This is a genomic window from Sphingobium sp. Leaf26 (assembly GCF_001421665.1).
GTDB lineage: Bacteria > Pseudomonadota > Alphaproteobacteria > Sphingomonadales > Sphingomonadaceae > Sphingobium.
This window is the reverse complement of record NZ_LMKV01000033.1, coordinates 112,946-167,920: the sequence shown is the minus strand read 5'-3', so window position 1 is coordinate 167,920 and position 54,975 is coordinate 112,946. Positions and strand designations below refer to the sequence as shown.

The window sequence follows — 54,975 nt, the reverse complement described above, 5'->3', positions numbered from 1 at the left end:
TCGCGGCGGTGATCGGGGCAGGGCGCGGAGGGGAATAAAAGCCGCGACGGTGCGGCGACCATCTGCTAGAGGGTGGCATCGCCGCGAAATCTGCCCGCAAGCATTCGCTCCGACCGAGAGACATGTTCGCGCTCCCGCTTGCCAAGCAAGGAGCTTGTCTCATGACCATTTCGATCGCCACCCTTTCGCGTAGCTTGTCCGCATGAGCCGCGCCATAAACCTCAATGCGTCGCAGCATGATGTCACGGCGCTTTGCACCCGCCACGCTATCGCCATTTCCACCATCGAGACGCTGACGTCGGGTGGCACACGTGTCGTCTTGCTCAATCCCGACGGCGCGGAGCGCATCCGTACCCTGATGAAGACCAAGATCATCACGACGCCTGTGATCCGCTCGCCTATGCACATGGCGCGCCAGCCTTCGCCGCACAGCCGCTAATTCAGGCAAGCGGCCGGTCACGCCCAGCGTTACCGAAATCTTCAGCATTATCGGGCAGAAATGCGGGCGAATTCACCGATTGAAGGATTGCCCGCCTTATGCCCGTTGATGCCAAGCAGAAGGTTTCCGTCATTGGCCTTGGCTATATCGGCCTGCCGACCGCCGCCCTGATCGCTCGTGGCGGCGCGCAGGTGGTGGGTGTGGACGTCAGCGCCCATGTGGTCGAGACGGTCAATTCTGGCCGCGTCCATATCGAGGAGGTCGATCTCGACGGTCTGGTCCAGGGCGTGGTCGCGCGGGGCAACCTGCGCGCCAGTCTGGAGGTCGAGGAAAGCGATGTCTTCATCATCGCCGTGCCGACCCCGGTGGCGGAGGATCGCGCGCCCGACATCAGCTATATCCTCAAAGCCGCCAGCACCATCGCCCCGGTGCTCAAGGCCGGCGATACCGTGATTCTGGAATCCACGTCGCCCGTTGGCACGACCGAAGCGATGCGCGACGTGATCGGCTCGATCCGTCCCGACCTCAAGATGCCGGGGACGGGCGTGGCGGGCGACATCGCCATTGCCTATTGCCCGGAGCGCGTTCTGCCCGGTCGCATCCTGGTGGAACTGATCGACAATGATCGCTGCATCGGTGGCATCACGCCTCGCTGCGCGCGCAAGGCGCTTGGTTTCTACCGCCAGTTCGTGCGCGGGGCCTGCATCACCACCACCGCCCGCGCGGCCGAAATGGTGAAGCTGGTCGAAAACAGCTTCCGCGACGTCAACATCGCCTTCGCCAATGAACTCTCGGTGATCGCCGAGAATATGGACATCGACGTGTGGGAGGTGATCCGCCTCGCCAACCGGCATCCGCGCGTCAACATCCTGTCGCCCGGTCCCGGCGTCGGTGGCCATTGCATTGCCGTCGATCCCTGGTTCATCGTCCATGGCGACCCGGAAAATGCCCGCATCATCCGCACCGCGCGCGAAGTGAATGATGGCAAGACGGATTATGTCGTCGCCAAGGCATCCGACCTGATCGACGAATTTGCCGATGAGGACATCGCCTGCCTCGGCCTCGCCTTCAAGGCGAATATCGACGATTTCCGCGAAAGCCCGGCCGTCAAGGTCGCTGCGCGCCTCGCCCGTCGCTATGGCCGCCGCATCAAGCTGGTCGAACCCTATGCGCGCGACCTGCCGATGGAATTTGCCGGCACCGGCGCCGAACTCATGGATCTCGATACGGCTCTGGAACAATGTGGCGTGTTCGTCATTCTTGTCGATCATGACATGTTCAAATCTGTCCCCGTCGACGAACGCGCCGGCAAGGCCGTCTATGACACAAGGGGCATCTGGCCCGATCAACCGCGTCGCGCCGCGCAGCCGACGCCCGGTCGCCTGGCGGTCTGACGCAGCTTCCGCCGCAGAGGCGTGGCTCTCGGCCCGTCCCGTCTGCGGTTGCCATCCCCTCGCTGCCTCGTTAACCCCCGGCTTCGACTGGGTCTTGACGGGGCAAAAGCCGGGATGAAGCGCGCAAACAGCATCAATCGATCGATTATCGCGCTTGTCGCCTTCGGCCTGCTCGGAGCCTGCTCGACCGTCGAGGATGCGCCGCGGGGCGAAGCGGCCTACGCCGCCATCCCGCCGGCACCCGCCATCGGCATGGATTATCGCATCGCGCCTGACGATGTGCTGCGCATTCAGGTCTATCACGAGCCCGACCTGTCGCTGGAGGACGCGCAGGTCACCGCGACGGGCATGGTTCGCATGCCGCTGGTAGGCGACGTTTCGGTTGCCGGCCTGACCTCGGGCGAAGCGGCGGACGTCATCGCCGGTCGCCTTGGCCAGCGTTATCTCGTTTCGCCGCAGGTTACCCTGTTCGTCAAGAAGGCGGTGAGCCGCCGCGTCACGCTGGATGGCGAAGTGCGCGAACCGGGCCTTTACCCGGTCGAGGGGCGGCTGACCCTGTTGCAGGCAGTGGCGCTGGCCAAGGGGCCGACCCGGCTTGCAGGTCTCAATCAGGTGCTGATCGTGCGTCAACTGGATGGTCAGAGACAGGCGGCGCTGTTCGACCTTGCCGCTATTCGCAAGGGGAGGGCGCCGGATCCAGAAATTCTGCCGGGTGACCGGGTGATCGTCGGCCTGTCGCGCGCCAAGGCGATATTGGGCGGTGCGCTGCTGGCCGTGCCGGCGCTCGCCACGGGCTTCATCGCGCTGGACGGAGGACGATGATGGCGCCCCTTACCCATCCGGCAGGAAATGCCGCCGGCCTGAACGCGCGCCTTTCGGCTTCGGCCCGCTATGGCTGGCTGGTGCTGCGCCGCCATCGCGTCATCCTGTTCGTCACCATGGCGCTCAGCCTGCTCGCCGGGGCGATTATCATCCTCACATCGACCCCTGACTATCGGGCGACTGCTTCGGTCGAAGTGGAAGATGTGCCCGCTGGCGCTGCCGGATCGGCCACGGCACAGCGCGCCGGCAATGCCAATGACACCGAAAGCCTGATGCAGACCGAATTGGAGGTTCTGCGCAGCCGCGCTCTGGCAGAGGAAGTCTCGCGCTCGTTGGCGCTGGTCGGCACGCCGACCTTCTTCAAGGGCATGGATCGCGAGCGCCCGACGCAGGGCGTCGGCACCCTGTCGCAGCGGCAGGTGGAACAGGACATGGTCGTGCGCCTGCTGCGCGAAAATCTGGAAGTGCAACTACCCGGCAAGTCGCGGGTGCTGCGCATCAGCTTCGTCAGTTCCGACCCGGTCCTGTCCGCCCGCATCGCCAACAGCTATGCCGACAGCCTGATCCGCGCCGACCTGAAGCGTGGCTTTGAATCCGGTGTGCAGGCGCGCCGCTTCCTGCTTGGCGAACTGGACGGGGCACGCAACGATCTGTCGCGGGCCGAGCGTGATCTGGCCGTCTATGCCGCCCGCAATGGCACCATGATGCCCGTGGACGAAAAGGCCGGGGAAGGAGACAATCCGGCCCGGCCGTCCGCGCCGCCGGCATCGCCGGAAGGATCGGTGGCCACGCGGCTTGCCCAGTTGAACGGCTATCGCGCGCAGGCGGTGGCGGACCGGATCGCGGCGCAGAAGCGCTGGGAAAGTGCGCGCCAGTCCAGGGCGGATACCTTGCCCGAAGTGCTGGGCAATGGCGCCATGCAGCAGATCATCGCCGAACGGGCGCAGGCCCGCGCGGTGCTTGCCGAGGAACGGCAGTTTCGCAAGGATGCCCATCCCGAAATGCGCGAGGCCCGTGCCCGGCTGGTGGCACTGGACGAGCAGGCCGACAGCATGGCGAACAGCATCCGTGCCTCGCTGCGCGAACAATATGACGTTGCCCGGCGCGGCGAGGATCAGATCGCCAAGGAAATCGCCCAACTGGAAGAACAGGCGCGGGTGGAGCAGGGCCGTGGCGTCCAGATGGGCATCATGGAACGGTCGGTCGATACCTATCGCATGCTGCATGACAGCCTGTTGCAGCGTTATCGCGACATGGCGTCGCAGGCGGGGTTCCAGGCCGGTCGCATCCAGCCGCTCGATCGTGCCGCGGTCCCGACCAGGCCCTTCTCGCCACGGATCGGTCGCATCCTGTCGCTGGCCTGTCTGGGCGGCATGGCGCTTGGCCTGTTGCTGGTGGCGGCGCGGCACATGTTCGACGATGCCGTGACATCCGCCGACACGCTGGCGGAGCGGGTGGGACTGCCGCTGCTGGGCGCGGTGCCGGTGACGGGCGACAACCCGCAGCCGCCGGAAATCTTCACGCCGATTGCGTCCTCGTTGTTGCTGGCATCGGCCGACGGCCTGCCGCGCTCCATCCTCGTCACCAGCGCGCAGGAGGGGGAGGGCAAGTCGCTCACCCTTCACGCGCTGGCGCTGGCGCTGGCAGGCCTGGGCAAATCGGTGCTGGTGGTCGATGGCGACATGCGGCGTCCGGCGCAGCATCGCCTTTTCCGCCTGTCGCCCGCGCGCGGCATCAGCGAAGTGCTGACGGGGCAGGCGAAGGTGGCGGAGGTCATCATGCCGACCGCCGTCGCCGGGGTGGCGCTGCTGCCCTGCGGCACATTGCCGCCCAATCCGTCCGAGCTTCTGTCCACATCCGCGCTGGACGGGCTGCTGGCGGCGGTACGCGACGGCTATGATACGGTGCTGATCGACGCGCCGCCATTGCTGGGGCTTACCGACGCCCATCTGCTGGCGGCCAAGGCGCAGGCCAGCCTGCTGGTGATCGAATGGGGGCGCAACCATCATGGCGGCCTGCGTTCGGCGGTGGAGACGTTGCGGCGTAGCGGCGGCGCGATCATCGGGGGCATCCTGACCAAGCAACAGGGGCGGGCGCTGGATTATGACTATCATCGCGGCGGCTGACCTGCGCCGGTGATAAGCCGTCAGGGCCGCTGTAGGACATAAAAAAGAGCGCCTTCCCGACGAGGAAGGCGCTCTTTTTTGTGCCGGTCAGGAAAGGCGGCTTACGCTTTCGCCAGCAACCCCTCGACGATCCCCTTGAACAGGCGCTGGCCGTCGGTCTTGCCATGGGCAGCCTCGATCACGCGCTCGGGGTGGGGCATCATGCCCAGCACATTGCCGGCGTCGTTCAGGATGCCGGCGATGTTGCGGGCCGAACCATTGACGCTTTCCGCATAGCGCAGCGCCACGCGGCCTTCGCCTTCCAGCCGGTCGAGCGTGGCGTCGTCGGCGAAATAATTGCCGTCATGATGCGCCACCGGATAAGTGATCGCTTCGCCCGCGTCGTACAGGCTGGTAAAGGCGCTCTGGGCGTTCTCGACCGTCAGGGCGACGTCGCGGCAGACGAAATGGCCACCGGCATTGCGCAGCAGCGCGCCGGGCAGCAGGCCGCTTTCGGTCAGCACCTGGAACCCGTTGCAGATGCCCAGGACGAAGGCGCCGCGATCGGCGGCTCTTGCCACGGCCTGCATCACCGGCGACCGTGCGGCCATCGCACCGGAACGCAGATAGTCGCCATAGGAAAAGCCGCCCGGTACGCCGATCAGGTCGATGTCGTCGGGCAGGTCGGTGTCGCGGTGCCAGATCATCTCCGGCTTGCTTCCGGTCGCAGCCTCGAACGCCACCGCCAGGTCGCGGTCGCAATTGCTGCCCGGAAAGACGATGACGGCGCTCTTCATTTCAGGCGACCTTTTCGATGCGGTAATTTTCGATCACCGTGTTGGCCAGCAGCTTGCGGCACATGGCGTCGATATCTTCGTCGCTGGTGCCATCGGCCAGGTCCAGTTCGATGAGCTTGCCGGCGCGCACGTCATTGACGCCGTCGAAGCCCAGACCGCTCAGCGCATGCTGGATCGCACGCCCCTGCGGATCGAGCACACCGCCCTTGAGAGTGACGAAGATGCGGGCTTTCATGAGACGCGGACTCCTTGGAATCGACTGAAGCCGCGCGATTGCGCACGGCCAAACTTTGCCGCACCCCCTAGGCGCGGCGGGGCGCGGAGGCAAGCCATTATGACTTTCTTAGCCGTCATTGCGCTATTGTGCCCGGCAGATTTGGGAGGGGGGAGCAAGTGGGATGTCCGGGCTGGCACTGGCGATGTTTGTCGGGCTGTTCGCATGGGGACAGCAAATTGTTGGCTATAGCGACCCGGACGGCAAGGTCCGCCTCGCCCTGCTCGCCTGTTTCGCCTTCGGCCTGCTGATCGGCTATCGCGCGAAGCGATGAGGGCATGATCGAGGGCAGCCGAAGCAACGGCGTGGGTCACGACAGGGTCACGGTTGCATGGCGCTGCAAAGTTCACACCGTCACTGGACAAGCAAAAGTGTCGGAAACAGGTGGATATGCGCCGCCCACGCGGCAGCGACGCGCCTGTAAGGGCACGACGCCGCGCCGTTGCAGCGACGGGCAGGCCACAGCAACGCGCCGGGAACGCGACAGTCGGGTCACGATGGTGCGGCCGATTTCGGCGGATATAGAGTAAAATGGGGCGCGGCGAGACTGTCATCCGGCAGGATAGATCAGATAAAATCCTACATTGGTAGGGGCATGGTGCGCGTATGGCGATGGCCGGTGCCGAGCGCTTCCGTCACCCCCGTCTTGATCCGGGTTGTCGCTTATTCTGGCCCGGAGGAAAGCGGGATACCGGGTCAAGCCCGGCATGACGAAAGAGGTATGACCGCAAGCGACCAGAAGTTGTCATTTCCTTGTGATGATCTGCATCCTAAAACTGGACGCTCATTCGGACAGCAGTTCGTAAATCGAACGACCAAATCAAGTGACCAATTGTCGTTAAGGCTCAGCGATTAGATGCTGCTTTGGGGACAATCCGATCCGCGACTAGGCTTGCAGCGAACGCCGTCAAGCCTGCTAACATCGCGCCTACCCAGCGCGGAGCGGTATCAGGCAAAAAAGAAAAGATGACCAGAAATATAAGAAGGGTCAGTAAGCCCATCAGCGTCACACGCTTCAAACCCCTCAGATGCTTCCAACTACCGACGGTGAGACGCCATCCGAAGCCAAGCAACATCATCCAACAAAATAGCTGGATACCCTGCCAGGTCACGTCGCCTCCCCTGATGGCTGTCAAATTCAGAATTCTACCATCGCTTAGAAATACCAAGAAGAATACGAGCGCGAGGACGGTTGCGAACACGCAATTTCCGAGTAGGCGCAATCTGGCAGAGGCGATTCGCATTCCACCAATGCTACTCATGATCTAAACTTTCGCAATCGAGCGATGGTCGCTGAATGATTTCTATTGCGCAACGTCTGCAATCGCTGGTCATCCTTTCAATAGGAGACCGTCCGCTCCCCACCCAATCCTCCATTCCCACCGGCTCGCACATCGCTTAAGCCGACCGCATGAACCCGGACCTGCTCTACTTCACCTGCGCCATCGTCGCGGTCATCGTTTCCGGCCTTGCCAAGGGTGGCTTTGCCGGCGTGGGGGCGCTGGCGATGCCGATCATGGCGCTGGGTGTCGATCCGGTGCGCGGGGCGGCGATCCTGTTGCCGATCCTGATTTTGCAAGATGTCGTCAGCGTCTGGGCGTTTCGCAAAAGTTGGGACGCGCATGTCCTGAAGGTGATGCTGCCCGGCATGGCGGTGGGCGTGGGGCTGGGTTATGTCTTTGCCGCGCAGGTGCCCGAAAGCACCGTGCTGGGCGCGCTGGGCGTCATTTCCATGCTGTTCGGTCTGCAACGGCTCTGGGTCGAGCGGGGCGGGGCGATCGTGCTGCCATCCCATTCGCCCGACTGGATGGGCTTTCTGTTCGGCATCGGCAGCGGCTTTACCAGCCAGATCGCCCATGCCGGATCGCCGCCCTTCCAGATGTGGGTGCTGCCCAAAAAGTTGCCGCGCGACATGCTGGTCGGGACGACCGCGGTCGCCTTTGCGGTGATGAACTGGATGAAGGTGCCGGCCTACGCCGCGCTGGGGCAATTCACCACGCGCAACCTGATGGCGACGGCGATGCTGGCGCCGGTGGCCATCGGGGCGACCTTCGCCGGCGTGGCGCTGGTCCGCCGGGTCGACGCCGCGCGCTTCTACACGCTCATCTATGTGCTGATGGTGCTGCTTGGCCTCAAGCTGCTGGTCGATGCGCTGATGGCGTGAGGCAGGATATCCGGGAAGGGCAGGGCGTCGACTGGCTTGGCCCGAACGGGGGTATGGAGGGAAGGTTCAGGATATAAAAAAGGCCGGCGCTATGGCCGGCCCTTCCTTATTCAGTCCTTCTCGCGCTTCTTGCGATGCGTGTCGAGGTCGAGGACGGTGGTGTCCAGCCCTTCGGGCAGCAGGCCAAGACGGCGGGCCACTTCCTGATAAGCCTCGCTCTCGCCGCCCAGGTCGCGACGGAAGCGATCCTTGTCCAGCTTCTCGTTGGTCGCCATGTCCCACAGGCGGCACCCGTCGGGGCTGATCTCGTCCGCCAGGATGACGCGGCTGTAATCGCCGTCATACAGGCGACCGAATTCCAGCTTGAAATCGACCAGGCGGATGCCGATCCCGGCGAACAGGCCGCACATGAAATCGTTGATGCGGATCGCCATGTCGGCGATGTCGTGCATTTCTTCCTGCGTAGCCCAGCCGAAGCAGGCGATATGCTCTTCGGAGATCAGCGGGTCGCCCAGCGCATCATCCTTGTAGCAATATTCGATCAGCGTCCGGGGGAGCTGCGTGCCTTCCTCGATGCCCAGCTTCTTGCTGAGCGATCCGGCGGCGACGTTGCGCACCACGACCTCGATCGGCACGATCTCGACCTGGCGGACGAGCTGTTCGCGCATGTTGAGGCGGCGGATGAAGTGGGTCGGCACGCCGATCTGGCCGAGCAGGGTGAAGATATGCTCGGAAATCCGGTTGTTCAAAACGCCCTTGCCGGAAATCGTGCCCTTTTTCTGGGCGTTGAAGGCGGTGGCGTCATCCTTGAAATATTGGATGATCGTGCCTGGCTCGGGGCCTTCGTAAAGGATCTTTGCCTTGCCTTCGTAGATCTGGCGGCGACGGGCCATGCGCGTTCCTGTCTTATCTTAGAAAACATTACGCCCCGGCAAACGCGAATCGGAAAGGATAAGCGGGTGCCGGGGCTGCTTGGCCGGCCCATAGAGCAATATGACGGGGGGTGCAATTCCATGCGACCGCTACAGCACGTCCCCGAACATGAACCAGATCATCGCGCACCAGCCGATCAGGCCGACCACGCCCAATATGACGCCGGATCGGGCGCGGATGGCGGGCCAGAGGCCACGGGCTTCATCTTCATCGTCACTGTGCATGGCGGTTGCCTAGACGGAGCGGTGGCAACACTCAACCGGTGGCTTGCCTTCGCTCAACCGGCGGTTTCCTCGACGTCCGCCGGTTCACCCTCACGTCCGACCGCCATCAGCCGGCCGGTGAAACATTGCCGCCACCAGCTTATATCCTGCTGCTCCACGCTATCCATCATCGCCCGCCAGCGCCGCTTGCGCTCATCCAGCGGCATGGCCAGCGCGCGCAGGATCGCGTCGGACATCTCCTCCGGGCTATACGGGTTGATGAGCAGCGCGTCCTTCAACTGCATCGCCGCCCCGGCAAAGCGCGACAGGATCAGCACGCCGGGGTCTTCGGGGTCTTGCGCCGCGACATATTCCTTCGCCACCAGGTTCATGCCGTCGCGCAGCGGCGTCACCAGCCCGATCTTGGCGCCGCGGTAGATGCCGGCCAGCTTGTCGCGCGGATAACCCTGATTGACGTAACGGATCGGGGTCCAGTCCACATCGCTATACTCGCCGTTCAGGCGCCCCGCGAGCGAATCCAGCGTGGCGCGGATCTGCTGATAGCTTTCGACTTCGCCCCGCGAAGGCGGAGCGATCTGGGTCAGCACGACCTTGCGATGATGTTCCGGGTGATCCTTCAGGAACCGGGTATAGCCATTGAACCGTTCTTCCAGACCCTTGCTATAGTCGAGCCGGTCGACGCCGACGATCATGGTCCGGTCCTGCAAGGACGCGCGGACCAATGTGCTCATTTCGTTCGCGGCATCACTGGTCGCGGCCTGCGCGAACTCCTGCGCGTTGATGCCGATCGGGCAGGCCACCGCCTGAATGGTGCGATCGCCCACGGTGACGAAATCGCCGTCCACCGTGCCGCCCATTTCCCGTTCCACATAATGGCGGAAGGATTCGAGCCACTCCTCGGTATGGAAGCCGACGACGTCATAAGCGAACAGGGTGCTGACCAGCTTGCTGTGATGGGGCAGCGACACCAGCAGGCGCGTCGGCGGCCAGGGGATGTGGAGGAAGAAGCCCATGCGGTTCTTCAATCCCTTGTCGCGCAGCATCTGGCCCAGCGGGATCATGTGATAATCATGGACCCAGATGATGTCTTCGGGTTCGATCAGCGGGCTGGCCGTCTCCGCAAAGCGTTTGTTGACGCGGTTGTAGCCGCCCTCGAAATCGCGGGCATATTCGGCCAGGTCGATGCGGAAATGGAACAGCGGCCACAGCGTCTTGTTGGCATAGCCATTATAATATTCGTCGACATCCTGCTCTTCCAGGTCGATCGTCGCCGTCTTGACGCCTTCATCCTCGGCAAAGCCGATATGGCCGGTGAAATTGTCGGTGACTTCGCCCGACCAGCCGACCCATATGCCCCGGCTTTCGCGCAAGGCCTGAGAGAGGGCTACAGCAAGACCGCCCTGGTTGCCGGTCTTGCTGGGTCTACTGACCCGGTTGGATATGACGATCAGACGGCTCAACGCATTGCGCTCCACGGTTTGCTCAGCAAGACGGCGCAGTTGATGATGCCGACCAATGAGTAGGTCTGGGGATAGTTCCCCCATAATTCCCCGGTCGCGGGGTCGATATCCTCGGACAGCAGCCCGGCCGCCGTGCGGCGGGACAGCATTTCTTCGAACAATTCACGCGCTTCCTCACGCCGGCCGCTGCGGTGCAGCGCCTCGACCAGCCAGAAGGTGCAGACGTTGAACGCCGTCACCGGCTCGCCGAAATCGTCCGGCGCGCTGTAGCGGAGCATGTCGTTGCCCCGGCGCAGATCGGCCTCCAGCGCGGCCAGCGTGCCGATGAATTTCGGATCGTCGGCGGTCAGGAACCGCAGATCGAGCAATTGCAGCAGGGATGCGTCGCGGGCGTCATCCTCGAAATTGGCGGATATGGCCTGGCTGTCTTCGCGCCATGATGCCTCCAATATGCGCGCCTTCATCGTTTCGGCGCGATTTTCCCAATGGGCGGCACGCAGCGGCAGGTCCATCGCCAAGGCCGCATGGGCCAGCCGATCGCAGGCCGCCCAGCACATGACCGCGCTATAGCTGTGGACATGGGCGCGGGTACGCAATTCCCAAAGGCCCGCGTCCGGCTGGTCATAGACCGCCCAGGCCCGTTCGCCGACCGCCTCCAGCGCATCGAAATCGGCATGGCCGGCCATGCGCAGCAATCGCTGGTCGATGAAGCCTTGAACCGAAGACAGCACGATCTGGCCATAGGCGTCGTGCTGTATCTGTTCATAGGCGGCGTTGCCCACCCGCACCGGCCCCATGCCGCGATAGCCGGGCAGGCTTTCCGCTTCCCATTCGGTGAGCGTCGCATTGCCGCGCACGTCGTAGAGCGGCTGGATATGCCCGCCCTTGGCGCCATCGACGATGTTGCGGAGGTAGACGAGATAGGATTCCAGAACGTCCAGCGCGCCCAGCCGATTGAGTGCTTCAACCGTATAATAGGCGTCGCGGACCCAGCAGTAGCGATAGTCCCAGTTGCGCCCGCTGTCGGCATGTTCGGGAATGGAAGTGGTCAGCGCGGCGACGATCGCGCCGGTTTCCTCATGCTGGCACAGTTTCAGCGTGATGGCGGATCGGATCACGGCTTCCTGCCATTCGGCGGGGATGGCCAGCCCACGGACCCAAAGCTGCCATTCGTTGATCGTATCGTCCAGCATCCGCTCGATCGCCGGGCGCAGCGCGTCGGAGAAACCCTCGTCCGGTCCCATGAAGAAATGGGCGTCCTGCTCCAGCCGGAACCAGCTTTCCTGGCTGATCAGCCCGATGGGCGCATTGGTCGACACGCGCATGGCCATGTAGGACAGGACGATGCGGATATGGTTTGAGCCATAGCTGATCGGCACATGTTCGCCGTTCCAGTTGGTCGTCGGGCGGAATTTCACGCGGATGCGGGGGGAGCCGGCCACCGGTCGTACGATGCGGATGAACGCGACTGGCCGGTAGATGCGGCCCTTATGCTTGTGGCGCGGGCAGAAATCCAGAATTTCGATCGCATTGCCCTGGCCGTCGCTCTGGCGCGTCACCAATATCGGGGTGTTGCGGATATAATGTTGTTCGACCGCGACGCAATTCTCCAGCTCTACGGCCCAGAAGCCGCGCGATTGCTGGTCGTCCCAAGCCTTGTCGTCCAGCAGTGCGGAAAAGACCGGGTCGCCGTCCACGCGCGGGACGCAGGCCCACACCATGCGGCCCATGCGGTCGATCAGCGCGGATGCCTGGCAATTGCCGATAGGCCAGAGGTCGAGCGTGCGCTCTGATCCGGCCAGGATGGATTCGCTTGCTGCTTGGATCGGTCTGCCCCCAATTTGTTGGTCACAAAAAGGGGTCTCCGGGAATCTATCCGGCGGCCCCCTCGGACAGATAATGCCTGACGGCGGCAACCTGTTCCAAAAAGAATGACGCTAATGTCGGGCGCGGCGTTCCGACCAATATGCCCGCGCCGCCCAGTTCGGTCGCGGCGGCAAAGCCTTCCTCGTCGGTGACGTCATCTCCGATGAAGACGGGAATGCCGCCGGCCATGGGCGCTTCGCGCATCAACCTGATGAGCGCGCTGCCCTTGTCCGCGCCGCCGGGGCGTAGTTCGTAAAGCATCTTGCCATGTTGCAGCGCCAGCCCATGGTCGCGCGCAAGCAGGTCGGCCAGTGCGCCCGCTGCTTCGCCCCAGATCGGCGCGCCACGGAAATGCAGGCCCACGCTGATCGACTTGCGTTCGACCAGCAGGCCCGGCTTGTCATCGGCAAAGGCGTGGAAGGCTGCCTCAACCGCGTCGATCGCGGGCAGGCGGGGCGGGGCTTTCACCTCCTCGCCGGGATGCGCGAATTCCAGTCCGTGGGTGCCCGACAGCAGGAAGTCGCCAAAGCCCATGGCGCGCAGCGTTGCGATCGACCGACCGCTGACGATCGCCAGCCGCCCGCCCAGCCGGTCGCGCAATCGGACCAGCATGGCCAGCAGGTCGTCGTCGACATGGACGGCATCGGGTGTGTCGGCCAGCGGCACCAGCGTCCCGTCGAAATCGAGGAAGAGCGCCGCGCCCTCCAGCAGGGTGGCGGGCGGCGCGGGCAGGGCGATGGGGGAAAGAAGGGTGTCAGTCACGCCTTTAAGAGTGGCGTCTCAGGACGAAACCGCAACCCCTCATCTCGCAATCGCAGCACATTGCCAGGATTGGCCCCAGGATCAACAGGTGCGATCGCGGGACCGGCTTTCGTTCCAGGGCGATGCCCATTGCACGCGATGCAAGGCCCGGAAGGCCTGCATGATCGCCGCGATCAACTGGTCAATGCCGCGATTGGCATGTTCGCGGCCGTCATTCCACAGCCGGTCGTCATATTCGTCACGCATTGCGCGCTCCTCTTCTATGAGTCGATGGTAAAGGTGCGGTGCGAAGTCCGCGGGTCGGGCAGTGCCAGACAGGGCAGGGGCGCGCCAACAAAAGGCTGGACCTTTCAGATAAGGACAGCTTATCAACAATGGCATGTCCGCACTGCCGCCCCTGTCCGCCATCCGTGTATTCGAGGCCGCCGCACGGCTGGAAAATTTCACCGTCGCCGCGCAGGAACTGGGCATGACCCAGGCGGCGGTCAGTTATCAGGTGAAGCTATTGGAAGAACGGCTCGGCATCAGCCTGTTCCAGCGGATCGGGCGCAAGGTGGCGCTGACCGACAAGGGGCGGGAGATCGCGCCAATCCTGACCCGCGCGTTCAACCAGATGCGCGCCGGCTTCGCTGCCCTGACGCAGGATCATGCAGCGGTGCTGACGATCAGTTGCACCAACAGCTTCGCCCATCTCTGGCTGGCGCCCCGGATCGGCGGGTTCCAGATGCGCCATCCGCACCTCGCCGTGCGCATCCTGGCCAATGACGCGATTGTCGATCTGGCTCACGCTGGCGTCGATCTCGCCATTCGCGGTGGCAAGGGCGACTGGCCGGGACTGGAGGCGAAACTGCTGACGCACAGCCGCCTTGTGCCCATGTGCAGCCCCGGCTGGCTCGCGCGCCATGGCCCAATCCCGGACGCCGCAGCCTTGCTCGCCTTGCCGCGTCTCTCGCCGGAGGATAGCTGGTGGAATGACTGGCTGGCGGCGATGGGCGTGGAGGCGAGCGATCATGACGGGCCGCCCGCCATCGCGCTCGACAGTCAGGTGATGGAGGGGCGGGCGGCCATGGCCGGGCAAGGTGTCGCCATTCTCACGCATATGTTCTGGAAGGTGGAGGTCGAGGCCGGGCTGCTGGTCGAGGCGGTGCCATCCTATGTGCGTGACAAGGCGAGCTACTGGATCGTCTACCCGCCCCACGCCCGCAACACGGCCAAGGTGAAGGCCTTTCGCGACTGGATCGGTGCGGAATTTGCGGCAGAGATCGCCGCCGATCCGGACGGGCGCTACTTGCCGCGTTGATATGTCATGCGTATGTTCATGCGCATGATGAATGCGGGAGTCGATGATGACCAGGCATGAGCGAATGGCAGGGCGCAAGGCGACCAACCTGTCGCTGGATGTCGATCTTGTGGCTGATGCCAAGGCATTGGGCATCAACCTGTCGCGCGCCTGTGAAGAGGCTTTGCGCACAGAGATCGCGGCGGAGCGGGGCCGGCGCTGGCAGGAGGACAATGCTGCCGGCATCGCGGCTTCCAACGCCTATGTCGAAAAATATGGTTTGCCGCTCGAAAAATACCGGATGTTCTGATGGCGCGCTTTTGCGTGCATCGCCTGCCTGACGGGGGCCATGTTCTGGATTGCCAATCCGACCTTCTGGATCGTCTGACGACGCGCTTTGTGGTTCCGCTGGTTCCCATCGAGCATGTCGGCACGCCGATGGCGAAGCTTAATCCGATATTCGATGTGGACGGGCAACGACTGGTCATGATGACGCAATTTTCCGGCGCGGTGTCTGCTCGGTCGTTGAGTGAAGTCGTTTTATCGCTGTTGGATCGGGATTATGACATTTCCAACGCTCTCGACATGCTCATGTCGGGCTATTGAGCAAATCCGTTTCCGTTCACCTTCCGTCCTGCTAAGCCGTCCGCAATGACCGACTATCGCGACCCGTTCGACGCCATCAAGGATCACCCGTTCGATGATGCGCTCCAGCAGCGCTACCTCGTCTATGCGCTGTCGACCATCACGGCGCGATCGCTGCCGGACCTGCGTGACGGGCTGAAGCCGGTGCATCGGCGCCTGCTATGGGCGATGCGCCTGCTCAAGATGGAGCCGGGCGGCGCCAACCCCGACATCCTGGTTGCCAATCCGGCGCGCAACACGACCAGTTACAAAAAATGCGCCCGCGTCGTGGGCGACGTCATCGGTAAATATCACCCGCATGGCGATGCGTCGGTCTATGACGCCATGGTACGTCTGGCGCAGGATTTTTCGCTGCGCACCCCGCTGGTCGATGGCCAGGGTAATTTCGGCAATATCGACGGCGATAATGCGGCGGCGATGCGCTATACCGAAGCGCGCCTGACGCAGGCGGCCGCCGACCTCATGTCCGGCCTGGACGAAGGCACGGTCGATTTCCGCCCGACGTATAATGGCGAGGATGAGGAGCCGGAGGTTTTCCCCGGCCTGTTCCCCAACCTGCTCGCCAACGGCGCGACCGGCATCGCGGTCGGCATGGCGACCAGCATCCCGCCGCACAATGTCAGCGAACTGATCGACGCCGCCGGACTGCTGATCGACAATCCCGATGCGGATCATGCCGCGCTGATGCAGATCGTCCGCGGGCCGGACTTCCCGACCGGCGGCGTGCTTGTCGATAATGCCGCGATCATATCCGAAGCCTATGTCACCGGGCGCGGGGCCTTCCGCACCCGCGCGCGCTGGCACAAGGAAGAGGGCGGGCGCGGCACCTGGATCGCGGTCGTCACCCACATCCCCTACCAAGTGCAGAAATCCAAGCTGATCGAGCAGATCGCCGCGCTCATCAATGACCGGAAACTACCGATCCTGGCCGATGTGCGCGACGAATCCGATACCGAAATCCGCATCGTCATCGAACCGCGCGCCCGCACCGTCGATCCGCAGATGCTGATGGACAGCCTGTTCCGGCTGACCGATCTGGAAAACCGCTTCCCGCTCAACCTCAACGTACTCGATTCCACGCGCACGCCGCGCGTGCTGGGTTTGAAGCCGCTGCTGATCGAATGGCTCAAGCATCAGATCGACGTGCTGGTCCGCCGCGCCCAGCACCGGCTGGAGAAGATCGCGGCGCGCCTCGAACTGCTCGAAGGCTATATCATCGCCTATCTCAACCTCGACCGGGTGATCGCCATCATCCGCACGGAGGATGAGCCGAAAGAGGTGATGATGGCCGAATTCAGCCTGAACGATCGTCAGGCCGAAGCGATCCTGAACATGCGCCTCCGCTCCCTGCGCAAGCTGGAAGAGATGGAGTTGCGGCGCGAACATGCCGAACTCGTCAAGGAAAAGGACGAGTTGGAGAAACTGGTCGACAGCCCGGTGCTGCAACGCAAGCGCCTGAAGAAGGATCTGGCGGCGCTGCGCAAGCGCTATGGTCCCGAAACCGACCTGGGCCGGCGCCGGACTTTGGTGGAGGAAGCGGCTCCCGCGCGCGAAATTCCGCTGGAGGCGATGATCGAGCGCGAGCCGATCACCGTCATCCTGTCAGAGCGCGGCTGGATTCGCGCGATGAGCGGCCATCGCGATCTGGCCGCCGCCGACACGCTCAAATTCAAGGAAGGCGATGGCCCGCAATTCGCCTTCCACGCCTACACCACCGACAAGCTGCTGATGGCGACCGCCACCGGGCGCATCTACACGCTGGCGTCGGACAAGCTGCCGGGTGGTCGTGGTTTCGGCGATCCGGTGCGCTCGCTGGTCGACATGGACAATGAAGGGGCGATCATGGCCTTCATGCCTGCGCGGATCGGCACCGAACTGCTGCTGGCCTCGTCCGATGGGCGAGGTTTCATCGCCGCCGTGACGGACCTGATGGCGGAAACCCGCAAGGGCAAGCAGGTGGTCAATGTCCGCGCCGACGCGAAATTGAGCATCATCCGCCCGATCCCGGCGGAGGCGGACAGCATCGCGGTGATCGGGGAGAACCGCAAGCTGCTGGTCTTCGCCCTCACGGAAATGCCGAAAATGGCGCGTGGGCAGGGGGTGCAGATGCAGCGCTATCGCGATGGCGGCCTGTCCGATGCGATCGCTTTCAAGCTGGCCGATGGTCTTAGCTGGACCATGGGCGGCGAGTCGGGTCGGACCCGTACGGAAAGCGACATGATGCCGTGGAAGGTCGCCCGTGGCGCTGCCGGCCGCATGCCGCCGACCGGCTTCCCGCGCGACAATCGCTTCTGATTTCAGCTTTTTATCCTTTCGTCTGATTTCCACCAAAATGGCGCTTAGCGTTTCCCGAAAATTTACTCCTTCTGGATACAGCGGGGATATGGAATCGACGTCGGTACGAAATTTGCCGGTCACGCAGGCAAGCGGCACCCCCTTGCCGGGGGATGATCGCGCACGTCCTGACTGCGCCGTCAGCGTCTCGGACTGGTTAGCGGCCTTGCCCCAGCTCGCGGCCATTTTCTCGTATGAGAACGACGAAATAGACTTCAGGCAGGGCAATGCCCGCTTTGTGACCGTCTTTCGGTCCAACCCGCAGCACAGCAATCCGTCCGACCGGGTGACGAAGGAATGGCGGGAACGGGCCATCGGTTTCATCCAGTCCGGACGCGATTCGGAGAGTTTCGAGCTGCGCCGTGACGGCAAGCTCGGCCCGGAATATTTCATGTGCACACTTGGCCGCCTGCCCGCCGCCGAAGGTCATCCCGAATATTATCTCTTCACCGCGATCGACCGCACCAGCGAACGGACGATCGAGAAGAATCTGCGCCGTGAATTGCTGTCGGACGGCCTGACCGCGCTGCCCAACCGGACTGGCTTCGGCGAGGACATTGACGACCGGCTGGCCAACGGCACCTGGCCCGACAATGCCCAGTTCGGCATTATCGCCATCGACCTCAGCCGCTTCAGCCGCGTCAATGAATCGCTTGGTCCGATGGCGGGCGACGAACTGCTCATCACGGTGGCCAAGCGGCTGAAATCCAGCCTGCGGCAGGGCGATGTGCTGGCCCGTATCGGTGGCAATGACTTTGCAGTATTCGCGCGCCTTAACAATGGCTTGTCAGATGCTCTTCATATTGTTCAGAGGATCAAGGAAGCGCTCAGTTCGCCCATCCGGCTGAGCGACCTCCAGATCCGCGTCGATTGCGCGATCGGGTGCGCCCTGTCGCTCAATCTGGACGATGATCCCGACGATGTCGTGCGCAAGGCGCAGGCCGCGGTGAAGATCGCCAAGCGCAGCGGCAAGGTCGAGATTTATCGCAATGGCGTACTCAAGGAAGCGCAGCGTCGCTTCTCGATCGAGAGCCGGCTGCGCGAGGCGCTGGCGCAGGGCGGCCTGACCCTAGCCTATCAACCGCTCATCCATCTCCAGACCGGCGAGATCACCGGGTTCGAGGCGCTGGCCCGCTGGAATGACGAGGAACTGGGCAATGTGTCCCCGGTCGAATTCATCGCCGTGGCGGAGGAAAGCGGCCTCATCACGCCGCTGGGCCGCTGGGCCGCCTATGAAGCGGCGCAGGCGCTGTCGCGCTGGGACGCGAAATTCGGCCAGGCGCTGCCGGTCGGCGTCAACGTCAACCTGTCGCCGATCCAGATGGCGCGCGACGATGTCGCTTCCATGTTCGAGGAAGCGCTGCGCTATTCCGGCATCGCCGGCAATCGCCTGACCGCAGAAGTGACCGAAAGCGCGATCATCGCCGATCCGGACAAGGCGCGCAAACTGCTTGTCGCGCTCAAGGGGCTACAGATGCCGATCGCGATGGACGATTTCGGCACCGGCTTCTCCAACCTGGCCAGCCTGCACAGCCTGCCGATCGACATCCTCAAGATCGACCGCAGCTTCGTGTCGACGATGCTGGAGGATCATGACAAGGCGGTGATCGTCCGCACGATCCTGTCGCTCGCCGAATCGCTGAACCTGAAAGTCACGGCCGAAGGGATCGAGACGCAGGCGCTGGCCCATGCCCTGCAACAAATGGGTTGCTGGCAGGGGCAGGGCTATCATTTCGCCCGGCCGATGGCCGAGAATGACGCCTTCGATTATTGGCGCGCGCGCTGGAATTTCGAGACGGTCTGATCGGCGATCGCCCCGACGCGCTCTGCATCGGGGAAATCCTCCGCCACCCATTGGGCCTGCACCGCTTGCAAGGCTTTGGCCACGTCCGGCCCGGCTGTCAGGCCGCGCGCGATCAGGGCGCCACCGCCGATCGGCAATATAGGCGGCGTCCAGTCCGCCAGCGCGGCCACTGCGGACACAGGCTGTCCCGGATCGAGCAGCAGACGGTCGATCGTGCCCTCCACACCCACCCGATAGGCCAGCGCACGCGGCGTTTCCGTGATCGCCGCCGCCGGCTCCAGCGCTACCGTCAGCCGCTTGCGGGCTTTTTTCGACAGTTTCAGCCGCGCGCCCACGCTATCGGCCACCACCGGGTCAGCGGGCAGCGAGGCGGCCAGTCGGCGCAGCGCCGACCCGCCGATGCCGCTTTCCGCCTCCCGCACCATCAGCGCTTCGACCCGCGCGACACCAGCGGCATCCACTTCCGGCAGTACCGGGCGCAATATCCCGCCTTCGACCATCAGCCGCAGCGCATGGACCGGCGCCGCGACGCCCAGCAATTTCAGCAATTCGTCGGCGATCCGCTCGCGCGAAAGCGCCATGAGGCTGTTGGCGGCGGCGACGCAGGCATCGTAGGCGATACTGTCCAACTCGTTGTCGCCATAGCGCGCCAGGAACCGGAAATAGCGCAATATGCGCAGATGATCCTCGGCAATTCGCGCCGATGCGTCCCCGATGAAGCGCAGCCGCCGCGCAGCCAGATCGGTGAGTCCACCAAAATAATCGCTGATCTCGCCAGTGACGGGATCGGCATACAGCGCGTTGATGGTGAAATCCCGCCGCGCGGCATCTTGGCGCCAGTCGTCCGTGTAGGCGATCGTGGCACGCCGCCCGTCGGTGCTGACGTCCCGGCGCAGCGTGGTGATTTCTACCGGCCCGTCGGGCAGGACGGCGGTGATGGTGCCATGGTCGATCCCGGTCGGCACCGCCTTGATCCCCGCCGCCTTCAGCCGGTCGACCACATCATGCGGGTCCAGTATAGTCGCGATATCCAGATCGTTGACGGGCAGTCCCAGCAACCCATCGCGCACCGCGCCGCCGACGAAGCGCGCCTTGCCGTCGGCCGCATCCAGCGCGTTCAGCAGGCCATCAAGGCGCGAACGATGCCGCCAGTCGGCGTCAGCCGGCAGGATTGTCATGGCCCAGCCTCCGCGACAAATTGGCCAGGATCGCCGCTGTAATCCCCCAGATACGTCGCCCCTCCCAGAAAATCTCGTAATAATGGCGTGTAACACCGGCAAATTCGGCCTCGCGACGCATCCGGTTGGCCGGGTCGAGCGCATAGGCCAGCGGCAACTCGAACCAGTCCGCCACTTCGCCTTCCTGCGCGCGCAGCGGCAGGTCGGGCGGGATGACTCCCAGCACCGGCACGATATCGAAGCCGGTGAAGGTGCTGTAGCGATCGGATATGCCTACCACCTGCACCTGGTCGGGCGACAGGGCGATCTCCTCCTGCGCCTCGCGCAGCGCACCGGCGATCTCGTCGGCATCGCCGTCGTCAACCCGGCCGCCGGGAAAGGCGATCTGTCCCGCATGCTTGCGCAACGTCGTCGCGCGTTCGGTCAGGATCAGGCCGGGTTCCGGCCGGTCGGTGATCGCCACCAGAACGGCGGCGGGCGCCAGCATGATGTCGCCCATGATGCGGGGATCGCGGATGTCATCCAGCGCGATATCGGTCCGCCTGTGCCCGTCTTCCAGTGCGGCGCGCAGCCGCTGCGCCAGTGTCATGCGGCGCCGTCCAGCGGGAAGAAAGCGCCCTCGCTCCAAAGGCCGACACGCTCGCTTTCTTCTTCCAGCGCCAGGTTTATCAACTCATAATAGACGCTGCGCCCGACCAGCGCCTCCAGGCCCCCGCGCACATGCAGATAGGGATGGGGGCCGTCCGGCGTTTCGCGCACCGTCAATTCATGCTTCGGTCCGGCGGTCACGATGTCGCCGCTGTTCAGGCGAAAGGCCAGGGTGCGCGCGCGCCCTTCGCCCTCGCTCTTCAGTTCGACCGCGACGAAGGGAGCGTCCTCGACCTCTATGTCTAGCTTCTCGACCGGGGTCACGAGCACATGGCTGCCGTCCGGCTCGCGCCGCAGGATCGTGGAAAACAGCCGCACCATCGTTTCCCGCCCGATCGGCGACCCCTGATGATACCAGGTGCCGTCGCGCGCGATCCGCATTTCGCTGTCACCACAATGATCGGGATTCCATTTCTCGACCGGGGGCAGGCGTTTTTCGGCGGCCAGCCGCGCAATGTCGGCAAGCGACAGGGTAGACAGATCGGGCAGGGGTTCCATCGGCATGGGGTGGAGATAGGAGCCTGCGGTCCGCAGGCAAAGGCCTAATCAGGCCGCGACGGATATTCTGGGGCCGAGCATGCCGGTGCCCCCGACCGGACGGCCATCGACCGGCAGGGCCAGCAGGCGGCGCGGCTCGAACGGACCGGGTGCGTCCCATCCGGCGGTGCCATCGGCGGCAAAGCCCCAGAAGCGGCCATAATATTCGGGATCGCCGATCATCATCAGCGGCTCGCAGCCCATCGCGCGCGCGGCGGCGACCACCGCGTCCATCATCGCCCGGCCATGACCGCCAAATTGATGCGTCGGCGCGACCGCGACTGGACCGACCATGATGAGCGGCGTCTGATGCCCATCCGCATCGGTCAGCGCCACCGGCCAGCTTTGCAGCGATCCGATCAGCACGCCGTCACCATCCACCGTGGCGAAGGAAAGGGCATGTAGCCAGGGCATGTCCTGACGGATGCGATAGGCGGTGCGGCCATGACGGTCGGGTCCAAACGCCGCGTCGAGCAACCGCTCGATCGCCGCGTCGGGCTGACTGTTGAGGGGCACAATGTCTGACACGTCTTGCCGATCCGCCATCAATGGCGCATGGGGCAGCGCCGGAAGCGGGGCTTTAGCGTCCGCTTCGCAAAATGAAAGACTAAATAGGCCCCGGCCTGCACCATCTTATGGGGCGGAGCGCGGCCCGGATGTGGCAAGGCTATGCAGACTGGATTTGACGATTTTCTGACGCTGGAGGTCAACGACCTGCATGTCGACGTGCTGACCGGCATCTATTCGGAGGAGACGCATCTCCCCCAGCCGCTGCGCATTTCCATCCGCGCGCGCCTGCGAATCGCCGATCATTATGAGGCGGAAACGCCGCTGGCCGCGTCCAAAAACTATATGGACCTCAAGCATGCCGCATCGACCGCGCTGCCCGAAGGCGTGCATTTCACCCTGATCGAAGCGGTGGCCGACCATATCATCGACACCATCTTCCTTCAGGACGACAAGGTCAGCCATGTCGAAGTGAAGATCGTGAAGCTGGCGCTGAGCGACCGTGACCCGGAGCGCAGCCTACTCAAAGTAGGTGAGCACCGGAAGCACGGAAAAGCGCCATTTGCAGGCCGTCAGAACTGAATGTCGATCGGCCCTAACATCCGTTCGCGCTGAGTAGGGCCGAGCTTGTCGAAGGGGCGTATCGAAGCATCGCTCCTTCGATACGCCCCTTCGACTTCGGTCAGCGGCTACTCAGGACGAACGGGGCAATTCCCCCTTCTTGATCAGCCCGATCTCTATCAGTCGTTCGGTCAGATAATCATGCGCGCTGATCGGCGGATCGCGGCGCGGATTGTCTTCGCTCACGCATTGCGGCAGCGCGTCGATCATGAAATCGGGGCGCAGGTGCAGGAAGAAGGGCATGGAATAGCGCGAATGGCCGCGCCGTTCCGGCGGCGGGTTGACTACGCGATGGCTGGTCGACGGCAGCACATGATTGGTCAGCCGTTGCAACATGTCGCCGACATTGATCGCCAGCGCGCCGGGCGGCGGCACCACGGGCAGCCAGTTGCCGCCCCGATCCTTCAGTTCCAGCCCGCCTTCTTCCGCCCCCAGCAGCAGGGTGATGAGGTTGATATCTTCATGCGCGCCCGCGCGGATACCCGGCGCCTGCGGCGACACCGGCGGATAATGGAGCAGCCGCAGGATCGAATTGCCATTCTCGACCGGACCGTCGAACCAGCGTTCGGGCAGGCCCAGATACAGCGCGATCGCCGAAAGCAATTCCGCGCCCACCCGGTCGAACTCGCGATAGAGTTTCGCGAACACCGGCTCGAACTCCGGCATTTCGGTCGGCCATATATTGGGGGGCATCGTTTCCGCCAGCGGATCGCCTTCGGGCAGGTCGCGACCGACATGCCAGAATTCCTTCAGGTCATTCTCGCTCGCGCCCTTGGCGATCTCGACACCAAAGGCGGTATAGCCGCGCTGGCCGCCGTTGAACCTGGCATCATAGGCGCGCTTGGTTTCCACCGGCTGGTCGAAGAAGCGACGCGCCAGCGCCCAGCCATCATCGACCAGCTTCTGGTCCATGCCATGGTCCTTCACCATGGCGAACCCAAAGCGTTGGAACGATTGGCCAAAGGCCTCGGCGAAATCCGCCTTGCTCATGTCTGCCATGGACAGGACAGGCACCTGATCCAGTACCGCTTGCGACACGTCTTATCTCCAGTTTCTTTCAGATGGGGCCGTGGTCCATCAATAGGCGCAGCCCGCGCATGACGCATCCTTGATCGCGCCGGGGCGCTGTTGCAAGGAGGCAGGATGAACTACTGGCTGATGAAATCGGAACCCGATGCCTTCTCCTATGACGATCTGGTCAAAAAGGGGAAGGCCGAATGGGACGGCGTGCGCAATCATGCGGCCCAGGGCCATATGAAGGCCATGCGCAAGGGCGATCTGGCCTTCTTCTATCACAGCAATATCGGGGTCGAGGCGGTCGGCATCATGACCATCGTGGAGGAAGCCGCACCCGATAGCACGGACGAGACAGGCAAATGGATCGCTGTCCATGTCGCGCCGGTCGAACGGCTCGCCAAACCTGTGACGTTGAAGGCGATGAAGGCCGATTCGGCGCTCGCCGACATGGTGATGCTGCGCCAGTCGCGCCTGTCCGTGGCTCCGCTGACGAAAGCCGAGTTTGATCATGTGTTAGCGCTATCAAAGGGTTAGTATGCAAAACGGGACGCGGTTGCACATGATGCAATCGGGTCGTCATTTTTTGCGATTGTCGCTTTGACGCGCTGCACCATATGACGGTCTTCAACAGAACAAGAATATTTAGAGGTGTTTGATCGGCATTCACAAGGAGTTTACCCATGCGAATGCTGTCCAAGTTCATTGTCGCCGGCGCCATCAGCGCCATTGCCGCCACCGCCGCTCAGGCTGAAGATGCCGCTGCCAAGCAGCGCTTCACCCACGAAGGCTACACCTATGTCTATCAGGTGAAGGACACCAAGACGGGCAAGGTGATTTCGGGTCGTCGTTTCCCTGACGCCGTCGCTTTCAATCTGGCCGTCAAGAATGGCAAGGTTTCGGGCGTTTCGGGCGGCCAGCAGGTTGCCTTCAAGGTCGAAGACGCGCGCGGCGCCGCTGCGGAAGCTTCGGCTGACTGATCGGAAGCGCGCTTCAATCGGGGCGCTTCAAACAGATAGGGACGGCATCCGACGGGATGCCGTCCCTTTTTTGTTGTCGTTCAGCGGAACGAAGCGCTGAAAACCGGCGCGCGCTCCTGCCACGCGCCGGTTATTGGCATCAGCGGCAGCTACGCTTGCTGTCGATCGACTTGCCGAGCAGCGCGCCACCGGCCGCGCCCAGGATCGTACCCGTGGCACGATCGCCACGGGTGTCGATCGCGCGGCCGACCAGCGCACCGCCGACACCGCCGACGATCAGGCCGGTCGTGCCGTTCGACTTGCGGCAATAGGTCCGGCCGTCACGGCCGCGCCATTCCTTGTAGCGATAATGTTTACGAGCCTGTGCGCCGTCGGTGGGGACGGCCATGGACATCGGGATGGCCAGCGAGACGGCGGCCAGGGCGAGCAGGGCATTACGCATGATATTCTCCTCCGAAGTGCGTGATTTGTCGCTTCAACCCTTCTACATTGATCCAGGTTGCATGAACGTCAGGCAACAATTTAAGTCACTGTTTCCAAGGCAATAAAATTTGAGGTGAATGGATGGGTGGTGACGATGAACGGGAAGGGCGCCGGCTGATAGAGGCGCTGGACCTTGCGCCTCATCCCGAAGGCGGCTGGTATCGGGAGACGTGGCGCGCCACCGCCGCGCCGGGCGTGCGGGCAGCCGGCACCGCAATCCTGTTCCTGCTGGAGGCGCATCAGCGATCGCACTGGCACCGGGTCGATGCCGACGAGCATTGGTTCTGGCATGCCGGCGCACCGCTGATCCTGTCCATCGCCGCGCCGGGGGAGGGCGCTCGCGCCCTGCTTCTGGGGCTGGACGTTCCGGCTGGCCAGATGCCGCAGGGCTGGGTGCCCGCGCATCACTGGCAGGCATCGATGCCGCAGGGCGGCTGGACGCTGGTCAGTTGCACCGTGACGCCGGGCTTTGATTTTGCCGGCTTTTCCCTTGCGCCGCCGGACTGGTCGCCGCCCGGTTGAGACTTATCCACAGTTATCCACAGCTTTCGGCGGCCCACCGTCAAAAATCTGTTCGATTTCGCTTTGAACGACTCGAATGTGGTGAGACCATCCTTGTGTCGGAACGGTGGAAACGGAGCGATCCGGTTCCAAAAATGACTGAGAGATCAGGAGTTTGAACCGTAACGACAGTTCATCGGCAGGCAATATCCGCAAGGGTGGAGCCGGGCAGATGGACGGGATGCTTGAAGCCCTTGCCGGGTACGCGCGAAAGTGAACGTCGGGCATGGAATGCAGGCATTTTAGCACCGGGCAGGCGGCCCTTGGCCAAGTACCGGAGCAAAACCTGCGCGGCGCCTTCGCTTTGAAGGATGGCGCACAGGATCGGCGGGCCGATGATCGCATCTCTTCACGAGACGCGGATCGCCTCACTATTATCGAACAAGCCGGCCTCGGCCGACCGCTCGAAAATATCTGAGGGAAAGTCCGACGGAAGTGGGGACCGGCAGCGATGCCGGCCCCCATTTTGCGTTTGGGGCAGGGGGTGTTTCCGATCGGCGCGATGGGAGGGTTGATCGCTTAGGCCGTGACCTCCCTCCCGCTCTTCAATGCACAGCCGCCGCGCGGATCACCGACGAGAAGCGCTGGAGGCACTGGCTGTCCTCGACCCGCCCGGCATTGGCCGGATCGACCAGCAACCCGATCCGCCGCCGCATGTCGAAACCGCTGAGCATGGGCATGGCGATCCCCGGTTGCGCATGGCAGCGCGGCATGACGGTGATGCCCAGCCCGGACCGCACATAGGCGATGGCCCGATCGTCGCTGGTCGTGCGCGCGGCGAAGAAGGGGCGGATGCCTCTCGCCGTGAAGAATTGGCTGACCTGCGACAGCGCCTCGCAATTGCGGCGGACCAGCATGTCGGCGTCAGCCACCTCTTCGGGTTCCAGCATCCGCCGATGCGCCAATGGATGGCTGTCCGACAGGGCCAGCGCATAGCCCTCCTCGAACCAGGTCTCACGCGCCCGCGCATCATTGCCCAATATGCCGACAATGGCGTCGATCCGCCCCCGCTCCAGTCGCGGTAGCAGGTCGCGCATCCGTCCTTCGACGATCTCTATCTTCTCGCCTTCCGCCTGACAGGCTTCCCGCGTCGCCGCCTCGATCCAGGCGGAAGGCAGGGTGGATATCACCCCGACCCTTACCAGGCGGCTCTTCTGGTCCACCGCCATCGCCTGCATCGCCTTTGCGAATTCAGCTTCAATGCGTCTGGCATGGACGGCGAAGGTCGCGCCGAAACTGGTCAACTCCACGCGGCGATTGGTGCGGTGAAACAGCATATGGCCGGTGATCGTCTCCAGTTTCGCGACGCCGACCGACAAGGTGGGCTGAGACACCCGGCATTGCTGCGCCGCGCGGGAGAAATTGCCCTGATCCACCACGGCCAGGAAATAGTGGATCAGATAGCGTTCGATCATAGATGCCATCTATTATATGCTTATCGCACGGTCAATTTTTCAAAAGCTGGCCGGGCTGCTATGCTCGCGCCAGTCAGAAAATATGAGGAGAGGCCGATGGCGCCCGATTTCGATTTCGCGCTAGGTGAAACTGCCGATATGATCCGGGATACGACGGCGCGCTTCGCTGCCGATCGTATCGCGCCGCTCGCGGCCAAGATTGACGCCGATGACTGGTTCCCGCGCGACGAACTCTGGACCGCCATGGGCGAACTCGGCCTGCACGGCATTACGGTGGAGGAGGAATGGGGCGGCCTGGGCCTCGGTTACCTCGAACATGTCATCGCCTGCGAGGAAGTCAGCCGCGCCTCCGCCTCGATCGGCCTCAGCTATGGCGCTCACTCAAACCTCTGCGTCAACCAGATCCGCCGCTGGGGCAATGAAGCGCAGAAGGCCAGATATCTGCCGAAACTCATTTCCGGCGAGCATGTCGGATCGCTCGCCATGTCGGAGGCCGGGGCCGGCTCCGACGTCGTGTCGATGAAGCTGAAAGCGCGGGAGACGGATGCCGGCTATGTTCTCGACGGCACGAAATTCTGGATCACCAACGCGGCCTATGCCGACACGCTGGTCGTCTATGCCCGGACCGGGGAGGGTAGCAAGGGCATCACCGCCTTCCTGATCGAGAAGGGCATGCCCGGCTTTTCCATCGGGCAGAAGATCGACAAGGTCGGCATGCGTGGATCGCCGACCGCCGAACTGGTCTTCGACGGTTGCGAAGTCCCGCACGAGAATATCATGGGTCCGCTGAACGGCGGCGTGAAGGTGCTGATGAGCGGCCTCGACTATGAGCGCGCGGTGCTGGCGGGCATCCAGCTTGGCATCATGCAGGCCTGCCTCGACACCGTCATCCCCTATGTCCGTGATCGCAAGCAGTTCGGCCAGCCGATCGGCAGCTTTCAACTCATGCAGGCCAAGATCGCCGACATGTATGTCGCGCTCAACAGCGCGCGCGCTTATGTCTATGCCGTGGCAAAAAGCTGCGACGCGGGCAAGACCACGCGCTTCGACGCGGCCGGCGCGATCCTGCTGGCGAGCGAGAATGCGGTGCGCGTCGCGCTGGAGGCTGTACAGGCGCTGGGCGGCGCCGGCTATACGAAGGACTGGCCGGTCGAACGCTATATGCGCGACGCTAAGCTGCTGGATATTGGCGCGGGCACCAATGAAATCCGCAGGATGCTGATCGGTCGCGAACTGATCGGGGCGGGCCAGTGACCGGCCCGGTCCTCGACAGCGCCCTTTCCCGCGATAGCGAGGCGTTCCGCGCCAACGCTGCGCATAACCGCGCGCTGGCCGATCAGTTGCGCGCCGATGTCGCCGCCGCCGCGCTGGGCGGTGGAGAAGTCGCGCGCGAACGCCACGTCGGCCGGGGCAAGCTGCTGCCGCGCGAACGGGTCGAAAATCTGCTCGACGCCGGCAGCCCCTTCCTCGAAATCGGCCAGCTTGCCGCCAACGGCCTTTATGGCGGCGATGTTGCCGGCGCGGGCATCGTCGCCGGCATCGGCCGCGTCCATGGCCGTCAGGTGATGATCGCCGCCAATGACGCCACGGTGAAGGGGGGCACCTATTTCCCGCTGACGGTGAAGAAGCATCTGCGCGCGCAGGAAATCGCGCTCGAAAACAACCTGCCCTGCATCTATCTGGTCGACAGCGGCGGCGCGAACCTGCCGCATCAGGCGGAAGTCTTCCCCGATCGCGACCATTTCGGCCGCATCTTCTACAATCAGGCGCAAATGTCCGCGCGCGGCATCCCGCAGATCGCCTGCGTCATGGGCAGTTGCACCGCCGGCGGCGCCTATGTCCCGGCCATGTCGGACGAAACGGTGATCGTCCGCAATCAGGGCACCATTTTCCTTGCCGGCCCGCCCCTGGTGCAGGCCGCCACGGGGGAGGTCATCAGCGCCGAGGATCTGGGCGGCGGCGACCTCCATGGCCGCAAGTCGGGCGTGGTCGATCATGTCGCCGACAGTGACGATCACGCGCTCAGTATCGTGCGCGATATCATCGCCACCCTCGCGCCGCAGGGCATGCCGCCGGTCAATCTGCAAGACGCTGTACCCCCGAAATATGACCCGGCCGAACTCTACGGCATCATCCCGCAGGACGTCCGTGCGCCCTATGATGTGCGTGAAGTGATCGCGCGGATCGTGGACGGCAGCGCCTTTCACGAGTTCAAGGCACTCTATGGCACCACGCTCGTCTGCGGCTTTGCCCATATCTGGGGCATGCCGGTCGCGATTCTCGCGAACAACGGCGTCCTGTTCAGCGAAAGTGCGGTCAAGGGCGCGCATTTCATCGAACTCGCCTGCCAGCGGAAAATCCCGTTGCTCTTCCTCCAGAATATCTCCGGCTTCATGGTCGGCGGCAAATATGAGGCAGAGGGCATCGCCAAAAATGGCGCCAAGCTGGTGACGGCCGTCGCCACCGCCAGCGTGCCGAAGATCACCGTGCTGATCGGCGGCAGTTTCGGCGCGGGCAATTACGGCATGTGCGGCCGCGCCTATCAGCCGCGCTTCCTCTTCACCTGGCCCAACAGCCGCATTTCGGTGATGGGCGGCGAACAGGCCGCGTCGGTGCTGGCCACCGTGCATCGCGATGCCAAAAGCTGGACTCCCGAGCAGGCGGAGGCCTTCAAAACACCGATCCGCCAGAAATATGAGGAAGAGGGCAATCCCTGGTACGCTTCGGCCCGGCTGTGGGACGATGGCATCATCGACCCCGCCCAGACCCGCAACGTCCTCGGCCTGGCCTTCGCCGCCGCCCTCAACGCCTCCATTCCCGAACGCCCGTCGTTCGGCGTGTTCCGGATGTGATGCCCATGATCCAATCCCTTCTCATCGCCAATCGCGGCGAGATCGCCTGCCGCGTCATTCGCACCGCGCGGCGGCTCGGCATCCGCACCATCGCGGTCTATTCCGATGCGGATGCGCAGGCACTGCATGTCGCGCTGGCGGATCAGGCCGTGCATATCGGTGCAGCACCGGTGCGCGAAAGCTATCTGCTGGGTGACCGGATCATCGCCGCCGCGCTGGAAACCGGGGCGGAGGCGATCCATCCGGGCTATGGCTTCCTGTCCGAAAATGCGGATTTTGCGCAGGCGGTCATCGACGCGGGCCTGATCTGGGTAGGCCCCGATCCTTCCAGCATCACCGCCATGGGCCTGAAGGACGCAGCCAAAGCGCTGATGGCCGATGCCGGCGTGCCGGTGACGCCGGGCTATCTGGGCGACAATCAGGATGTCGGTCATCTGGCGGAACAGGCTGCGCAGATCGGATATCCCGTCCTCATCAAGGCGGTCGCCGGCGGCGGCGGCAAGGGAATGCGTCTGGTCGAGCAGCCGTCCGACTTCGCCGATGCGCTGCTGTCCTGCCAGCGCGAGGCGGCGTCCTCTTTCGGCAATGCCCATGTGCTGATCGAAAAATATATCCAGCGCCCCCGCCATATCGAGGTGCAGATATTCGGCGATAAGCACGGCAATATCGTCCATCTGTTCGAACGCGACTGTTCGCTCCAGCGCCGCCATCAGAAGGTGATCGAGGAAGCGCCCGCGCCCGGCATGGATGCGCAGACGCGCGAGGCATTATGCGCCGCCGCCGTTCGCGCGGGCAAGGCGGTCGACTATGTCGGCGCCGGCACGATCGAGTTCATTGCCGACGCTTCCGAAGGGCTGCGCGCCGACCGCATCTGGTTCATGGAAATGAACACGCGGTTGCAGGTCGAACATCCGGTGACCGAAGCGATCACCGGTCAGGATCTGGTCGAATGGCAGTTGCAGGTGGCGTCAGGCGAACCGCTGCCGCGTCGTCAGGATGAACTCGCCATCACCGGCTGGGCGATGGAAGCGCGCCTCTATGCCGAAGACCCGGCCAAGGGCTTCCTCCCCTCGATCGGCCGGCTGGACGCCTTCGACCTGGGGGACAGCGTGCGCGTGGATACCGGCGTGGTGCAGGGCGCGACCATCTCGCCTTATTATGATCCCATGATCGCCAAACTGATCGCCCATGGCGACACGCGCGATGGCGCGCGCACGGCATTGGCCGGGGCGCTGGATCGCTCGGTGGTCTGGCCGCTGCGCACCAATGCCGGCTTTCTGGTCAAGGCGCTGGCCCACCCGGATTTCGCAGCGGGGCAGGTCGATACCGGCCTGATCGCGCGGGAAGGGGAGGCGCTGATGCCTGCCACTTTGCCGAGCGATGCGGCACTGACGAAGGCAAGCGCTGCCATCGGCGGCGCGGGCGCGCTGGCTGGCTTTCGCCTCAACGGCGCACGGCAACGCAGCGGGCGCGTGCTGGTCGATGGCCAGCCTGTCGATGTGACGATCGGCGCCGGCAACATGACCCTTGTCGAAGTCCCGCAGGCTCGGACACTCGTGACCGAACATGGGCGAAGCTGGCAGGTCACGCCCTGGCGTGCGGCATCGGGTGGCGCGGCGGCGGCGGGCGACGGCGCGATCCTCGCCCCGATGCCTGGCCGCGTCATCGCGGTCGCCGTGGCGCAGGGCGACAGGGTGACGAAGGGGCAGAAACTGATCACGCTGGAAGCGATGAAGATGGAGCATGGCCTGACAGCGCCCTTTGACGGAACGGTGGAGGCCATGCCGCACGCGCAGGGCGCGCAGGTACAGGAAGGCACGTTGCTGGTGCGGATCGTAGCGGAGGAAACTGCATGAGCGGCCGTCATTATGACGAATGGCAGGTCGGCGACCGGATCGAGCACCCGATCCGTCGGACCGTGACGGAGACGGACAATCTCCTTTTCTCCACGATGACTCATAATCCGCAGCCGTTGCACATCGATGCGGAGGCGGCGCGGGCGAGCGAGTTCGGGCAGATCCTCGTCAACGGCACCTTCACCTTCTCGCTGATGATCGGCCTGTCGGTCGGCGAAACGACGCTGGGCACGCTGGTCGCCAATCTGGGCTATGACAAATTGGTCATGCCAAAGCCCGTCTTCATCGGCGATACGATGCGCGCAACCAGCGAGGTGGTGGAACTGCGCGACAGCAAATCGCGGCCGACCGCCGGCCTCGTTACCTTCCGTCACGCACTCATCAACCAGCGGCATGAGATCGTGTGCCAGTGCCTGCGCACTGCCCTGTTGCAGCGGCGACCGGCATGAGGCTGCGTTCGTTGCTCTTCGTGCCGGGCGACCGGCCGGAGCGGTTCGCCAAGGCAGCGGCCAGCGGCGCGGACGCCATCATCCTCGATCTGGAGGACAGTGTCGCGCCGGATGCCAAGACGCGCGCACGGGCGGCCGTTGCAGATTATCTGTCAGGCTCGGCACCGGTCAGCCGGTTCGTGCGCATCAATCCTGTCGACGGTGGCCAACTGGATGCCGATCTTGAAGCGGCGATCGGTGCAGACGGCATCGTCCTGCCGAAATGCGAAGGCGCCGCCACCGTCGCCCTGCTCGCCGATCGCCTGTCGCCCGCCATGACGATCCTGCCGATCGCGACCGAAACGCCACAGGCCGTCTTCCAACTGGGCAGCTATGGCGCGGTCGCCGACCGGCTTTGCGGCCTGACCTGGGGCGCGGAGGATTTGCCTGCCGCGATCGGCGCTGCCGGCAGTCGCCATGCCGATGGCCGCTATACAGCGCCCTATGAGATGGTCCGCGCCATGACCCTGTTCGGCGCTCATGCCGCTGGCGTCGCAGCGATCGAGACGGTCTATCCCGCCATCCGGGACGAGGCGGGCCTTGCCGCCTATGCTGCACGCGGCGCATTTGACGGTTTCACCGGCATGATGGCGCTCCATCCCGCGCAGGTGCCGATCATCAACGCGGCCTTCACACCCACGGCGGATCAGGTCGCACAGGCCCGCGCGATCGTGGCGGCCTTTGCCCGATCGCCCGGCGCAGGCGTCCTGATGCTGGACGGCAAGATGATCGACGCCCCGCACCTTACTCAGGCGCGCAAACTGCTGGCGCGGGCGGATATCGACGCCTGATTCTTCTATCCCATGGGGGAAATGATGCCTGATGGCCAGCGTGGCTTATGTGGGGACGAGAGGAACGCTGCCGAACCGGGGAAAGCAGACAGTATGGGAACCGCCGCTGCAAATGGCCGACGCGCCGTCTGGTCCAAGCGATGCTATCGCTGTTCTGGCCGTCACATACCCTCTTCTTTTATTTGGCATCTCTGGTTAGAGAACCCTGCGTCTGATCGAAAAAGGGGGTATGATGGCGAAGGATTTGACCAATCCGAAACGGATACCGACGAGGGATTCGACGGACGCGCTGCTGGAAAGCGGTGTTGGCCAGTTCGACAACTGGTTCTTTCGCGACGGTCCGGATAAAAGTGCCGTGATCGTGATGTTCAACGGCCGGAACGTGCATCGGACCTTCGAAACCGGCGGTAAGATCTTCAACCGTTGGACGTGGGCCGAACGGCTGCGTCACCCTACCTTCGTGCTGAACGATCCCGAAGCCAACAATGTCAGCAACCTCCGATTGGCCTGGTATCTGGGTATTCGCGGAAATTGGGGCCTTGCCGATCTGTGGCGGCAGGCCGACGCCATGATCGATCAGGTGGCACCTGGCGCAAAACGTATAGTCCTTGGTTCTTCCGGAGGCGGCTTCGCGGCCATTCAGTCGTTGCTGAAGGGGCATGCGTCCCTGGCGTTCGTCATCAACCCGCAAACCGATGTCCGGCTCTCTCCGGAATATGACTGCGAAAAGGCTCTGGCGCATTATGCCAGCGGTGGGGAGCTTGGCGAAGCAGACCTGCCCGTCATATCGGTATCAGAAGCGTTGAAACAGCGGGGGACTAACGGAGGCCAGTTGATCTACGCACAAAATCTGAGCGATGGGCGGCATTATCGTAGGCATTTCCTGCCTTTCCTGAAATCCGTGGGTGAACAGCGCCCCTACGCGCCGGACATAACCACGATCCTGTACGACAATCCCGATCAAAAGCATGGATCGCCCGACCTGGATGGCACTGTCGCCCTGTTCGGAACGCCGTTCGCGAATTTGCTGGCGTAAATCAAAGTCTCTGATCCGGCATGAGCGTCGCTTCGGCACCGGCTGGCGGCACATGAATTCTGGGCATGGGAGCGGCTCCAGCCGCGAAACGGGCGCTGAATCTAAGCCCGCAAAACATGGGGCTGCGCGGATAGGAAGACGTGGGGAGGGGCGAACCGACCGCCGCTCCGTGTCGGTTGCAGAGTATTAAAGGTCGAGGGCAGAGCCGGGGATATTCGCGCGGAAATGCAGAATCGCCGAGGTCATCGCATTGGCGCGGCAGGAGATGCCACTTCAATAATGGTGCCGGATGAGGGGATCGAACCCCCGACCTTCGGTTTACAAAACCGCTGCACTACCGCTGTGCTAATCCGGCCCGCCATTTCGGGTTCGACGCCCTTACTATCAGTTCACGCCAAAGGTCCAGCCCTCAGTGCGCGCTATTTGCGGCGTCAGGGCTGGTGGCGCCCAAAGGTCCGGCTGCAACGCCGCCCGTCGCATCCAGGCGGCGGTCACGATCGCATCCGCGCCATGATCGTCGGGCATAACGCCGGCATGCGGTCGCGATCCCAGCGTCACCAGCGCGTCGTTCAGCGCCACCAAATCGCGCATCTTCGTCCGCCTCTTGGGCCGCCCGGCCGCGCGGGCGGCGATGCTGGTATAGATTTCCACGACCAGCGATCCCGCGACCGGTATCGGATCGAACGGCCACACCGGCACATGGGGCCGCACATGATGCAGCAGCCGCATGCCCGCAAAGCTGGCCTTGGCCACCTGCGCCGCACCGATCGCGTCATAGACGGTGGACGGCTTGCCGCCGCCACCCGCATTATAATGCGCTTCGCAGGCCCGGTTGTGCATGAAGGTCGCCTTCACGCCATCCGCCTTGCCGAAATAGAAATGGCGGCGATGCGCGACTTCCAGCAGGCTCGCCGCGCCCAGATCCAAATCGTCGCAGATCGCATCGACATAGGCCCAGAAGGCAGGGCCATCCTGCGGCACCACATTGCCCGGCAGATAGCCGCCGCGCGCAACGAAGGGCGGCGCGAAGCTGAAGTCGAAGCCGAACAGGGCCGGCGCATCCCGCGCCGTCCCCACCAGCCAGTCCGCCACAGCCTGCCGCGACCAGACACCATCGGGCGCGGCAACCAGTTGCGGCACGGCATCGCCACCTTCGCACAGCGCCACCGCGATCCCCTTGTGCCGCGAACCCTTGGCCCCCGACCAGTCGATCGCCACGAACCGGGCGAAGCAGGACGTCACTGCCCCCCGCGCTCCGCCCGCAGCCGGTCCCAATGGGCGATCCGTTCGGCGATCCGCGCCTCGAACCCGCGATCGGTCGGCGCATAGAATGTCTGCGGAGTCATCTCTTCCGGCCAGTAATTGGCCCCGGAAAAGCCCTCCGCCGCATCATGGTCATATTGATAATTCTTGCCGTAGCCGACCTGCTTCATCAGCTTGGTGGGGGCGTTGACGATGTTCATCGGCGGCATCAGCGATCCGGTATCGCGCGCCGATTTGAACGATGCCTTCATCGCCATATAGCCCGCGTTCGACTTGGGCGCGGTCGCGCAATAGAGGCAGGCCTGCACGATCGCCAATTCGCCCTCCGGCGACCCCAGGAAATCATAGGCATCCTTCGCCGCCAGGCATTGCACCACCGCCTGCGGATCGGCGAGGCCAATATCCTCGGTCGCAAAGCGTACCAGCCGCCGCAGCACATAGAGCGGCTCTTCCCCCGCCGTCAGCATCCGCGCCAGATAATAGAGCGCGGCCTGCGGGTCCGACCCGCGCAACGACTTATGCAGGGCGGAGATGAGGTTGTAATGCCCCTCCCGATCCTTGTCATACACCGCGACCCGCCGGTGGAGCAGGGCGGACAGGCCGGCCGGATCGAGCGGCTGGGGCAGGTCGATCGAATAGAGCGTCTCGACCTGGTTGAGCAGGAAGCGCCCGTCGCCATCCGCGCTCGCCACCAGCGCCTCGCGCGCGGCGGCGTCGATCGGCACCGGCCGCCCGGTCAAGGCCTCCGCCCGGTCGAGCAACTGCTCCAGCGCGGCGGCATCCAGCCGGCGCAGGATGAGCACCTGCGCCCGCGACAAAAGCGCCGCGTTCAACTCGAAGCTGGGATTTTCGGTGGTCGCCCCGACCAGCGTGACCGTGCCATCCTCGACAAAGGGCAGGAATCCGTCCTGCTGCGCCCGATTGAAGCGATGGATTTCGTCCACGAAAAGCAAGGTCTTCTCGCCGCGCCGGGCATGCTCCTTCGCGCTGGCGAACAGCTTCTTGAGGTCCGCCACGCCCGAAAACACCGCAGAGATCGGCGCGAACCGCATGCCCACCGCATCGGCCAGCAGCCGCGCCGTGGTCGTCTTGCCGGTACCGGGCGGTCCCCATAATATGATGGAGGACAGCCTTCCCGCCGCGACCATGCGCCCGATCGCGCCATCAGGTCCGGTCAGATGTTCCTGCCCTACGACATCGGCCAGCGTGCGCGGACGCAACCGGTCGGCAAGCGGGGCGGTATCGGCAATATCCTGATCCTGGTCCGCGAACAGATCACTCATTTTTTTTCACCGTTCGCCCTGAGCGTGTCGAAGGGCCTCTCTAGCTTGCAGAAAAGGGCGGGGCTTGGAAAGGCTCAGCCCGAACGGAATATAGGAACGATATGTGATTATGGAACCGGGCTGGATCGCGGCGCCAGCCCCTGCGCCCGCTGGCGAATGACGCGCAGATAGGTATCGACCAGCGCCTGGTTCACCTGATCCCATCCGTTGCGCTCGGCCCGTGCCTGCGCGGCGGCGCCGGCGGCATGCCGGGCATCCGCGTCGATGCAATAGGCCTGCAACGCATCGGCAAAGGCGCTGATCGCACCGGGGCGGATCAGCCGGCCGGTCACGCCCTCCGTCACCAGACTTTCGCTGCCGGTCGCGCGCGCCGCCACCGTGGGCAGGCCGCAAGCCATCGCCTCCAGCGTTACGTTGCCGAAGGTTTCCGTCACCGAAGGGTTGAACAGCATGTCCATGGCGGCAACCGCGCGGCCCAGATCCGTCCCCATCTGGAAACCGGTGAACACCGCGTTCGGCAGCCGGTTCTGGAACCATTCGCGCGCCGGGCCTTCGCCCACCACCAGCACCTTATGTTGTACCTGCCGCGCGGTCAGTTGGTCGATCGTGTCGGAAAAGACATCCAGCCCCTTTTCCATCACCAGCCGCCCGATGAAGCCGATCGCCGGCACGTCGTCGGCGATGCCCAGCGACCGTCGCCATGCCATGTCGCGCTTGCCGGGGTTGAAAATGTCCCGGTCGATGCCGCGTGTCCAGATGCCGACATCATAATTCATCCGCTGATTGCGCAGCAGTTGCGCCATCGATTCGGACGGCGCGACGATGGCGTCGCAACGGCGATAGAAGCGGCGCAGGATGGATTCGATCAGCGGCTCCAGAAAGGCCAGTCCATAATAGCGCGGATAGGTTTCGAACCGGGTATGCACCGACGCCACCGTCGGCAGGTTGCGCGCGCGTGCCCAGCTCAGGGCGCGATGGCCCAAAGGATCGGGGCTGGACAGATGAACGATATTGGGCGCGAACGCCTTGAGATCGCGGCGAACCTGCACCGACATGCGATAGGGTACACGATATTCCTTGCGCCCCGGCACCGGGAAGGACGGGGTGCGGACCAGATCGCCGGCAGGCTCGAAGGCGGGGGTGTCGGTGGTCGGCGAATAGACGCGCACCGCCGCGCCCTGCTTCAGCAGATAGTCGACGAAGCGATTGAGCGCCTGGTTCGCGCCATCACGAACATAATTATAATTGCCGCTGAACAGGGCGACGCGCAGGCCGGTAGCATCCATCGGCGCCCCTTATATCAACCGGCGCAAAAACCCAAGGGAACCAGATAGCTTGCCGGGAATTTTGGTTCCGCTGACGACGAGTAACGGCCGACGCAGCATGTGCCCGAAATAGGAGAGGACGCCCCATGATCGAGACATTCCGTAAGGGAACGCGGGTCAAATGGAATTGGGGGCAGGGCGTCGGCCGAGGGCGCATCGCGGAACGGTTCGACCGCCATGTCGAGCGCACGATCGAAGGATCGCTGATCCGCCGCAACGGCTCGACCCGCGACCCGGCCTTTCTCATCACCGCCGACAATGGCGGCCATGTCCTGAAATTGCGATCGGAACTGAGCGCGGCCTGATCGCCCGTCCGGCGAAGTCGAGAAACGGCGAAGCAAGGCCTGTATTGTCAAAGCGGCCATCGCGCCGACCGTGCATCCATGGCAATATGAGGCCATGACGACCCCTTCCATGACCATCGACGCGCTGCTGGTCGGCAGACCCATGCCCTTCCGCGGTGAAGATTACAGCGCCATCGCCAAGCAGCCGGTCGCAGGTCCGGTGCGCATCACATGGGAGGGTTTTGCCGATGACGCCGTCGCCGACCGCATCCATCATGGCGGTCTGGACAAGGCGATCCATCTCTATCCGCAGGACCATTATGGCTGGTGGCGGGCGCGCAAGCCCGACCACAGCCTGCTCGACGCGCCCGGTGCCTTTGGGGAAAATATCGCCTCGCGTGGCCTTACCGAAACCGAGATTTGCCTCGGCGATCGCTTCTCGCTGGGCAGCGCGATCGTGGAGGTCAGCCATGGCCGCCAGCCCTGCTGGAAACTCGACCACCGCTTCGGCGCGCGCGACATCATGGCCACCATCGTCAAGACCGCGCGCAGCGGCCTTTACCTGCGCGTCGTGCGGGAAGGAGAGGCCCAGACCGGCACCCGCATGGACCTGTTGGAACGCCCCTTACCCGACTGGCCGGTCGCTCGCGTCTTCCACCTGCTGATCGGCGGCGGCCACAAGCGCGACACGGACGGCGTCCGCGCCCTGGCCGATATGCCGGTCCTCGCCACCACCTGGCGAGAGCGTGCCCGCAAGCTGGCGGGATAGGGGCTGGAAACGACCATTTTTTGCCGTTCGCCAGCAATTTTATGAATGCCACTTGCGGACATTCCCTGTGCCGGTAAGCATTATGTAGTCCGCTTGCCAAACATAGAACCTTGGGAAATGGCAGAATGACAGTGCGCAGAGCAGCCTTGGTCGCCATTCCGGTTTGGGTTGGCCTCATGCTATTTGTCTTATTCGGGCTCTTAGCCCTAGGCCTACCGGCAGAAATTGGCTGGCCTGCCATAATCAAGCGAATGACAATAGGCGGCGCTATCGCTTATTTTGGTGTCACCCTCGCTGTTCTTCGTTTCTCCGATAGTCTCGCTCGCATCAAAACGCTCAAGAGGCGCTGAACTTTATACACACAGCCAACATCGACCATTTTTGGTCACTCAGCCAGATAATCCTGATCCTTGAAACCGGCCACTCCTTCAGGTGGCACGTCGAAGGCTGAATGACGAAATGTGGTGGGAAGCTGCCATTGACCCCGGCTCGACGTTCAAGCTCCAGACGTGCTCAGCATCACGCGCGGAGGACCGACGCTCACCACATCCACACAGTGATTTAGCGTGGTCAGCGACCAGTGCTCTAGTGGCCCTGGATATTCATCGTCGGCGAATGTGGTAGCGGAGACATACTGGAAGAACGCTGCGTCGAAGCGCCGTTCAAGCATCTTTCCTCGGGGCAACTCGTCATCCTCACTCTTCCAGAAGCTCTCGTTTCTGACTGCGTATGCGACGTAGTTGTCCCAACGTAGCTCGAAAGACCGGCTCTCGTCGGTCACAAGTATCGGCCGACCTTCACCCAAGTCGACACCGTCGATGTCGATCTTAGTCGGCTCGCCGAGCAGGCCCTCCGCCACTACGATCCGCAACTGGTTTTCGGACGGCTCTCCTATATCAGTGAGGTATAGGTTGAGCAGACCGTCGGGAAACTCCATCGGACACCTTCAAGCGATTTGTAAGCAAGCGTTGTTAGCTGGGTTTCCGTAACGTCCGCAATTGGGCGATTGCTGCCGAATGATTTATTGCCGCGCAGCGTCAGCTTTCGCCGGTAATCTCACCAAAAGCCGACCGTCGTAAATCCACCCATTCCTGTCCTACACACGCCCAATCATGCTAAACCACACGCCGTTCTTTCCCATCGTCCGGCCCCGTGCACCCACGCGAAACATAATTTCCAACATGTGCACGATAATGTCGAAATCTGCGGGAAATGTGCGAAGTTAAGCAGCGCACCTCCTATCGTGCCAGCGGTGCTTCCACCCGGTCACCATGGCTTTTGGGCGTCGATGTAACCAGTATCTCCACCGGCGCGGCGCTCCTGTTCTGCGCCTGATGCGGCACCCCCGGCGCGATCTCGATCCCTTGCCCCGCCGTCAGCCGATGCGTCCGGCCTGCTGCTTCCATCGTCAGTTCGCCAGCCAGCACGTAAAAGAATTGCCGCGCTTGCTCATGATGATGCCGCACTTCGGCCGCGCCCGGCTGGATGCGCTCTTCTATCACGGACAGGTCGTCGCGCTTCACCAGATGCCAGCCATCATTCACCCCGCCCCAGACATAATGGTCCGCGCCCGCCTTCTGCACAGGCTGTGGCGTCGGGGAGGAGGCGGCAACACTCGCGGCGGCGGCGATCAGGATCATGGCGTTCATGGCCCCTCCAACGAAGCGTCCCTGTCGCCCCGCCATAGCGCTGGTATCGCCGCCGCCGCGTCCCTATAGCTGGTCCATGGCATCGACCCACAAGAGCAAGACATCCGCCCCGGCCCGCACAAAGGTGCGCCCGGCCGGCTTCCCGACCCGCGACGAGGTGGTGGAATTCATCACGACGTCCGACCAGCCCGCCGGCAAGCGTGAAATCGCCAAGGCATTCGGTCTCAAAGGGCAGGAAAAGATCGCGCTCAAGGCGCTGCTCAAGGACATGGCGGACGAAGGGCTGATCGACCTCGGCCCCGCCCGCGCCTTCCACAAGATGGGCGGCGTGCCCAAGGTCACGGTGCTGCGCATCGTCGATGTGGATGACACGACCCTGATCGCTACCCCCGAACGGTGGGAAGCCGAAGGCCAGCCCGCGCCCCGGCTGCGCGTAGTCGAACGCGGCAAACGCGGTGCGCTGACGATCGGCGACCGCATCCTCGCCCGTACCGAGGAAGCCGGGCGCGGCTGGGTCGCGCACCCGATGAAGAAACTCGCCAAGGCCAGCGAGGAATTGCTGGGCGTGGTCGAGCAGATGGCCGACGGCAAGCTGTGGCTCCGCCCGGTCGACAAGCGCATCCGCAAGGATACGTTGATCAGCGACGTCGGCACCGCCAAGCCCGGCGACCTCGTGCTCGCCGAACCCCATGGACGCCCGCCGCGCATTTCCGCCCGCGTTACGGATATTCTCGGCGACCCCTTCGCCCCGCGCAGTTTCAGCCTGATCGCCATCCACAAACATGGCATCCCCCATGTCTTCCCGGATCGGGTGGAGGAGGAAGCGACCAAGGCATCGGCCCTGCCGCTGCATGAGGACAAGCGCGAGGATCTGCGCCATTTGCCGATCGTCGCCATCGACCCGTCAGACGCGCGCGACCATGACGACGCAGTCTGGGCCGCGCCGGACGAGGACGAGGGCAATGTCGGCGGCTACAAGGCGATCGTCGCCATCGCCGACGTCAGCTATTATGTCCGCCCCGGCAGCGCGCTGGACAAGGAAGCCCGCAAACGCGGCAACAGCGTCTATTTCCCCGATCAGGTCGTGCCGATGTTGCCGCACGAACTGTCGTCCGACATGTGTTCGCTGCGCGCCGGGCAGGATCGGGCGGCGATGGCCTGCCACCTCACCATCAACGCGCAGGGCAAGGTTACGGCCTGGCGCTTCACCCGCGCCGTGATCCGCGTTGCAGCGGTGCTGGCCTATGAAGATGCGCAGGCGGCGATCGACGGTACGCCCTCGGATGGCGCATTGAGCAACTCGCGCGAGCGGGCGGACGCATTGTTTGACGCCGCCCTCAAGCCGCTCTGGGCCTGCTGGGCGTTGTTGCAGAAGGCACGCAAGGCGCGCGATCCGCTGGCGCTCGACCTGCCCGAGCGGCGGGTGGTGCTGGACGAGTTTGGCAAGATCGTCAGCGTCGCCGTGCGCGAACGGCTCGACGCCCATATGCTGATCGAGGATTATATGATCGCGGCCAATGTCGCGGCGGCCAAGGCGCTGGAGGCGAAGAAGGCGCCGGTCATGTACCGCGTCCACGAAACGCCGGGCCGCGATAAACTGGTGGCGCTCAAGGAATATCTGGCGACCTTCGACATCGACTTCGCGCTGGGGCAGGTGATCCGCCCCGCGACCTTCAACGCCCTGATCCGCAAGGTCGGGGAGTCGGAGGAGAAGGAGCAGATCATGACCCAGATTCTGCGCAGCCAGACACAGGCCTATTATGCGCCACAGAATATGGGCCATTTCGGCCTCGCGCTGGGCAGCTATGCCCATTTCACCTCCCCCATTCGCCGCTATGCGGACCTTCTGGTTCACCGCGCGCTGGTCGGCGCCTATGGCCTCGATCTGCCCGCGCCAAAGGACAAGGCGATCCCGGACCGCTCCTCGCTCAGCCAGGATGATTATGAGAATATGGGGCTGGTCGGCGAGATGATCTCCGGCCATGAACGCCGCGCGATGGAGGCGGAGCGGGAGACGGTCGATCGCTATGTCGCCGCCTTCCTTGCCGCCCATGTCGGCGAAGTGGTCAAGGCGCGCATCACCGGCGTCCAGAATTTCGGATTCTTCGCCACCGTCGATGGGCTGGGCGGCGACGGGCTGGTGCCGGTATCGACCATGGGCGCTGAACATTTCTTCTACGACGAAGCCGGCAAGGCGTTGCAGGGCGTGGATAGCGGCGATCGCTACACGGTCGGTCAACGCCTCGAACTGCGTCTGGCGGAGGCAGACCCGATCAACGGTTCGCTACGCTTCGAACTGCCCGACAGTCCCGCGCCGCGCGGTGGACCGATGAAGCGGGACCGTACCCGCCCTGGCGTCGTCCATCGTGGACGCCCGAAGAATATCCGTCATATCGGCGCAAAGCGCGGCAAGCATAAGCGCTGAACCCGCCATTGCGAGCGCAGCGAAGCCATCCATGCGCGCATCGTGGATGGCTTCGCTGCGCTCGCAATGACGATTATATCAACTCAGCCGATCAATCGCGTCGCTGTCCAGTCCGCCCGGAATGATCATCAATGGGCAGGGCAGCTTGCCCGCATCCGCGCCGGCAAAGTGCGTCACCAGCTTGCCCGGATTGCCGCTCGCCGCCGCACCCAGCACGAGCGCCGCGACATCTTCCATCTCCTCCAGCGTGCCACGTACCACTGCGACGGCGTCGCCCTGTCGCACGGTGATGCTAGGACGGATGCCGGATTCATCGGTCAGCGTGCCGGCCGCGCTGGTCACCAGCGCTTCGGCGCGTTGCAACGCCTCATCCTCCATCGTCGCCTGCACGCCGCCCCACTGGACGAATTCAGCCGGCGGGATCAATGCCAGGATGCGGACGGCGCCACCCGTCTTGGCAGCGCGGCGCGCGGCGAAGCGCAGCGCGGTTTCGGCTTCGGGCGATTCGTCCACGACGACCAGATATGTCCGCACTTTTTATCGCTCCCGCATGCTATTTATGGCCCGATGTTTCTGCAAAAGGCACCATCTAACCATAGCGGTAAAATGCGAGCCTTAAAAGCGGGTCAGGCACGCCGTCGCTTGACCAAAGCGGCGAATGGGTGAAAACACGGCCCAACGACTATAGCCGTAAAGCCAAGAAGAGGCCCGAAAGCATGAGCAAGACGATCCAGATGCCCGCTTTGTCCCCGACGATGGAGGAAGGGACGCTGGCCAAATGGCTGGTCAAGGAAGGCGACACCGTGTCGTCGGGCGACCTGCTTGCCGAGATCGAAACCGACAAGGCGACGATGGAATTCGAGGCCGTGGATGAAGGCGTGATCGCCAAGATCCTGGTTTCGGAAGGCAGCGAAGGCGTGAAGGTCGGCACCGTCATTGCCATCATCGCCGAGGAAGGTGAAGACGTCGCGGCCGTCGCAGCCGGTGGTGGCAAGGCTGACGCCGCTCCGGCTCCCAAAGCGGACGTGACTGCCGAAAAGGCCGAGGCCGCCGCGCCCAAGGCCGACCCCGTTCCCGCCAAGGCCGCCGCAGCACCCGCCGTGTCGTCGGGCGACCGCATCAAGGCCAGCCCGCTGGCTCGCCGCCTTGCCGAAGCCAAGGGCATCGATCTTGCCAGCGTCACCGGCACCGGCACCAATGGCCGCGTCGTGAAGGCCGACATCGAAGGCGCCAAGGCTGGCGCCCCCGCCGCTGCTCCGACTGTCGCGCCCGCTGCTGCTGCCCCGGCCGCCGCAGCCCCAGCACCGGTCGCAGCCGCCGCGCAGGATTTCGGCATCCCGCACGAGGTCGTGAAGCTCAGCGGCATGCGCAAGACGATCGCCCGTCGCCTGACCGAATCCAAGCAGCAGGTGCCGCACATCTACCTGACCGTCGACATTCAGCTCGACAAGCTGCTCAAGCTGCGCGGCGAACTGAACGCCGGCCTTGAAAGCCGCAAGGTCAAGCTGTCGGTCAATGACCTGCTGATCAAGGCGCTGGGCGTAGCGCTGGAGCAGGTGCCCGAGTGCAACGTGCAGTTTGCGGGCGACCAGATGCTGCAATTCAAGCGCGCCGACATCAGCGTCGCCGTGTCGATCCCCGGCGGCCTGATCACGCCCATCGTCACCGACGCGGCGGGCAAGGGCGTCGCCTCCATTTCGACCGCGATGAAGGACCTGGCCACCCGCGCCAAGGACGGCAAGCTGAAGCCCGAGGAATATCAGGGCGGCACAGCGTCGCTCTCCAACATGGGCATGTTCGGCATCAAGCAGTTCGAAGCCGTCATCAACCCGCCCCAGGCCATGATCATGGCGATCGGTGCCGGTGAGAAGCGGCCGTACATTGTCGAGGATGCGGTCCAGATCGCGACCGTCATGTCGGCCACCGGCAGCTTCGACCATCGCGCGATCGACGGCGCCGACGGCGCCCGCCTGATGCAGGCGTTCAAGCAACTGATCGAAAACCCGATCGGCCTGCTCGCCTGATGGCCTATGTCGACGAAACCCCGCCGGATATCAGTCCGGCGGTGCGGGTCATCGCAATGCCGACCGACACCAATCCCTATGGGGATATTTTCGGTGGTTGGTTGATGAGCCTGATGGATTCGGCGGCTGGGTCCGTCGCCGCCCGGCACAGCCACGGCCGCGCCGTGACCATCGCGGTGGAAGGGATGACCTTCCTCCGCCCTGTCGTGGTCGGCGACGAGGTTTCGGTTTTTGCAACGCTCAAATCCGTCGGTCGCACGTCGATGAAAATCTATGTCGAGGCATGGCGCCGCGCGCGTCATGACGACCGTTCCTATCGCGTCACCCACGCGACCTTCAGCTTCGTGGCGATCGGTGAAGATCGCCAGCCCCGTTCCGTTCCGCCCCTGCCGACCGAAACCGGCGCGGCGAAGTAAGAATAGAGAGACTGACCATGGCTGAGAATTACGACGTCATCGTTCTGGGCTCCGGCCCCGGCGGCTATGTGGCTGCCATCCGTTCGGCCCAACTGGGCCTGAAAACCGCGATCGTGGAGCGCGAAAATCTCGGCGGCATCTGCCTCAACTGGGGCTGCATCCCGACCAAGGCGCTGCTGCGCTCGGCGGAAATCTTCCACTATATGCAGCATGCCAGCGATTATGGCTTGGCGGCCGAGAAGATCAGCGCCGACATCGCCGCCGTGGTGAAGCGGTCGCGCGGCGTCGCCAAGCAGCTCAATCAGGGCGTCACGCACCTGATGAAGAAGAACAAGATCACCGTCCATATGGGCGACGGCAAGCTGGTCGGCAAAGGCAAGCTGTCTGTTACGAAGGACGGCAAGACCGAAGAACTGACGGCCAAGAACATCGTTCTGGCCACCGGCGCACGCGCGCGCGACCTGCCCAACCTGCCTGCCGACGGCAAGCGTGTGTGGACCTACCGCCACGCCATGACCCCGGCGGAAATGCCGTCAAAGCTGCTGGTCATCGGATCGGGCGCGATCGGCATCGAATTTGCCAGCTTCTATAACGACATGGGCGCGGACGTCACCGTAGTCGAAATGATGGATCGCATCGTGCCGGTCGAGGATGCGGATGTGTCCGCTTTCCTGGAAAAGGCGCTCAAGAAGCAGGGCATGACCATCATGACCAAGGCCGCGATCGAAAAGATCGAAAATGGCGCGAAGGGCATAACCGCGACGATCAAGGACAAGGACGGCAAGTCTGCGACCGCCGAATATAGCCATGTCATCGTCGCCATCGGCATCGTACCGAACACGGCGGACATCGGCCTGAAGGAAGCGGGCATCGCCATGGACGATCGCGGATTCCTGAAGACCGATCCGACCTGCAAGACCAATGTCGACGGCGTCTGGGCCATCGGTGACATCACCGCGCCGCCATGGCTGGCGCACAAGGCCAGCCATGAAGGCGTGATCGTCGCCGAAGCCATTGCGGGCAAGCATCCCCACGCCATGGACCCGCGCAACATTCCAGGCTGCACCTACTGCCATCCGCAGATCGCCAGCGTGGGCCTGACCGAAGCCAAGGCGAAGGAAGCGGGTTACGAGGTGAAGGTCGGCATGTTCCCCTTCATCGGCAATGGCAAGGCGATCGCGCTGGGTGAGGCTGAAGGCTTCACCAAGACCGTTTTTGACGCCAAGACCGGCGAATTGCTGGGCGCGCACATGATCGGTGCGGAGGTCACGGAAATGATCCAGGGCTATACCATCGGCAAGACGCTGGAAACGACCGAAGCGGAGCTGATGCACACCGTGTTCCCGCATCCTACGATCAGCGAATCCATGCATGAAAGCGTGCTGGCGGCCTATGGGCGTGCGCTCCATATCTGATCGGCGCAAAGCTATGCTGAAAGGCGCGGGGGCTTTGGCTCTCGCGCTTTTTTGCGTGCTGGCGATTGCGCTCATGCAGCGTACGGGCTGGCTCGACGGGCTGAACATCGGACTGATGGAGCGGGCAGGGGCTGCGCGCGATAGCATTGTGGGACAGCATGTCACGCCCTGGATGCGGAGCGCCTCCGCGATCGGTGGAACGGCGGGCCGACTGATATTGCTGGCTCTGTCGCTGGGCGCGCTGTTCTGGGCCGGACGGCGAAAGGGGGCCTTGTGGCTGGCGGCGATGATGGCCGGTGGCACCGCGCTGAACCTGATCCTCAAACAGATATTCGCCGCACCGCGCCCCGACCTTTTGCCGCATCTGGACAATGTGCACACCTACAGTTTCCCCAGCGGGCATGCGGCAGGTAACATTATGTTCTTCGGTGCGCTGGCCCTGCTGATCGCGCGTCCCGCCGGCTATTGGGCGGCCGCCGCGATGATCGCGCTTATCGGCATCAGCCGCGTCTGGCTCGGCGTCCACTGGCCAAGCGACGTCACCGCCGGCTGGATCGAGGGGCTGGGCTGGCTCGCCTTCTGCCGCCTCTGGCTACCAGCGCGGCGAGGGTAGCAGGAGCGCGCGGCCGATACTGCCATGCGGCGGCATGCCGTCGCTGGTGATGAAGCCGTGGATCCAGAAACTGTCGAACACGGTCGCGGCGGCGATCGCGGCCAGCAGGATCGCGGCGATCGCGAACAATTTCTGCGCGCCTCGCACCGCATCCGCCGGAGACAGAGCGAGCAGCACCAGCGGCAGGATGGGCAGGAAATAGCGCCCCTGCGTCCCCTGGATATAGTCCGCGCCCAGCGGCGTCCCGGTCAGATACATGGCCGTTTCGATCAGCAAGGCAACGCCCGCCGCCATCGCCAGCCACCACAGGCGCTGGCCGATGCCAAAGCGCGCGCCGCTGCCATTGGCTATGCCGGTCCCCAGCATCAGCATGGCCAGCGGATATGCGACCAGCGGCAGCAGGATCGCATTCCAGCCGAACCGCCCGACGATCTGCAACGCATAGACGGGCGCTCGCTCCACCACGCTGCTGACAAGGATGCGGACATAGCCCAGTGGATCATGCAGCACGATTTTGAGCTGCTCGCCGAGCGGCGCGGTCATCATCGTCTCGCCCGTCCGGCGCGACTGGATATGGTACAGCGCCTGGCTGCCACCCGAATAGTGCATCCACCCGACAAAGGCGAAAGCGCCCAGCGCCATGGCGCCCAGGATCAGACCCGGCCGCAGATCGCGGCGATGTTGTTGCCAGCGCAAGCCCGCCGCCATCAGTGGCAGGTAGACTCCCTTGCACAGCGCCAGCAATGGGCCTGTCATCAGCAGGGCGGCCGATTGCGCCGGTGTGGCCGTCATGAACCCGGTCCGCAGCGCCAGTGCAAGCCCCAGAAAGCCCAGCCCGTTGATGACCGCGTCGGGGGACAGCGATCCGGTCTGATAGGCGAAGGTCGGCAGCAGCGCGGTCGCCAGCAGCGCGTTGCGCCCGAACGGCAATAGCCGCAACGCCGCGATCAGCAGTACCAGTCCCATCAGCGCATTGACCAGCCGCCCCACATAGAAAGCGTCGATCCAGGGCAGGCCGATCGCCTTGCCGAGCATCAACCCGGCCGCGCCCGGTGCATAGAGGCTAGGCGCATAGCTGGCGACATTGGGGAAATCGGCAAAGGCGGTGCCGGTCCGTCCCGCATCGGCCTGCGCACTATCGCCGATCTGCGCGCGCTCGAACCGGCGCGGCGTCGGCGGCACGTCGGTCGGGAAATCCACCGCATGAATGTCCAGCGCCGCGCGGGGCAGGTCGACGCCAATTGCATCGCCCATCTGCCGGGTCAGGACATCGCCCTGCATCAGCGCCAGCGCCTTCATATAATGCTGGTTCTCGTCCGGTGCCTGGAAGGGCGGGGTGATGATGGCGAAGAACAGGGTCGCGGCGCACAGAACCGACAGCAGCAACCTCTCGACCGGGGACCATGGCGCGGCGAACATCATATCCGCACTGCCACCGCTCTGAAATTTACTACGCTCGTTTCGCATGGCCTGCCATATGTATCGAAGGACGATTAAGCCCTATGTCTCAATGACAAGCTTTGCCCGCGCAGGCTTAACATTTCGCCTCTGTATCGAAAAATTGCCGATTAAAAGAGTGGTGGAGGGATTATTCCTCCACCTCTTCCCGTTCGACCGGCGGGTGCAGGCGCAGGCGGGTTACGCGACGGCCATCGCTGGCGACGATCTCCAGCTTCCAGCCGCTAGGTCCATGGTCGAGTATCTCGCCCGGTTCCGGCACGCGGCCAGCCAGCACGAAGGCAAGACCGCCCAGCGTATCGACATCCTCCTCGACCTCGCCCAGTTTCTCGTCGATCTCGTCCGCGACATCGTCCAGTTCGGCGCGGGCATCGGCGTCCCAAAGGCCGCCATCGAGTGGCACCAGCATGGCTTCGGGCGCATCGTCATGCTCATCTTCGACGTCGCCGACGATTTCCTCGACCAGATCCTCGAAGGTCAGCAACCCTTCCGTGCCCGAATATTCATCCAGCACGATGGCCAGATGCGTCCGCTTGGCGCGCATTTCGGCCAGCAGGTCGAGTGCGCCCATGCTCTCAGGCACATAGAGTGGCTGGCGGATCAACGGCTCCAGCGTTTCCGGCACCGGCGCTTTTCCCGCCAGGATGGCGAAGGCGTCGCGAATGTGGATCATGCCGACTATCGTATCAAGCGTCTCGCGATAGACCGGCACGCGGCTATGCCCGGCCTCGGCGAACAAAGCGGCGAGGTCGGCGAAGCTCGCCTTTTCCTCGATCGCGACGATGTCCGCGCGGGGCACGGCGACGTCATCGACCGTATGTTCGGAAAAATGGAGCAGGTTGCGCACCATCTGCCGCTCAATCGCGGACAGGTCGCCCTTGGCGGGCGGGGTGGCATTCTCGTCCTGCTCATCCTCGTCATATTCGTCGAGCGCTTCCTCCAGTTCCTTGCGGAGACTGGTTTCCTCGCCCTCGCCGAACAGAAGCGACTTGATGCCGCTCCATAATCCGCCCTCGTTGCTACTGTCCCCTTCTTTCGAAGCGGTGCCGTCCTTCGGACTGCCGTCAGCCATAATGTCCTTCAATCCCCTGTATTTCGATCCCCATAGGGATCGGACAAACCCATGCTCAAGAGCGCGGCTGTTTCCAGCGCTTCCATTGCTTCAGCTTCATTGTCGTCCATATGGTCATATCCAAGCAAATGAAAAGTCCCGTGGACGATCAGATGCGTGGCATGGTCGGCGACGGAAATACCTTTTTCCGTGGCTTCGGCGATGCAAACACCCTCCGCCAGCACGATATCGCCCAGCAAAACTTCGCCATCGTCGGTATTGGCCGTCGCCTGGAGCAGATCATCCTGCACCATCGGAAAGGACAGGACGTTGGTCGGCTTGTCCTTGTCGCGATAGGCGCGGTTCAGGCTATGGACTTCCTCGTCCGACGTCAGCTTGACCGCCACCTCATACAGGGTCTGGTCCGCTGCGAAGGCGGCATAGGGGCTGTGCGCGATGGCGCTGGCCACGGCGCGCTGGGCCAGAAACTCCCAGTCGATACCCGGCCAGCCTTCTTCATGGAGGACGGCAACTTCAATCATTTTGTTTCTTTCCGTGGAATTCAGGCATCTGGCCCCTCATAGGCCTGGACGATCCGCCCGACCACCGGATGGCGCACGACGTCGCCAATGCCGAACGGCACCATGGCGATGCCTTCCACCCCGTCCAGCCGCGCGACCGCGTCCGCCAGGCCCGATGTGCCCGGCTGCGGAAGGTCGACCTGCTTGGGGTCGCCGCAAATCACCATGCGGCTGCCTTCGCCGAAGCGGGTCAGGAACATCTTCATCTGCGCGATGGTGGTATTCTGCGCCTCGTCCAGCACGATGAAGGCGTTGGCCAGCGTCCGGCCGCGCATGAAGGCCAGCGGCGCGATCTCGATCTCGCCGCTCGCGATCCGCCGTTCCACCTGTTCGGCCGGCAACGTATCGTGTAGCGCATCGTAGATCGGGCGAAGATAGGGATCGACCTTTTCCTTCATGTCGCCCGGCAGGAAGCCCAGTTTCTCCCCGGCTTCCACGGCAGGGCGAGACAGGATCAGCCGGTCGACGCTGCCATTGATGAGCTGGCTCACCGCCTGCGCCACCGCCAGATAGGTCTTGCCGGTGCCTGCCGGACCCAGCGCGAAGATGATGTCGTTGCGGTTCAGCGCCTCCATATAGGTGACCTGCGTCGCGCTGCGCGGCACGATCGTCTTCTTGCGCGTGCGGATCATCACCTTGGGCGGTTCGGCGACATCGCTGCGGATGATGCCGTCCAGCGTCGGCTCGGATGACATGGCGATCACCGCCTCGACCGCGCCGGCGTCGATTTCCTGCCCCGCGACGATGCGATTATAGAGGCCGGTCATCACGTCCCGCGCGCGGTTGGCGGCGTGTGCTTCGCCCTCGATCTGCAACTTGTTGCCCCGCGCGGCAATATAGACGCCCAGCCTGTTTTCGATCGCGACCAGATTCTGGTCATATTGGCCAAACAGGGTGGTCAGCAGATGCGGTCGTTCGAAGACGACCTCCAGCCGTGCCCGCTCGGTAGCATCTTCGCGATGGTGGTGGTTCGGTTTCTTGCCCATGGTCAGCCCCCTGTTCCGTCCGTCATCCTCGCAAAGGCGAGTATCCATCTTCCGCCGTTCGATCCTGGTGGACAGGGGCGAAGATGAGTTCCTGCAAGCGCGGGAACGACGGTGTTTTGGTTCAAGCGGCCTTCCTCCTGCTAAGTTCGCCGGCCAGGCTGTTCGGGCCGGCAGTGATGATATCGACTTCAACCATGTCGCCGATATTAAGATCCGGCGCGGTCACGACGACCGACTGAAGCCAGGGCGACTTGCCGATCAACTGACCGGGATAGCGGCCCTTGCGCTCCAGCAGGATATCGGTGGTGCGCCCGACGGTGGCGGTGTTGAACGCCACCTGATGGCGATTGATGACGGCCTGAAGACGGGCGAGCCGATCGTCCATCACCGCCGCCGGGATATGGTGATCCATGTCGGCCGCCGGAGTGCCGGGACGGGGACTATATTTGAAGCTGTAGCATTGCGAATAGCGCACCTGCTCCACGATCTTCAGCGTATCTTCGAACTCCGCGTCCGTTTCGCCGGGGAAGCCGACGATGAAGTCACCCGACAGCGCAATGTCCGGCCGTGCCTCTCGCACCCGCTCGATGATGCGCAGATAGCTTTCGACGCTATGACTGCGGTTCATGGCTTTCAGGATACGGTCATTGCCCGATTGCACCGGCAGGTGCAGGAACGGCATCAGCTTGGGTTCGTCGCCATGCGCCGCGATCAGGCCGTCGCTCATGTCGTTGGGATGGCTGGTCGTATAGCGGATGCGCTTCAGGTCGCTGATCTTCGCCAGTTCGCGGGCAAGGCCGTCCATGCCCTGCATCCGGCCCTTGTCGTCCTCACCGGTCCAGGCGTTCACATTCTGGCCCAGCAGCGTGATTTCGCGCACGCCACCATCGACCAGCGCCTTGGCTTCGTCGATGATCGCGCCCCATGAACGGCTGATTTCCGCGCCGCGCGTATAGGGCACCACGCAATAAGTGCAGAATTTGTCGCAGCCTTCCATGATCGTCAGGAAAGCGGTCGGCCGGGCCTGCTTGGTACGGGCTGGCAAGGCGCCGAATTTGGACGCCAGGGGCATGTCCGTATCCACGGCTTCCTCCCCGCGTCCCACCTTGTCGATCAGGTCGGGCAGGCGGTGATAGGCCTGCGGGCCGACGACGATGTCGACATTGCGCGCCCGGCGCTGGATCTCGCTGCCTTCCGCCTGCGCGACGCAACCGGCGACTGCGATCATCGGACGACTGCCATCGTCGCGCACCATGCGGCCGATATCGGAATAGACCTTGTCCACCGCCTTTTCGCGAATGTGGCACGTGTTCAGGATGACCAGATCGGCATCGGCGCCATCGGCCGCGGCGGTCATGCCGCGCGTGCCCAGCATCTCGGCCATGCGCTCGCCATCATAGACGTTCATCTGGCAGCCGAAGGATTTGACGTGGAAAGTCGCTGGAGTCTTTGGGGCGTCGGTACGATTCATCCTAGCCGCTATACAGGCGGAGCCGCGCAAGCGGAAGGGTGCTGATGCGCGGATATGCTCTGGCCAATCCGTTCATGCGCCATGGCGGCGATGACCTTGCGGTCGGCGCAGGCGGCAGGGTCGAACGGCGGCAGGAAGCGCAGCGTCACGACCAGCGGCCCCTTGCGACCCAATACCCGTTTCGCATTGGCGCCGGCCGCCTCATCGCCATGCCATGCGATGGCGGCGGTATCCGCGCCATAATCGATGTGTAGCGGCTGGATCATCACCGCGCGGGGCGGTGGCAACAATACCGCCAGCAGGGACGGCTTGAACGGCAGCAAGCCGCTGCCGTCGCTCGTCGTGCCTTCGGGGAAGAGCGCCACGGGCTGATGCCCCAGCAGCGCCGCGCGCAACGCATCCAGCTGGCCCGACAGCGCGCCGCGCCGTTCACGGGCGACGAACAGCGTGTTGTTCTGCGCTGCCAGCCAGCCGATCACCGGCCAGCGGGCCACCCCGTCATGGGAAACGAAGGCGGCACCGGTTGCACCGCCCAGCGCCAATATGTCGATCCAGCTGACATGGTTGGCGAGCAGGACCATGTCGCCGGCATGCGGGTGTCCGGCTATCTCGACCCTTGCGCCGACGGACCGGGCAGCAAGCGCCAGGAAGCGGCGCGGCCATGGGGAAGGGCGGCGCATGATGCGCCACAGCAGATGGGGAAGAAGGCAGATCAGCAGGCTGCCGGCCAGCGCCGCCAACCGCAACAGGCGACGGATGCTGGCCAAACTCGATCAGTCCTTGCGGTCGAGCGCGACGCCGTACAGTTCCATGCGGTGGTCGACCAGGCGGAAGCCCAGCTTCTCGGCAATCTGTTTCTGGAGCAATTCCAGTTCGGGATCGACGAACTCGATGACATTGCCTGTCTCGACGTCGATCAAATGGTCATGATGCGATTCCGGTGCCGCTTCATAGCGGGCGCGGCCGTCACCGAAGTCATGACGATCCAGAATGCCGGCTTCCTCGAACAGGCGCACGGTGCGATATACCGTCGCGATCGAGATGCCGGGGTCGATAGCGGCGGACCGTTTGTGCAGTTCCTCGACATCGGGGTGATCAGTGGCGTCGCTCAACACCTGGGCGATGACGCGGCGCTGTTCGGTGATGCGCAGCCCTTTTTCGTGACACAGGGCTTCGACGTCGATTTTGCGGTTCATGCAGGCTCGCTTGATTGCTTTTGCGAAGGGTGGAGCAAAGCCTAGCGGCTTTTCCCCAAACAGGAAAGGGGCGCGTCGGCGACGCGCCCCTTTCCGTCAGACGACAGTCTTTGGCTAGCCGATTACTTGGCGGCCCGACCGGTACGACGACGCTTGGTACCCAGGCCGATCTTCTTCGCCAGATTGCGGCGCTGTTCGGCATAATTGGGGGCGACCATCGGATAGTCGGCCGGCAGGCCCCACTTGGCGCGATAATCATCCGGCGTCATCTGATAATGGGTCATCAGGTGGCGCTTCAGCATCTTGAGCTTCTTGCCGTCTTCCAGGCAGATGATGTAGTCGGGCTTGATCGACGAACGCACCGAAACGGCGGGTTCCGGCTTCACTTCCGGCACGGGTGCGGGCTGGCTGAGGCTGGAAAGCGCGGCATGTACATTCTGGATCAGCGTAGACACATCCGAGACAGCTACGCTGTTGTTGGAGACGTGGGCAGCGAC

The 54,975-nt window shown here is 63.6% G+C and carries 59 protein-coding genes and 1 tRNA gene (2 of these 60 only partly in view); 29 read left to right on the top strand and 31 right to left on the bottom strand.

Features of this window, described 5'->3' with window-relative positions:
- From wecB to ASE85_RS22115, 5 genes are all read left to right on the top strand, one after another.
- Positions 1-38: the 3' end of a non-hydrolyzing UDP-N-acetylglucosamine 2-epimerase gene (wecB, locus tag ASE85_RS22135; RefSeq protein ID WP_056694133.1), read on the top strand. 1,087 nt of this gene lie to the left of the window's left edge; only the last 38 of its 1,125 coding nucleotides appear in the window; its start codon lies beyond the left edge, outside the window; its stop codon occupies positions 36-38.
- 164 nt (positions 39-202) lie between these two features.
- Positions 203-439: a hypothetical protein gene (locus ASE85_RS22130; protein ID WP_056694130.1), complete on the top strand. Its 237-nt coding sequence runs from the start codon at positions 203-205 to the stop codon at positions 437-439.
- A gap of 98 nt (positions 440-537) precedes the next feature.
- A complete protein-coding gene (gene wecC / locus ASE85_RS22125) occupies positions 538-1,833 on the top strand; it encodes a UDP-N-acetyl-D-mannosamine dehydrogenase (RefSeq protein ID WP_056694126.1) in 1,296 nt (431 codons plus the stop codon).
- A gap of 114 nt (positions 1,834-1,947) precedes the next feature.
- A complete protein-coding gene (locus ASE85_RS22120) occupies positions 1,948-2,655 on the top strand; it encodes a polysaccharide biosynthesis/export family protein (protein WP_056694124.1) in 708 nt (235 codons plus the stop codon).
- The gene (locus ASE85_RS22115; RefSeq protein WP_082462977.1) at positions 2,652-4,781 is read left to right on the top strand and encodes a polysaccharide biosynthesis tyrosine autokinase; all 2,130 of its coding nucleotides are present in this window, start codon (positions 2,652-2,654) and stop codon (positions 4,779-4,781) included. The genes ASE85_RS22120 and ASE85_RS22115 overlap by 4 nt, the downstream gene beginning before the upstream one ends.
- Positions 4,782-4,882: 101 nt before the next feature.
- On the opposite strand, the gene purQ is transcribed toward ASE85_RS22115, so the two are convergent.
- Entirely contained in the window at positions 4,883-5,557 is a 675-nt protein-coding gene (gene purQ / locus ASE85_RS22110) for a phosphoribosylformylglycinamidine synthase subunit PurQ (protein ID WP_056694122.1), read from the bottom strand.
- Position 5,558: 1 nt separating this feature from the next.
- Positions 5,559-5,792 carry a phosphoribosylformylglycinamidine synthase subunit PurS gene (gene purS, locus ASE85_RS22105; RefSeq protein WP_056694119.1) on the bottom strand — a complete coding sequence of 78 codons (234 nt, stop codon included), beginning with the start codon at positions 5,790-5,792 and terminating at the stop codon, positions 5,559-5,561.
- A gap of 163 nt (positions 5,793-5,955) precedes the next feature.
- Between purS and ASE85_RS23640 the strand changes: the two genes are divergently transcribed.
- The gene (locus ASE85_RS23640) at positions 5,956-6,105 is read left to right on the top strand and encodes a hypothetical protein (protein ID WP_184265523.1); all 150 of its coding nucleotides are present in this window, start codon (positions 5,956-5,958) and stop codon (positions 6,103-6,105) included.
- Between the two features lie 571 nt (positions 6,106-6,676).
- Here ASE85_RS23640 and ASE85_RS23285 read toward each other — a convergent pair.
- On the bottom strand, positions 6,677-6,943 hold the full coding sequence (locus ASE85_RS23285; protein ID WP_156358469.1) for a hypothetical protein: 267 nt from the start codon (positions 6,941-6,943) through the stop codon (positions 6,677-6,679).
- Positions 6,944-7,242: 299 nt separating this feature from the next.
- On the opposite strand from ASE85_RS23285, the gene ASE85_RS22095 reads away from it, so the two are divergent.
- Positions 7,243-7,995 (top strand): sulfite exporter TauE/SafE family protein, encoded by a 753-nt coding sequence (locus ASE85_RS22095; RefSeq protein WP_056694115.1) that lies wholly within the window; start codon positions 7,243-7,245, stop codon positions 7,993-7,995.
- Positions 7,996-8,105: 110 nt separating this feature from the next.
- Here ASE85_RS22095 and purC read toward each other — a convergent pair whose 3' ends face one another.
- From purC to ASE85_RS23635, 6 genes are all read right to left on the bottom strand, one after another.
- Positions 8,106-8,888, bottom strand: a complete 783-nt coding sequence (gene purC, locus ASE85_RS22090) for a phosphoribosylaminoimidazolesuccinocarboxamide synthase (protein WP_056694109.1) — start codon at positions 8,886-8,888, stop codon at positions 8,106-8,108.
- A gap of 129 nt (positions 8,889-9,017) precedes the next feature.
- A complete protein-coding gene (locus tag ASE85_RS24265) occupies positions 9,018-9,152 on the bottom strand; it encodes a hypothetical protein (RefSeq protein WP_268795152.1) in 135 nt (44 codons plus the stop codon).
- Between the two features lie 53 nt (positions 9,153-9,205).
- The gene (gene otsA / locus ASE85_RS22085) at positions 9,206-10,612 is read right to left on the bottom strand and encodes an alpha,alpha-trehalose-phosphate synthase (UDP-forming) (RefSeq protein WP_082462979.1); all 1,407 of its coding nucleotides are present in this window, start codon (positions 10,610-10,612) and stop codon (positions 9,206-9,208) included.
- On the bottom strand, positions 10,609-12,378 hold the full coding sequence (locus tag ASE85_RS22080) for a glycoside hydrolase family 15 protein (RefSeq protein ID WP_268795153.1): 1,770 nt from the start codon (positions 12,376-12,378) through the stop codon (positions 10,609-10,611). The genes otsA and ASE85_RS22080 overlap by 4 nt, the downstream gene beginning before the upstream one ends.
- 106 nt (positions 12,379-12,484) lie before the next feature.
- The gene (otsB, locus tag ASE85_RS22075) at positions 12,485-13,240 is read right to left on the bottom strand and encodes a trehalose-phosphatase (RefSeq protein ID WP_056694101.1); all 756 of its coding nucleotides are present in this window, start codon (positions 13,238-13,240) and stop codon (positions 12,485-12,487) included.
- 81 nt (positions 13,241-13,321) lie between these two features.
- Positions 13,322-13,486 (bottom strand): hypothetical protein, encoded by a 165-nt coding sequence (locus tag ASE85_RS23635; protein WP_200928435.1) that lies wholly within the window; start codon positions 13,484-13,486, stop codon positions 13,322-13,324.
- A gap of 133 nt (positions 13,487-13,619) precedes the next feature.
- Between ASE85_RS23635 and ASE85_RS22070 the strand changes: the two genes are divergently transcribed.
- The 5 genes from ASE85_RS22070 to ASE85_RS22050 all read left to right on the top strand — a co-directional run bounded on the left by ASE85_RS22070 (position 13,620) and on the right by ASE85_RS22050 (position 19,302).
- Positions 13,620-14,540, top strand: a complete 921-nt coding sequence (locus ASE85_RS22070) for a LysR substrate-binding domain-containing protein (RefSeq protein ID WP_200928434.1) — start codon at positions 13,620-13,622, stop codon at positions 14,538-14,540.
- Between the two features lie 46 nt (positions 14,541-14,586).
- Positions 14,587-14,829, top strand: coding sequence for a type II toxin-antitoxin system CcdA family antitoxin (locus ASE85_RS22065; protein ID WP_056694188.1), 243 nt, complete (start codon positions 14,587-14,589; stop codon positions 14,827-14,829).
- Complete coding sequence (locus ASE85_RS22060) at positions 14,829-15,125, top strand: CcdB family protein (RefSeq protein WP_056694096.1); 297 nt, start codon at positions 14,829-14,831, stop codon at positions 15,123-15,125. The genes ASE85_RS22065 and ASE85_RS22060 overlap by 1 nt, the downstream gene beginning before the upstream one ends.
- Before the next feature lie 45 nt (positions 15,126-15,170).
- Positions 15,171-17,459: a DNA topoisomerase IV subunit A gene (gene parC / locus ASE85_RS22055; RefSeq protein ID WP_056694094.1), complete on the top strand. Its 2,289-nt coding sequence runs from the start codon at positions 15,171-15,173 to the stop codon at positions 17,457-17,459.
- Positions 17,460-17,547: 88 nt separating this feature from the next.
- On the top strand, positions 17,548-19,302 hold the full coding sequence (locus ASE85_RS22050; RefSeq protein WP_056694090.1) for a putative bifunctional diguanylate cyclase/phosphodiesterase: 1,755 nt from the start codon (positions 17,548-17,550) through the stop codon (positions 19,300-19,302).
- On the opposite strand, the gene ASE85_RS22045 is transcribed toward ASE85_RS22050, so the two are convergent.
- Genes ASE85_RS22045 through ASE85_RS22030 form a run of 4 tightly spaced genes read right to left on the bottom strand, consistent with a single transcriptional unit; the run spans position 19,266 to position 22,211 of the window.
- Complete coding sequence (locus tag ASE85_RS22045; protein WP_056694087.1) at positions 19,266-20,480, bottom strand: CCA tRNA nucleotidyltransferase; 1,215 nt, start codon at positions 20,478-20,480, stop codon at positions 19,266-19,268. The genes ASE85_RS22050 and ASE85_RS22045 overlap by 37 nt on opposite strands.
- The gene (locus ASE85_RS22040) at positions 20,461-21,069 is read right to left on the bottom strand and encodes a CoA pyrophosphatase (protein WP_056694084.1); all 609 of its coding nucleotides are present in this window, start codon (positions 21,067-21,069) and stop codon (positions 20,461-20,463) included. Before ASE85_RS22040 ends, ASE85_RS22045 begins: the two co-directional genes overlap by 20 nt.
- Positions 21,066-21,632, bottom strand: coding sequence for a DUF1285 domain-containing protein (locus tag ASE85_RS22035; RefSeq protein WP_056694080.1), 567 nt, complete (start codon positions 21,630-21,632; stop codon positions 21,066-21,068). Before ASE85_RS22035 ends, ASE85_RS22040 begins: the two co-directional genes overlap by 4 nt.
- 42 nt (positions 21,633-21,674) lie before the next feature.
- Entirely contained in the window at positions 21,675-22,211 is a 537-nt protein-coding gene (locus tag ASE85_RS22030) for a GNAT family N-acetyltransferase (RefSeq protein WP_200928433.1), read from the bottom strand.
- 123 nt (positions 22,212-22,334) lie between these two features.
- On the opposite strand from ASE85_RS22030, the gene ASE85_RS22025 reads away from it, so the two are divergent.
- On the top strand, positions 22,335-22,754 hold the full coding sequence (locus ASE85_RS22025) for a dihydroneopterin aldolase (protein WP_056694075.1): 420 nt from the start codon (positions 22,335-22,337) through the stop codon (positions 22,752-22,754).
- Between the two features lie 111 nt (positions 22,755-22,865).
- Here ASE85_RS22025 and ASE85_RS22020 read toward each other — a convergent pair whose 3' ends face one another.
- A complete protein-coding gene (locus ASE85_RS22020) occupies positions 22,866-23,831 on the bottom strand; it encodes an isopenicillin N synthase family dioxygenase (RefSeq protein WP_056694072.1) in 966 nt (321 codons plus the stop codon).
- Between the two features lie 105 nt (positions 23,832-23,936).
- On the opposite strand from ASE85_RS22020, the gene ASE85_RS22015 reads away from it, so the two are divergent.
- Together ASE85_RS22015 and ASE85_RS22010 are read left to right on the top strand one after the other, a co-directional pair.
- On the top strand, positions 23,937-24,344 hold the full coding sequence (locus ASE85_RS22015; protein WP_056694068.1) for an EVE domain-containing protein: 408 nt from the start codon (positions 23,937-23,939) through the stop codon (positions 24,342-24,344).
- 152 nt (positions 24,345-24,496) lie between these two features.
- On the top strand, positions 24,497-24,787 hold the full coding sequence (locus ASE85_RS22010; protein ID WP_056694065.1) for a hypothetical protein: 291 nt from the start codon (positions 24,497-24,499) through the stop codon (positions 24,785-24,787).
- A gap of 139 nt (positions 24,788-24,926) precedes the next feature.
- Here ASE85_RS22010 and ASE85_RS22005 read toward each other — a convergent pair whose 3' ends face one another.
- Positions 24,927-25,229: a glycine zipper 2TM domain-containing protein gene (locus ASE85_RS22005; RefSeq protein WP_056694062.1), complete on the bottom strand. Its 303-nt coding sequence runs from the start codon at positions 25,227-25,229 to the stop codon at positions 24,927-24,929.
- A 122-nt stretch (positions 25,230-25,351) separates the two neighbouring features.
- Between ASE85_RS22005 and ASE85_RS22000 the strand changes: the two genes are divergently transcribed.
- Positions 25,352-25,792 (top strand): cupin domain-containing protein, encoded by a 441-nt coding sequence (locus tag ASE85_RS22000; RefSeq protein WP_056694059.1) that lies wholly within the window; start codon positions 25,352-25,354, stop codon positions 25,790-25,792.
- Positions 25,793-26,376: 584 nt separating this feature from the next.
- Here ASE85_RS22000 and ASE85_RS21990 read toward each other — a convergent pair.
- On the bottom strand, positions 26,377-27,255 hold the full coding sequence (locus ASE85_RS21990; protein WP_235523660.1) for a LysR family transcriptional regulator: 879 nt from the start codon (positions 27,253-27,255) through the stop codon (positions 26,377-26,379).
- Between the two features lie 87 nt (positions 27,256-27,342).
- Between ASE85_RS21990 and ASE85_RS21985 the strand changes: the two genes are divergently transcribed.
- From ASE85_RS21985 to ASE85_RS21960, 6 genes are all read left to right on the top strand, one after another.
- On the top strand, positions 27,343-28,500 hold the full coding sequence (locus ASE85_RS21985; RefSeq protein ID WP_056694051.1) for an isovaleryl-CoA dehydrogenase: 1,158 nt from the start codon (positions 27,343-27,345) through the stop codon (positions 28,498-28,500).
- Positions 28,497-30,098: a carboxyl transferase domain-containing protein gene (locus ASE85_RS21980; RefSeq protein WP_056694048.1), complete on the top strand. Its 1,602-nt coding sequence runs from the start codon at positions 28,497-28,499 to the stop codon at positions 30,096-30,098. The genes ASE85_RS21985 and ASE85_RS21980 overlap by 4 nt, the downstream gene beginning before the upstream one ends.
- A 5-nt stretch (positions 30,099-30,103) precedes the next feature.
- A complete protein-coding gene (locus tag ASE85_RS21975; protein WP_056694182.1) occupies positions 30,104-31,954 on the top strand; it encodes an acetyl/propionyl/methylcrotonyl-CoA carboxylase subunit alpha in 1,851 nt (616 codons plus the stop codon).
- Positions 31,951-32,403 (top strand): MaoC family dehydratase, encoded by a 453-nt coding sequence (locus tag ASE85_RS21970; RefSeq protein WP_056694045.1) that lies wholly within the window; start codon positions 31,951-31,953, stop codon positions 32,401-32,403. The genes ASE85_RS21975 and ASE85_RS21970 overlap by 4 nt, the downstream gene beginning before the upstream one ends.
- Entirely contained in the window at positions 32,400-33,233 is an 834-nt protein-coding gene (locus ASE85_RS21965; RefSeq protein ID WP_056694042.1) for an HpcH/HpaI aldolase/citrate lyase family protein, read from the top strand. Before ASE85_RS21970 ends, ASE85_RS21965 begins: the two co-directional genes overlap by 4 nt.
- Before the next feature lie 229 nt (positions 33,234-33,462).
- Positions 33,463-34,269, top strand: coding sequence for a hypothetical protein (locus tag ASE85_RS21960; RefSeq protein WP_056694039.1), 807 nt, complete (start codon positions 33,463-33,465; stop codon positions 34,267-34,269).
- A gap of 280 nt (positions 34,270-34,549) precedes the next feature.
- On the opposite strand, the gene ASE85_RS21955 is transcribed toward ASE85_RS21960, so the two are convergent.
- The 4 genes from ASE85_RS21955 to ASE85_RS21940 all read right to left on the bottom strand — a co-directional run bounded on the left by ASE85_RS21955 (position 34,550) and on the right by ASE85_RS21940 (position 38,101).
- Positions 34,550-34,624: transfer RNA gene (locus ASE85_RS21955), tRNA-Thr, on the bottom strand.
- 29 nt (positions 34,625-34,653) lie between these two features.
- On the bottom strand, positions 34,654-35,511 hold the full coding sequence (locus tag ASE85_RS21950; RefSeq protein ID WP_056694035.1) for a hypothetical protein: 858 nt from the start codon (positions 35,509-35,511) through the stop codon (positions 34,654-34,656).
- Positions 35,508-36,815, bottom strand: coding sequence for a replication-associated recombination protein A (locus tag ASE85_RS21945; protein ID WP_056694031.1), 1,308 nt, complete (start codon positions 36,813-36,815; stop codon positions 35,508-35,510). Before ASE85_RS21945 ends, ASE85_RS21950 begins: the two co-directional genes overlap by 4 nt.
- 107 nt (positions 36,816-36,922) lie before the next feature.
- Positions 36,923-38,101: a glycosyltransferase family 4 protein gene (locus ASE85_RS21940; RefSeq protein ID WP_056694028.1), complete on the bottom strand. Its 1,179-nt coding sequence runs from the start codon at positions 38,099-38,101 to the stop codon at positions 36,923-36,925.
- Between the two features lie 125 nt (positions 38,102-38,226).
- Between ASE85_RS21940 and ASE85_RS21935 the strand changes: the two genes are divergently transcribed.
- Positions 38,227-38,445, top strand: coding sequence for a DUF2945 domain-containing protein (locus tag ASE85_RS21935; RefSeq protein WP_056694025.1), 219 nt, complete (start codon positions 38,227-38,229; stop codon positions 38,443-38,445).
- Positions 38,446-38,539: 94 nt separating this feature from the next.
- Positions 38,540-39,193 carry an MOSC domain-containing protein gene (locus tag ASE85_RS21930; RefSeq protein WP_056694023.1) on the top strand — a complete coding sequence of 218 codons (654 nt, stop codon included), beginning with the start codon at positions 38,540-38,542 and terminating at the stop codon, positions 39,191-39,193.
- 496 nt (positions 39,194-39,689) lie between these two features.
- Here ASE85_RS21930 and ASE85_RS21925 read toward each other — a convergent pair whose 3' ends face one another.
- Positions 39,690-40,130 (bottom strand): hypothetical protein, encoded by a 441-nt coding sequence (locus ASE85_RS21925; RefSeq protein WP_056694020.1) that lies wholly within the window; start codon positions 40,128-40,130, stop codon positions 39,690-39,692.
- Positions 40,131-40,431: 301 nt separating this feature from the next.
- On the bottom strand, positions 40,432-40,842 hold the full coding sequence (locus ASE85_RS21920) for a cupin domain-containing protein (RefSeq protein ID WP_082462976.1): 411 nt from the start codon (positions 40,840-40,842) through the stop codon (positions 40,432-40,434).
- A 76-nt stretch (positions 40,843-40,918) separates the two neighbouring features.
- On the opposite strand from ASE85_RS21920, the gene rnr reads away from it, so the two are divergent.
- Positions 40,919-43,267 (top strand): ribonuclease R, encoded by a 2,349-nt coding sequence (rnr, locus tag ASE85_RS21915; protein WP_056694019.1) that lies wholly within the window; start codon positions 40,919-40,921, stop codon positions 43,265-43,267.
- Between the two features lie 78 nt (positions 43,268-43,345).
- Here the strand turns inward: rnr and ASE85_RS21910 are convergent, their stop codons facing one another.
- Positions 43,346-43,801: a universal stress protein gene (locus ASE85_RS21910; protein WP_056694016.1), complete on the bottom strand. Its 456-nt coding sequence runs from the start codon at positions 43,799-43,801 to the stop codon at positions 43,346-43,348.
- A gap of 182 nt (positions 43,802-43,983) precedes the next feature.
- Here ASE85_RS21910 and ASE85_RS21905 point away from each other — a divergent pair, with 182 nt between their 5' ends.
- From ASE85_RS21905 to ASE85_RS21890, 4 genes are read left to right on the top strand one after another with little or no spacing between them, the layout of a single operon-like run.
- On the top strand, positions 43,984-45,291 hold the full coding sequence (locus ASE85_RS21905; protein WP_056694013.1) for a pyruvate dehydrogenase complex dihydrolipoamide acetyltransferase: 1,308 nt from the start codon (positions 43,984-43,986) through the stop codon (positions 45,289-45,291).
- Positions 45,291-45,707: an acyl-CoA thioesterase gene (locus tag ASE85_RS21900; RefSeq protein ID WP_056694010.1), complete on the top strand. Its 417-nt coding sequence runs from the start codon at positions 45,291-45,293 to the stop codon at positions 45,705-45,707. The genes ASE85_RS21905 and ASE85_RS21900 overlap by 1 nt, the downstream gene beginning before the upstream one ends.
- A 17-nt stretch (positions 45,708-45,724) precedes the next feature.
- A complete protein-coding gene (lpdA, locus tag ASE85_RS21895; RefSeq protein ID WP_056694007.1) occupies positions 45,725-47,122 on the top strand; it encodes a dihydrolipoyl dehydrogenase in 1,398 nt (465 codons plus the stop codon).
- A complete protein-coding gene (locus tag ASE85_RS21890; RefSeq protein WP_056694004.1) occupies positions 47,100-47,735 on the top strand; it encodes a phosphatase PAP2 family protein in 636 nt (211 codons plus the stop codon). Before lpdA ends, ASE85_RS21890 begins: the two co-directional genes overlap by 23 nt.
- On the opposite strand, the gene ASE85_RS21885 is transcribed toward ASE85_RS21890, so the two are convergent.
- The 8 genes from ASE85_RS21885 to ASE85_RS21850 all read right to left on the bottom strand — a co-directional run.
- Positions 47,715-49,157: a DUF2142 domain-containing protein gene (locus ASE85_RS21885; RefSeq protein WP_235523659.1), complete on the bottom strand. Its 1,443-nt coding sequence runs from the start codon at positions 49,155-49,157 to the stop codon at positions 47,715-47,717. The genes ASE85_RS21890 and ASE85_RS21885 overlap by 21 nt on opposite strands.
- 166 nt (positions 49,158-49,323) lie before the next feature.
- Positions 49,324-50,265, bottom strand: a complete 942-nt coding sequence (locus tag ASE85_RS21880; RefSeq protein WP_056694000.1) for a hemolysin family protein — start codon at positions 50,263-50,265, stop codon at positions 49,324-49,326.
- A gap of 8 nt (positions 50,266-50,273) precedes the next feature.
- Positions 50,274-50,786, bottom strand: a complete 513-nt coding sequence (ybeY, locus tag ASE85_RS21875) for an rRNA maturation RNase YbeY (RefSeq protein WP_056693997.1) — start codon at positions 50,784-50,786, stop codon at positions 50,274-50,276.
- A 20-nt stretch (positions 50,787-50,806) separates the two neighbouring features.
- A complete protein-coding gene (locus ASE85_RS21870) occupies positions 50,807-51,811 on the bottom strand; it encodes a PhoH family protein (RefSeq protein WP_056693994.1) in 1,005 nt (334 codons plus the stop codon).
- A gap of 121 nt (positions 51,812-51,932) precedes the next feature.
- Positions 51,933-53,282: a tRNA (N6-isopentenyl adenosine(37)-C2)-methylthiotransferase MiaB gene (gene miaB, locus ASE85_RS21865; protein WP_056693991.1), complete on the bottom strand. Its 1,350-nt coding sequence runs from the start codon at positions 53,280-53,282 to the stop codon at positions 51,933-51,935.
- Between the two features lie 8 nt (positions 53,283-53,290).
- Positions 53,291-54,049 carry a lysophospholipid acyltransferase family protein gene (locus ASE85_RS21860; RefSeq protein WP_056693988.1) on the bottom strand — a complete coding sequence of 253 codons (759 nt, stop codon included), beginning with the start codon at positions 54,047-54,049 and terminating at the stop codon, positions 53,291-53,293.
- A gap of 6 nt (positions 54,050-54,055) precedes the next feature.
- Positions 54,056-54,478, bottom strand: coding sequence for a Fur family transcriptional regulator (locus ASE85_RS21855; RefSeq protein WP_056693986.1), 423 nt, complete (start codon positions 54,476-54,478; stop codon positions 54,056-54,058).
- 122 nt (positions 54,479-54,600) lie between these two features.
- Positions 54,601-54,975 carry the 3' portion of a MucR family transcriptional regulator gene (locus tag ASE85_RS21850; protein WP_056693983.1) on the bottom strand. It continues 54 nt past the right edge of the window, so the window shows 375 of its 429 coding nt (coding positions 55-429); its start codon lies off the right edge, out of view — the gene reads right to left on this strand; it ends in the stop codon at positions 54,601-54,603.

What these genes read in the sequence shown, in the direction of transcription:
- ASE85_RS22130 (WP_056694130.1), top strand. Translation starts at nt 203, where the DNA reads ATGAGCCGCGCCATAAACCTCAATGCGTCGCAGCATGATGTCACGGCG.
- wecC (WP_056694126.1), top strand. Translation starts at nt 538, where the DNA reads ATGCCCGTTGATGCCAAGCAGAAGGTTTCCGTCATTGGCCTTGGCTAT.
- ASE85_RS22120 (WP_056694124.1), top strand. Translation starts at nt 1,948, where the DNA reads ATGAAGCGCGCAAACAGCATCAATCGATCGATTATCGCGCTTGTCGCC.
- ASE85_RS22115 (WP_082462977.1), top strand. Translation starts at nt 2,652, where the DNA reads ATGATGGCGCCCCTTACCCATCCGGCAGGAAATGCCGCCGGCCTGAAC.
- purQ (WP_056694122.1), bottom strand. Translation starts at nt 5,557, where the DNA reads ATGAAGAGCGCCGTCATCGTCTTTCCGGGCAGCAATTGCGACCGCGAC.
- purS (WP_056694119.1), bottom strand. Translation starts at nt 5,792, where the DNA reads ATGAAAGCCCGCATCTTCGTCACTCTCAAGGGCGGTGTGCTCGATCCG.
- ASE85_RS23640 (WP_184265523.1), top strand. Translation starts at nt 5,956, where the DNA reads ATGTCCGGGCTGGCACTGGCGATGTTTGTCGGGCTGTTCGCATGGGGA.
- ASE85_RS22095 (WP_056694115.1), top strand. Translation starts at nt 7,243, where the DNA reads ATGAACCCGGACCTGCTCTACTTCACCTGCGCCATCGTCGCGGTCATC.
- purC (WP_056694109.1), bottom strand. Translation starts at nt 8,888, where the DNA reads ATGGCCCGTCGCCGCCAGATCTACGAAGGCAAGGCAAAGATCCTTTAC.
- ASE85_RS24265 (WP_268795152.1), bottom strand. Translation starts at nt 9,152, where the DNA reads ATGCACAGTGACGATGAAGATGAAGCCCGTGGCCTCTGGCCCGCCATC.
- ASE85_RS23635 (WP_200928435.1), bottom strand. Translation starts at nt 13,486, where the DNA reads ATGCGTGACGAATATGACGACCGGCTGTGGAATGACGGCCGCGAACAT.
- ASE85_RS22070 (WP_200928434.1), top strand. Translation starts at nt 13,620, where the DNA reads ATGTCCGCACTGCCGCCCCTGTCCGCCATCCGTGTATTCGAGGCCGCC.
- ASE85_RS22065 (WP_056694188.1), top strand. Translation starts at nt 14,587, where the DNA reads ATGACCAGGCATGAGCGAATGGCAGGGCGCAAGGCGACCAACCTGTCG.
- ASE85_RS22060 (WP_056694096.1), top strand. Translation starts at nt 14,829, where the DNA reads ATGGCGCGCTTTTGCGTGCATCGCCTGCCTGACGGGGGCCATGTTCTG.
- parC (WP_056694094.1), top strand. Translation starts at nt 15,171, where the DNA reads ATGACCGACTATCGCGACCCGTTCGACGCCATCAAGGATCACCCGTTC.
- ASE85_RS22050 (WP_056694090.1), top strand. Translation starts at nt 17,548, where the DNA reads ATGGAATCGACGTCGGTACGAAATTTGCCGGTCACGCAGGCAAGCGGC.
- ASE85_RS22045 (WP_056694087.1), bottom strand. Translation starts at nt 20,480, where the DNA reads ATGACAATCCTGCCGGCTGACGCCGACTGGCGGCATCGTTCGCGCCTT.
- ASE85_RS22040 (WP_056694084.1), bottom strand. Translation starts at nt 21,069, where the DNA reads ATGACACTGGCGCAGCGGCTGCGCGCCGCACTGGAAGACGGGCACAGG.
- ASE85_RS22035 (WP_056694080.1), bottom strand. Translation starts at nt 21,632, where the DNA reads ATGCCGATGGAACCCCTGCCCGATCTGTCTACCCTGTCGCTTGCCGAC.
- ASE85_RS22030 (WP_200928433.1), bottom strand. Translation starts at nt 22,211, where the DNA reads ATGGCGGATCGGCAAGACGTGTCAGACATTGTGCCCCTCAACAGTCAG.
- ASE85_RS22025 (WP_056694075.1), top strand. Translation starts at nt 22,335, where the DNA reads ATGCAGACTGGATTTGACGATTTTCTGACGCTGGAGGTCAACGACCTG.
- ASE85_RS22015 (WP_056694068.1), top strand. Translation starts at nt 23,937, where the DNA reads ATGAACTACTGGCTGATGAAATCGGAACCCGATGCCTTCTCCTATGAC.
- ASE85_RS22010 (WP_056694065.1), top strand. Translation starts at nt 24,497, where the DNA reads ATGCTGTCCAAGTTCATTGTCGCCGGCGCCATCAGCGCCATTGCCGCC.
- ASE85_RS22005 (WP_056694062.1), bottom strand. Translation starts at nt 25,229, where the DNA reads ATGCGTAATGCCCTGCTCGCCCTGGCCGCCGTCTCGCTGGCCATCCCG.
- ASE85_RS22000 (WP_056694059.1), top strand. Translation starts at nt 25,352, where the DNA reads ATGGGTGGTGACGATGAACGGGAAGGGCGCCGGCTGATAGAGGCGCTG.
- ASE85_RS21990 (WP_235523660.1), bottom strand. Translation starts at nt 27,255, where the DNA reads ATGGCATCTATGATCGAACGCTATCTGATCCACTATTTCCTGGCCGTG.
- ASE85_RS21985 (WP_056694051.1), top strand. Translation starts at nt 27,343, where the DNA reads ATGGCGCCCGATTTCGATTTCGCGCTAGGTGAAACTGCCGATATGATC.
- ASE85_RS21975 (WP_056694182.1), top strand. Translation starts at nt 30,104, where the DNA reads ATGATCCAATCCCTTCTCATCGCCAATCGCGGCGAGATCGCCTGCCGC.
- ASE85_RS21970 (WP_056694045.1), top strand. Translation starts at nt 31,951, where the DNA reads ATGAGCGGCCGTCATTATGACGAATGGCAGGTCGGCGACCGGATCGAG.
- ASE85_RS21965 (WP_056694042.1), top strand. Translation starts at nt 32,400, where the DNA reads ATGAGGCTGCGTTCGTTGCTCTTCGTGCCGGGCGACCGGCCGGAGCGG.
- ASE85_RS21960 (WP_056694039.1), top strand. Translation starts at nt 33,463, where the DNA reads ATGATGGCGAAGGATTTGACCAATCCGAAACGGATACCGACGAGGGAT.
- ASE85_RS21945 (WP_056694031.1), bottom strand. Translation starts at nt 36,815, where the DNA reads ATGAGTGATCTGTTCGCGGACCAGGATCAGGATATTGCCGATACCGCC.
- ASE85_RS21940 (WP_056694028.1), bottom strand. Translation starts at nt 38,101, where the DNA reads ATGGATGCTACCGGCCTGCGCGTCGCCCTGTTCAGCGGCAATTATAAT.
- ASE85_RS21935 (WP_056694025.1), top strand. Translation starts at nt 38,227, where the DNA reads ATGATCGAGACATTCCGTAAGGGAACGCGGGTCAAATGGAATTGGGGG.
- ASE85_RS21930 (WP_056694023.1), top strand. Translation starts at nt 38,540, where the DNA reads ATGACGACCCCTTCCATGACCATCGACGCGCTGCTGGTCGGCAGACCC.
- ASE85_RS21925 (WP_056694020.1), bottom strand. Translation starts at nt 40,130, where the DNA reads ATGGAGTTTCCCGACGGTCTGCTCAACCTATACCTCACTGATATAGGA.
- ASE85_RS21920 (WP_082462976.1), bottom strand. Translation starts at nt 40,842, where the DNA reads ATGAACGCCATGATCCTGATCGCCGCCGCCGCGAGTGTTGCCGCCTCC.
- rnr (WP_056694019.1), top strand. Translation starts at nt 40,919, where the DNA reads ATGGCATCGACCCACAAGAGCAAGACATCCGCCCCGGCCCGCACAAAG.
- ASE85_RS21905 (WP_056694013.1), top strand. Translation starts at nt 43,984, where the DNA reads ATGAGCAAGACGATCCAGATGCCCGCTTTGTCCCCGACGATGGAGGAA.
- ASE85_RS21900 (WP_056694010.1), top strand. Translation starts at nt 45,291, where the DNA reads ATGGCCTATGTCGACGAAACCCCGCCGGATATCAGTCCGGCGGTGCGG.
- lpdA (WP_056694007.1), top strand. Translation starts at nt 45,725, where the DNA reads ATGGCTGAGAATTACGACGTCATCGTTCTGGGCTCCGGCCCCGGCGGC.
- ASE85_RS21890 (WP_056694004.1), top strand. Translation starts at nt 47,100, where the DNA reads ATGGGCGTGCGCTCCATATCTGATCGGCGCAAAGCTATGCTGAAAGGC.
- ASE85_RS21885 (WP_235523659.1), bottom strand. Translation starts at nt 49,157, where the DNA reads ATGATGTTCGCCGCGCCATGGTCCCCGGTCGAGAGGTTGCTGCTGTCG.
- ASE85_RS21880 (WP_056694000.1), bottom strand. Translation starts at nt 50,265, where the DNA reads ATGGCTGACGGCAGTCCGAAGGACGGCACCGCTTCGAAAGAAGGGGAC.
- ybeY (WP_056693997.1), bottom strand. Translation starts at nt 50,786, where the DNA reads ATGATTGAAGTTGCCGTCCTCCATGAAGAAGGCTGGCCGGGTATCGAC.
- ASE85_RS21870 (WP_056693994.1), bottom strand. Translation starts at nt 51,811, where the DNA reads ATGGGCAAGAAACCGAACCACCACCATCGCGAAGATGCTACCGAGCGG.
- miaB (WP_056693991.1), bottom strand. Translation starts at nt 53,282, where the DNA reads ATGAATCGTACCGACGCCCCAAAGACTCCAGCGACTTTCCACGTCAAA.
- ASE85_RS21855 (WP_056693986.1), bottom strand. Translation starts at nt 54,478, where the DNA reads ATGAACCGCAAAATCGACGTCGAAGCCCTGTGTCACGAAAAAGGGCTG.